The following is a 57,671-nucleotide window of genomic DNA, read 5'->3' as shown; positions in this document are numbered from 1 at the left end:
CCGAGCAGGTCCGCGCTGAGTTCCGAAACGCAAGGGTCATCGGCCGCCGCTTCAAGCTGGTCCATGTACATTTCGGGCGCGAGATCATCGAGGTCGCCACCTTCCGCGCCAACCATCCCGAAACAGATGACGACGACGATGACGCCAGTCATCTCGCCTCGCGCAACGAGAGTGGTCGAATCCTGCGCGACAACGTCTATGGCACGCTGGAAGACGATGCCCAGCGTCGCGACTTCACCATTAACGCCTTGTATTACGATCCGTCGACCGAGCGCATTCTCGACCATACCCACGGTGTTCACGATATTCGCAACAGGCTGATCCGCCTGATCGGTGATCCCGAACAACGCTACCAGGAAGATCCGGTGCGCATGCTGCGAGCGATCCGCTTCGCCGCGAAGCTGGACTTCGAGATCGAAAAACACAGCGCCGAACCGATTGCCGACCTGGCCGAACTGCTGAACGACGTGCCCTCTGCACGCCTGTTCGACGAAGTCATCAAATTGTTTCTCAGCGGCCAGGCCGAAAGAACTTTCGAGCTGCTGCTGGAGTACGACCTCTTTGCCCCGCTGTTCCCGGCCAGTGCCGAGGCGCTGGAAGATAATCCCGACTACGCAGGCACCCTGATTCGCAATGCTCTAGCCAATACTGACCAGCGCATCGCCCAAGGCAAGCCCGTGACCCCCGCCTTTCTATTTGCCGCCTTGCTCTGGCCAGCACTGCCGGCACGCGTTGCCGAGGCACAGGCCCGCGGCCTGCCGCCGATTCCGGCCATGCAAGAAGCCGCACATGACCTGATTTGGGAACAATGCCAGCGCACCGCCATTCCCAAACGCTTCACCATGCCGATGCGGGAAATCTGGGACATGCAGGAACGCCTGCCACGTCGCCAAGGACGTCGCGCCGATCAACTGCTGGAAAACCCGCGCTTCCGTGCTGGCTACGATTTTCTTCTACTGCGCGAGAGCGCCGGGGAGCAAACCGGCGGTCTCGGCGAATGGTGGACCGAATATCAGGAAGTCAGCGATAGCGAGCGTCGCAATATGATTCGCGGCCTCAGCAAGGACGATGGCAGCGGCGCACCGCGCAAGCGCCGTCGCAGCAGCCGCAAGCGCGGCTCTAGCGGAAACACACCGGCTTCTACTGACTGATATGGAACGCGTGTACATCGGCCTCGGTAGCAACCTGGCCGAACCGCGCCAGCAATTGCGCGGTGCACTCGATGCATTGGCCATCGTTCCTGAATCAAGAATTGCCTCCGTTTCCTCTCTTTACGTCAGTGACCCGCTCGGACCACCGGACCAACCGCGCTATAACAATGCCGTCGCCGCGCTGGACACCACGCTAGCTCCGCTGATGTTGCTCGATGCGCTGCAAGCCATCGAACTGGCCCAGGGCCGAACACGCAAGGCTGAGCGCTGGGGCCCCCGAACGCTGGATCTGGATATTCTGCTGTTCGGTGACCGACTCATCGACGAGCCACGCCTGACGGTCCCGCACTATCATCTGCACGCCAGGGCCTTCGCCCTGTATCCGCTGGCGGATGTGGCCCCTGAAGATTTGCAACTGGCCGATGGTCGCCGCCTTGCCGATCTGCTCGCGGCCTGCCCATTCGAAGGCCTCGAACGCCTTGACGAGCCGCTGTAACCACTCGGTAACAGTTGTAACAACGCAGGTAACACTCACGATTGACTTAGCACGCCGCCATCGGGACTATAAGCGCCCTCTGCCGGCACGCATCGAATAGGGGCAAGCCCGCCCCATCGCTGACGCTCCGACTGCAATCGTGATCCCTCAGAGGCTCTAGGGTCTGTTGACGTTTCGTCGCGGCCGCGACGGAGGCCCGTTTGACGCAGAACAAGGCGCGAGGAGTGTGGTTTGGTTATTCCCAATGAGCGACGAGTAACGCAGTGCTGCGTCAAACGGGCCCCGTCCCCGCGGGTTGCGCGTCAAATCGCGCCAGGCAAGGCGCGGGACGCAGGGAATGGTCATTCCCTTGCCAAGTCCCGCAACGCCGCCTGGCGCGATTTGACGCAGCAACGCGGCTCGCTGCGAAGCATCAACAGACCCTAGGAGGACGGTATTCATGCCAGACGTAACCCTGACCACCCTGCAAGGCCTCAAGCAGAAAGGCGAGAAGATCGTCATGCTCACCTGCTATGACGCGACTTTCGCCAAAACTGCCTGCGAAGCCGGAGTCGAGATGTTGCTGATTGGCGACTCCCTGGGCATGGTCCTGCAAGGTCATGACAGCACACTCCCCGTTTCCGTGGACGAGATGGCCTATCACACCGCCTGCGTCAAACGCGGCAACCGCGGTGCGATGATCGTCGCCGATCTTCCTTTCATGGCCAACGCCACGGTCGAACAGACGTTGAATAGTTCAGCCGCGCTGATGAAAGCCGGCGCGCACATGATCAAGGTCGAAGGCGCAGCCTGGCTGGCCGAATCCATCCGTCTGCTGACCGAACGCGGCATTCCGGTCTGCGCGCATATGGGCCTCACCCCGCAGACAGTCAACGTGCTGGGCGGCTACAAGGTGCAAGGCCGCCAGGAAGCCCAGGCGCTGCAAATGATCGCTGATGCCAAGGCCCTCGAGGCAGCAGGCGCCGCGATGCTGTTGCTTGAGTGCGTACCCAGTGAACTTGCGGCACGCATCACCCAAGCCGTTTCGGTGCCGGTAATCGGCATCGGGGCTGGCAGCTCAACCGACGGCCAGGTGCTGGTTTTGCATGACATGCTCGGCCTGTCCCTCAGCGGACGCGCGCCTAAATTCGTCAAGAATTTCATGCAGGAACACGGCGACATCACATCCGCCATCGCAGCCTACGTCCAAGCGGTGAAAAACGTGGAATTCCCAGCCGCCGAACACGGGTTTTCGTCATGAACGTGGTGAAAACCATCGCTGACCTGCGCGCCGCAGTGGCGCGCGCGCGCGGGGAAGGCAAGCGCATCGGCTTCGTACCGACCATGGGCAACCTGCACTCCGGTCATATCGCTTTGGTAAAGAAAGCCGGCCAACGCGCCGATTTCGTTGTCGCGAGCATCTTCGTCAATCCGCTGCAGTTCGGTCCTAATGAAGATCTCGCCAGTTATCCGCGTACGCTCGCGGCCGACCAGGAGAAGCTCTTCGACGCGGGATGCCACTTGCTGTTTGCTCCCAGCGTCGAGGAAATGTATCCCCATGGTCAGGCGCTGCAAACCATCGTCAGCGTTCCCGGCGTGTCCGAGGGGCTCTGTGGCGGCAGTCGTCCAGGGCACTTCGATGGCGTCTCGACCGTAGTCAGCAAGCTGTTCAACATGGTACTGCCCGATCTCGCGGTGTTCGGCCAGAAGGATTTCCAGCAGTTAGCGGTGATCCGCACCATGGTTCGTGACCTGAACATGCCGGTGCAGATCATTGGCGAGCCAACCATGCGTGCCGAGGACGGCTTGGCGCTGTCCTCGCGCAACGGCTACCTCAGTGCCGATGAACGCGCCACCGCCCCAGCGCTGTACCGCACGCTGAATCAGTTGGCAGACGCGATTCGAAATGGGGATCGCGACTTCCCAGCGTTGCTGACCAGGGGAAAACAGGCGTTGCAATCAGCCGGCTTACGTCCCGACTATCTGGAAATCCGCAACGCGACCGATCTGCAACCAGCCGAAGCGGATATGCGAGAGCTGGTCATCCTCGCAGCAGCATTCCTCGGCAGGACCCGCCTGATCGATAATCTGCGGGTCGATATCAAGCCCGCATCGGTATAACCGCCGATCATCGGCACTGCCCCGCCCGCCCCTCGGTCTTGATCACGCCAGAGGGTTCGGGCACACTCTGCGCCGCTTGCGCCCCCGGAGGAACCCGCCATGCACGCCATCATGCTCAAGGCCAAATTGCACCGCGCCCAGGTGACCCACTCGGTGCTGGATTACGAAGGCTCCTGCGCCATCGACGGTGACTGGCTGGACCTGGCCGGCATCCGCGAATACGAGCAGATTCAGATTTACAACGTCGACAACGGTGAACGCTTCACCACCTACGCCATCCGCGGCGAAGAAGGTTCGAAGATTATTTCCGTTAACGGCGCGGCAGCCCACAAGGCTGGCGTCGGTCATCGATTGATCATCTGCGCTTATGCGCACTACAGCGAAGCCGAACTGGCCAGCTTCAAGCCCCACGTTCTTTACATGGGCGCTGACGGCGATCTCAGCCATACCAGCAATGCAATTCCGGTTCAGGTTGCCTGATCTCGAACCGAATGAGCTGTACGGAAAGCCCGCAACGTCATCCGCGCTGCGGGCTTTTTTGCGTCTTGGGGGTTTCCCCTGGGAAGCGAAATCTGCAATGGTCCCAGTGTTGTGGCAAGTATCGGAAACGCGGGCAGCGAGCATTCGGAACGCCGCGCGTTTTTCCAAGTCAGACCAGTCTCGAAGACACAGGATTTTCCGTCGCCGCTTCGCCCAGTGGAGCGGTACGCACCTGCTCCAATCAGGATGAATGCCAGCGTGTCCGCATGATCGAATGACTGTCCGACGGCTGTAGGCGCATCCATGCCGTCGCATGGAGCGCGCAGATTCGCAGACAGTCCGCCAAGCAAAGGAAGCCGCACTACCATGAGCTATTACCAGCACCCTCTCGATGCCACCGGCCTGTCGTCATGGAAGGCTTTGGAAGAACACCGCCTGACGATGCAGAACTTCCGCATGCGCGAGGCGTTCAAGGCCGACCCGACACGCTTCGATGATCTGTCGGTTTCCTGCTGTGGCCTGTTTCTCGATTATTCGAAGAACCTGATTACCGCCGAAACCCGCACGCTGTTGGTCAATCTGGCCCGCGAAGCGGGTGTCGAGCAGGCCGCTCACGCCATGTTCGAGGGCGAGCGGATCAACGCATCGGAGAACCGTCCGGTGCTGCATACCGCGCTGCGCCGCCCGATGGGCGACTCGGTAATGATCGACGGCCAAAACATCATCCGCGACGTACATACCGCACTGGCGCAGATGACGGACATCGTTACTCGCATTCACAACAACCTTTGGCGCGGGTTCAGCGACAAGACCATTACCGACGTGGTGAACATCGGCATCGGCGGCTCGTTCCTCGGCCCGCAGCTGGTGTCCGAAGCGCTGCTACCGTTCACCCAGCACGGCGTGCGAACGCATTACCTGGCCAACATCGACGGCAGCGAATTCCGCGAAGTGACTGCCAAGCTTAACGTCGAGACCACACTGTTCATCATTTCCAGCAAAACCTTCGGCACGCTCGAGACATTGAAGAACGCCCAAGCCGCGCGCACCTGGTATCTGGGCAAGGGCGGTACTGAAGAGAAGCTCTACCGTCACTTCATCGCTGTGACCAGCAACAAGCAAGCCGCGGTCGACTTCGGTATTCGCGAGAAAAATATTTTCCCAATGTGGGACTGGGTTGGCGGCCGCTACTCGCTGTGGTCGGCAATTGGCTTGCCCATCGCCCTGGCCATCGGCATGTCCAACTTCAAGGATTTGCTGTCCGGTGCCTACAGCATGGACCAACATTTCCTCACCGAGCCGTTCGAAAGCAACATGCCGGTCCTGCTGGCGATGCTGGGCGTCTGGTACCACAACTTCTGGGGCGCGCAGAGCTATGCCTTTTTGCCCTACGACCATTACCTGCGCAACTTCGTCAAACACTTGCAGCAGATGGACATGGAGTCCAATGGCAAGAGCGTCCGTCAGGACGGCACACCGGTTTCCTGCACCACCGGCCCGGTGATCTGGGGCGGCGTCGGCGCCAACGGCCAGCACGCCTATCATCAGCTGCTGCACCAGGGCACCCCGCTGATCCCGGCCGACTTCATCGTGCCGGTGGTCAGTCACAACCCGGTCGCCGATCACCACGAGTGGCTCTACGCCAATTGCCTGTCACAGAGTCAGGCTCTGATGCTGGGCAAGACACGCGAAGAAGCCGAAGCCGAACTGCGCGCCAAAGGCATGAGCGAAGCCGAGATTGAGCGTCTGGCACCGCATAAGGTGATTCCGGGTAACCGGCCGAGCAACACCGTCGTCATGGAAACCATCAGTCCCGGCCGTCTCGGCGCGCTGATTGCGCTGTACGAGCACAAGGTATTCGTGCAGGGCGTGATCTGGGGAATCAACTCCTTCGATCAATGGGGCGTCGAGTTGGGCAAGGATCTGGGCAAGGCCGTCTACGGGCAGATGACCAGCTTCGACGCACCACCGGCAGAAGATGCCTCGACCCAGGGCCTGATCGACTTCTTCCGCGGGCGTCATCGCGGCTGAGCCACAGCGCAAGCCGGACAGCGCCCCCCGCTGTCCGGCTCTCCGTCATTTATCTTCAGGCTAAGCGTTCTTGACCGACACTGATCGGCTGGGCCTGGGTAATCTCTGCGCTTCGGGTAACATCCCCCTACTCAGCCACGCCAGACGTAGCCCTTGGAAATCATTCGCCGACATATCGAATCGCAGGTGCTCAGCCTTACCGGACTGGCAATCGGCGGTGTCGACTACGAAAACCCGCCGGGCGACCCTGGGCTGTTCGGCCCGGATTCCGTCTGCTGGCGCGTACATGGCGACTTCACTTCGATGTTGGTGGGTGGTATTTCCGCCCTTCTGCTGCAAACTCTGCACCCGTTGGCGCTGGCGGGCGTCTGGGATCACTCGAATTTTCGCGAAGATCTGCTTGGTCGTCTACGCCGTACCGGGCAATTTATCTCGGCCACGACATTCGGCAGCCAGACCGATGCACAACGGTTGATTGAGCGGGTCCGATCGATTCATCTGAAGGTCATCGGACACGCCGCCGACGGCCGCCCTTACGCCGCCTACGATCCGGACCTGCTGACCTGGGTGCATGTGGCCGAGGTCAGCAGCTTCCTAAAGGCGCATTTGCGCTATCTCAACCCAGCGCTGCCCGACAACGAACAAGATCGTTATTACGCCGAAGTTGCCTTGATTGCCGAAAGCCTCGGCGCCCGAGACGTACCGCGTTCCAAGCAACAGGTCGCGAACTACCTGGAGGCAGTTCGGCCACAGCTGCGATGTGACGAACGCTCCCTGGAAATCATCCGCGTACTTTTCAGCGCTCCGGCGCCGAGCATGTTGGCCAGACCCTTTGGTGCGTTGATGATGCAAGCTGGCGTGGAACTGCTGCCAGACTGGGCCAGCACCATGCTCGGACTGCAGCAAAGCCCGCACCAGCGCCAATTGATCCAGCTCGGTGTCAGGCGCACCGCTCCGGTGCTGCGCTGGGCCGTGCGCAGCGGTTCGGTTCATCGAGCGCGGCGCCGCATGGGCCTGCCAAGCCGCTAGCGGAAGCAGCAGGTTTGCAGGTGAAGTCGAGCACCACACAGGCTCAACGCCGATGTTTTCCGATAAACTGCGCGCCCATCTCACCGAGTCGCCGCGCATGCCTTCTCTCGAACAGGCGCTGCGCGCCGCCTACCGCAATCGCGAAGCACTGCTCATTCAACTGCATGAGCAAGCCACCGACTGTTACCGGTTGTTCCATGGCAGCCAGGAAGGCGCGCCAGGCCTGACGGTTGATCGTTATGGCCAGCAGCTGCTGGTGCAGAGCTTCCATCAAACCCTCGAACGTGACGCGCTGCTGGCCCTGCATAAGCAGATTTGCACGAGCCTCGGCGAGCCCTTGTCCCTCGTCTACAACGACCGTTCCCAGGGCAACTCGCGTATCGATAGAAACGATCCGGTGTACCGCGCCGATGCAGCTGCGCTGGGCGATCAGATCGGACGGGAGTGGGGCATCAACTACCGCGTGCGCGCCCGTCATGCTGGCCAGGATCCGCTGTTGTTTCTCGATCTGCGCAACGTTCGCGGCTGGGTCAAGGCCAACAGCGTCGGTAAGTCGGTTCTCAACCTTTTCGCCTATACCTGCGGCGTCGGTCTTTGCGCGGCAGCCGGCGGTGCGCGCGAGGTCTGCAACCTGGACTTCGCCGAAAGCAATTTGGCGGTCGGGCGGGAGAATGGCGCGCTCAACCCCGATCTGGCACCCATGCAGTTCGTTCAATCGGACTATTTTCCAGCGATCCGGCAGCTGGCGGGCCTGCCCGTCCCGCAGCGGCGCGGTCGCCAGCTCCCCGACTACCCGCGTCTCGCACCGAAGCAGTTCGACCTGGTATTGCTCGATCCACCGGCCTGGTCGAAAAGCGCATTCGGCACAGTCGATTTATTGCGCGACTACCAGAGCCTGCTCAAGCCTGCGCTTCTCGCCACGGCTGACGATGGAATACTGATTTGCTGCAACAACCTGGCGAAGGTCAACTTGGAAGACTGGCGTGAACAGGTGCTGCGCTGCGCGGCCAAGGCCGGACGATCTGTACGTCATTGGCAGGTACTATCGCCAGCGTCGGACTTTCCATCTGCCGACGGACAGCCCCCGCTGAAGATCCTCGCACTGCAATTGTGAAGCACCGCAGAACCCGGCGCGCTAGAGGAACCCGCGGGTCGTGCCATACTCCAAGGCAGTCCATCGCCTGGAAAGTAGGTCCGCATGCCCAACGGAATGAAGCGCGCACTCATCGGTCTGATGACCGCTCTGGTCTGCTATTGCCTCCTCGGCTTTCTGATACTGCCCGGTGTGGCCCAGCGTGTCGTCAATCAGCAACTGGTTCAATACGCAACGGTGCCGGCACGCCTGGAGCGGATCGAATTCAACCCATTCAGCCTCGAACTCATGCTGTTCAACCTGCGGCTAGGCGAAGAAGGTCAGCAGCAACTCGGCTTCGAACGCCTCTATCTGGACCTGGAGTGGAGCAGCCTGTGGCGTCGCACCCTGCAGATCGCAGATATCGAATTGATTCGGCTGCACACCGAGGTGGTGTTCGACGAGAACGGCGTACTCAATCTGGCTCAGCTATTCGACCTGCCACCGAATACAGACGAGGAGAGCCCGGAAGAGGCTGACGACGAACCTTTCGCGCTGCGTATTGGCCGGCTGCAGCTGGTGGAAGGTTCGGTCCACTTCGCCGATCAGCGTCCCGAGGAGCCGATCGATTTTTTGCTCGATTCACTCAACTTCGAGCTGCTCAATTTCGCCACCCGCTCGGATGACGCAGCCGATGCGGTCCTGGTCGCTACAGGTCCCAGCGGCGCCCGCGTGGACTGGACAGGACAGCTCAATCTGGCACCGGTCAGTTCGTCCGGCCGGCTAGAAATCAGCAACCTGCTGCTAAAAGATTTCTGGGCCTATGCGCGTGACGCGGTACCGCTACAGCTACAGGAAGGCCGGCTGAGTTTCGCCAGCGATTATCGGCTCGACCTTGCGGAACGCACCGACCTGCAACTGAGCAATCTGGATGCGCAACTCGCGTCATTCAAGCTCGACACCCCTGATGGGCAACCGCTGGTTCGCCTGGAGAATCTGGAAATCAGCCAGACTTCGCTGGACCTGGTCAAGCAGCAGGTGGTGATCGGTCAGCTGCGAAGCCAGAAGCTGGAAACATGGGCGACTCGCGAGCACGACGGCGAGTTGAACTGGCAAAAACTCCTCGCATCCTCACCGAATGCAGCCGATGACCAGAGCCAGACGACCCAGGAGACGGATAACACCGAATCACCGCAATCACCGCAATCACCCGCGGCTGAAGACGGTGCTACAGCAGACAGCAATGCCTGGCAGGTTCTGTTGCGTGACGCACAGCTTCGCGACTATCAGGTGCATCTGAGCGATCGTGTACCTGAGGAAGAAGTCACCCTGGAGCTGGGTCCGCTGAATCTCGATGTGTCCGACTTCGACAGCCTGGGCACCACTCCTTTCAGCCTCGAATTGGACACAGCTGTTGGCAATCAGGGCTCTCTGCAGGCGGAGGGGCAGCTGCAGCTCAAGCCTGCTACAGGAACGCTGAACATCAAGACGCAGGATATCGACCTGCGCATCGCCCAGGCCTACCTGACACCTCTCGTACATTTGGAATTACGCAGCGGGCTCCTCGCCAGCCAACTGGAACTCGAACTGACCGGCACCGAACCGCTGGCATTCAATCTCGGAGGGACTGCCGAGATCACCCAGCTGCACACGCTGGATACCATCAAAGACCGTGACTTCGTCAAATGGCAGCGATTGCAACTCGACGGGCTCGATTATCAGCACCCTCAACAACTACAGATAGAGCGCATCGGCCTGACGCAGCCCTATGCACGCTTCATCATCAATCCAGACCTCACCACCAATATCAACGATCTTCTGGTGGACAAGACATCGGCGGCCGATAGCACAATCCCCGGCGCAACGGAGCAAACGGAGCAAACGGAGCCGATGGCCATCCGCATCGGCGGAATTTCCATCAACGACGGATCGGCGAATTTTTCCGATCTCAGTCTGCGCCCTCCGTTCATCACGGCGGTGCAGGAGCTCAATGGCGAGATCGGGACGATCGACAATCGAGAGCAGTTGCCAGCTTCGGTTGATGTGAAAGGCAAGGTCGACCGCTACGCCCCGGTGAGCATCAAGGGGAAGCTCACCCCTTTCGATCCGTTGCAGAGTCTTGATATCGCTACCAGCTTCAGGCAAGTGGAACTGACCACCCTTTCCCCCTACTCCGGCAAGTTCGCCGGTTACCGCATCCGCAAGGGCCGGCTCGATCTCGACCTGCACTACCGCATCCAGCAAGGCCAGCTGAACGCCGAAAACAAGGTCGTGCTGCAGCAGCTACAACTCGGCGAGCAGGTCGACAGCCCCGAGGCAGTTGATCTGCCGGTGCGACTGGCCGTCGCGCTGTTGAAAGACAGCCGGGGCACGATTTCTCTCGAGCTGCCGGTGCAGGGCAACCTCAACAACCCTCAGTTCGATGTCATGCCCATTGTCTGGCAGACACTGCGCAACCTCATCACGCGGGCGGTCAAGGCACCTTTCAAGTTTCTTGCCGGGCTGGCGGGTGGCGATCAGGACGACCTCAGCCAAGTACTCTTTGCCCCAGGCAACAGCGACCTCGATCAACAGGCGCGCGGCAACCTCGACACCCTGGCCCGTGCGCTGCAGGAACGCCCAGTGTTACGCCTGGAAGTCGAAGGCCAGAGCTCGCCACAAGCGGACGGGCCGCTGCTGGCCGAACAGTGGCTGCAAAGCGAATATCAGGAAACCTGGTACAAGGTGCTGCAACGCCGTGGCGACAAGGTGCCTGCCGATGCCGCGCAGCTGGACGTCGGCGAGGAGGAGAAAACCGCATTGCTGGAAGGCATCTACCGCAGCCGGCTTGGGCAACAACCGCCCGCGCAATGGAGCGAGCTCGACGAGCAGGAACGCAGCAAGAAGATGCGCGACGCGGTGGTGGCCAGCCGAGCGGACAGCACCGCACTGCTGCGTCGATTGAGCCGCGACCGTGCCAGCTCGATCAAAGACTACCTGGTCGAACAGGCGGGCCTGGATGATTCGCGGGTGTATCTGCTGGACACCGGTATCAGTCATACCGGACAGGATGGCCAAATCCCGACGCCCTTGCACCTTGGAACCGAGTGACATGCCAACCCGTATCCGTCATGCCCTGTTGCTCGTTTTGACGCTTGCGGCCTCGCTATCGCAGGCCGATACGCTACGCTGCGGCAGCCAACTGGTCAGCACTGGCGATAGGGCATTCGAAGTAGAGCGCAAGTGCGGCGCACCTGTTCAGCGCGATCTGATTGGCTACACGCTTGGTCCCCAGGCCAGGCAGGAATTGGTCATAGAGGAATGGCTCTATGGTCCCAGCAGCGGCATGCTCAGCATTCTCACGTTCGAGGGCAACCGACTGACACGCATCGAGTCGCGCCGCGCTCGCTGAACCTAAGGACTTTTCCATGTCTCCCGCTTTGCCTGTCGTCCTGCTGAGCCTGCTCGGGTTCGCTTGCAACGTCCAAGCGTCCTCGACCTATCGTTGCAGCAGCGCCCTGGTCAGCCTTGAAGCGTCTACAGCCGAAGTCAGAAACAAATGCGGCGAGCCGTCCAGCGCCTCGCTGGTTGGCTACAAGGAAGTCGTCGATGAATATGGCTTCCGTCAGGAGGTGCAGATTGAAGAGTGGGTCTACGGACCGAACCACGGCATGTACCATTTCCTGCGGTTCGAAGGGAACCGCCTGCGCCGAATAGAGAGCCAACGCGGTCGCTGAAAGCATAAAAACCCCACGCGAAGGTGGGGCTCGTTCTCACCGCTAACGCAATGAAGAGGTTCCGATTAGTCGACGGTTTTTAGACCATCCGCCGAAACGTCTCGGACGCCTTTCACCGCCTTGGCCTTGTTAACGGCCATTTCACGCTCGGCCTCAGTTGCGACAGTGCCAGATAGCGAGACCATGCCATCTTTGGTTTCGACCTCGATAGCCATGCCGGGAGTGGCATCTTCGGCCAGCAGGGACGACTTCACCTTGGTGGTGATCCAAGTATCGGAAACAGCATCGCCGGCCTCATCCATAGTGTCGTTAGTGGCCAGCATGACGGTATCAGCCTTATCCAGCGCTGGGGTTGTGTCAGCGAACGCGGCGCCTGCCATAGGCAAGCTCAGTGCAGCGGCCACGGCAGCAGCGGTAAGAGAGTTCTGGATCGTATTCATAATGGCACTCCTGTTTTTCATGATGTCTGCGGCATCATTCCGACCGCAGATTCATAGGAAAACATCGCAAGCGGCATGCCAATTTCTTAGATGATAAAAAGCCTATACAAATCAATAGGTAATAAAAAAGCAGTAGCTGAAGGCCACTAGCACACTGCATGCCCGACCTCAGCGAAGCGTGCAACTTGCAATCAAGCCATATTGTCCACACGAGGAAAATTTATTGAATGCCGCTGCCAAGCCAATGCCAAGCATAAAAAAGGACCCCGGAGGGTCCTTTTTCTTTCATCGCTGTTGCGTTTAGGCGCCGGAGGCCTCGGCGGCTGCCACATCCTTGATCGATAGTTTGATACGACCGCGGTTGTCCACGTCCATTACCAGAACCTTCACTTCCTGGCCTTCCTTGAGGACGTCGGTGACTTTCTCGACGCGCTGATCGCTCAGCATCGAGATGTGCACCAGACCGTCCTTGCCCGGCAGGATATTAACGAAGGCGCCGAAGTCGACGATGCGCTCAACCTTACCGACATAGATCTTACCGATCTCCGCCTCGGCAGTGATGCCAAGTACGCGCTGCTTGGCGGCCTCGGCAGCTTCCTTGGTTTCGCCGAAGATCTTGATCGAGCCATCGTCTTCGATATCGATCGACGCCTTGGTTTCTTCGCAGATGCTACGGATGGTGGCGCCGCCCTTGCCGATGACATCGCGGATCTTGTCCTGATCGATCTTCATCGCAATCATGGTCGGTGCGTTCGCCGACAGCTCGGTGCGTGACTGGCCGATGACCTGGTTCATCTGGCCGAGAATGTTCAGACGCGCTTCAAGCGCCTGACCCAACGCAATTTCCATGATTTCTTCGGTGATGCCCTGGATTTTGATGTCCATTTGCAGCGCAGTAACACCTTTGGCGGTACCAGCCACCTTGAAGTCCATGTCGCCCAGATGGTCTTCATCACCGAGGATGTCAGTCAATACGGCGAACTTTTCGCCTTCTTTGACCAGACCCATGGCGATACCGGCGACCGGTGCTTTCATCGGCACACCGGCATCCATCAGCGCCAGCGAAGCACCGCAGACCGAAGCCATGGAACTGGAACCGTTCGACTCGGTGATTTCCGACACGACACGAATGGTGTAAGGGAACTCGTCAGCGCTCGGCAGCATCGCAGCAACGGAGCGGCGGGCCAGACGGCCGTGGCCGATCTCGCGGCGGCCGGTAGCGCCCATGCGACCACACTCGCCCACCGAGTACGGCGGGAAGTTGTAGTGCAGCATGAAGGGGTCTTTCTTTTCGCCTTCGAGCGTGTCGAGCAGCTGGGCGTCACGAGCGGTACCCAGCGTAGCAACCACCAGCGCCTGGGTTTCGCCACGGGTAAACAGCGCCGAACCGTGGGTCTTGTCGAGCACGCCGACTTCGATGTTCAGACCACGCACGGTGCGGGTGTCACGACCATCGATACGCGGTTTGCCGTTGACGATGTTCTCGCGCACGGTGCGATATTCGATTTCGCCGAAGGCCTCTTTCACTTCGCCGGCAGAAGGCTGGCCTTCTTGGCCAGAGAACTTGGCGACGATCTGGTCACGCAGTTCGCCCAGGCGCGCATAGCGATCCTGCTTGATGATAATGGTGTAGGCCTGGGAAATCGCCTCGCCGAACTCGCTACGAATGGCAGTGAGCAGCGGCGTGTTTTCTGCTTTCGGTTGCCAGTCCCAGGTCGGCTTGGCGGCTTCGGCAGCCAGCTCGGTCACAGCCTGGATCACGGTCTGGAATTCGTCATGGGCGAACAATACAGCGCCCAGCATCTGGTCTTCGGTCAGCTCTTTGGCTTCGGACTCAACCATCAGCACGGCGTCTTTGGTACCGGCAACGACCATGTCAAGACTGGAAGCCTTGAGCTGTTCGTAGGTCGGGTTCAACAGGTAGCCGGTTTCCGGATGGAACGCCACGCGGGCGGCACCGATGGGACCGTTGAACGGGATGCCGGAAATGGCCAGCGCGGCGGATGTTCCGATCATCGCGGCGATGTCCGGATCAGTCTTCTTGCTGGTCGATACGACTGTGCAGATGACCTGCACTTCGTTTTGGAAACCCTCCGGGAACAGCGGACGGATCGGACGATCGATCAGACGCGAGGTCAGGGTCTCCTTCTCCGAAGGGCGTGCTTCACGCTTGAAGAAACCTCCTGGGATCTTGCCAGCTGCGTAGGTTTTCTCTTGGTAATGCACGGACAACGGGAAAAAGCCTTTGCTTGGGTCAGCAGTCTTGGCGCCGGTTACAGCCACCAATACGGCGACGTCCTCGTCAACGGTGACCAGCACTGCGCCGGAGGCTTGACGGGCGATACGGCCAGTCTCGAGGGTAACGGTCGATTGACCGAACTGGAACTTTTTGATTACCGGGTTCACGGTGTTTTCCTTCTCTCTATTGCCTTTGGGGGAAATCGGCGGGAGTGGCGGGAGTCGGACCCGGTCTCTCCTGCAAAAGCCAAAAAGCTGGAAGCTCCAAGCCGGAAGCGGAGGAGTTCTCCGACTTACAACTTCAAGCTTCCAGCTTCCGGCTTACAGCTCGCTACGTCTTAACGACGCAGACCCAGACGACCGATCAGGGTGCTGTAACGAGTGGTGTCCTTGCCCTTCAGGTAATCCAGCAGCTTACGACGCTGGTTAACCATACGGATCAGACCACGACGGGAGTGGTGATCCTTACCGTTGGCCTTGAAGTGACCTTGCAGCTTGTTGATGTTGGCGGTCAGCAGGGCAACCTGCACTTCCGGAGAACCGGTATCGCCTTCAGCTTGCTTGTACTCGTTAACGATCTGGGATTTTTCTTCAACGCTAAGTGCCATGATGGGCTCCTTATATGAACAGGCCGGGACATGTCCCGTGTTTTAAAAAAGGAGTGACCGTGCCTGCCGACAGCCATCCTCGTAACGCGGCGCGCTATAAAGGCGCGCTACGTATCGGTCATTCCGACCGAATCAGCCGACGCGGCGCAATACGCCCGTCTTCACTCACTTCACCGATACCGATGAAGCGACCATTATGATCCTGTACCCGCAACATGCCGAACTTCGGCGCTTCCGGTGCACGTACCGGCTGGCCATGCAGCCAATAAAAAGCGCTGTGCTCTGAAAGCTGCAACAGCGGCCAGTGCTCGAGTCCGCTATCGATCGGCTTTAGAAAGGCGTCGACCGCTTCTGCACCGCCCTCGGCATGTACCTGCTCGAGCGCCTCGAGACTGACAGTCTGACCGAGGTCGAAAGGCCCAGCCTGGGTCCGACGTAGCTCGGCCACGTGCGCACCGCAGCCCAATTCGCGCCCGATATCCTCGACCAGCGTTCGGATATAGGTGCCTTTGCTGCACGCCACGGAAAAACGGGCCTGATCCGCTTCCAGAGAGAGCAAATCCAGACGCGCAATGGTAACAGAACGCGGCTCGCGCTCCACTACCTCTCCTGCACGCGCAAGCTTGTACAGCGGCTGGCCATCGCGCTTGAGCGCCGAATACATCGGCGGCACCTGCTGAATGTCTCCACGAAACCGCGGCAGTAATGCTTCGAGCTGCGCCTGACAGATCGCTACCGGCTTGCGTTCGAGCACCTCGCCTTCCGCATCGGCGGTCGTAGTGGTGACACCTAACTGCGCCAACGTCTCATAGCCTTTGTCGGCGTCCAGCAGGTACTGGGAAAACTTGGTCGCCTCACCGAAGCACAATGGCAGCACGCCGGTAGCCAGCGGATCGAGGCTACCTGTATGACCGGCTTTCTCGGCATTGAGCAACCAGCGAACCTTCTGCAACGCTGCGTTGGAGCTGAAACCGCGAGGCTTATCGAGGAGAATGATGCCGCTGACTGCGCGGCGAACACGTTTTACCTGTACCACGCATTACTCTCCGACATCGTCACTGTGCTTGCGGTCTTCAGCCATCGCACGCTCGATAAGCGACGTCAGCTCGACACCTCGACGCACACTGGCGTCATAGTTGAAATGCAGCTGCGGCACGGTGCGCAGCTTCATCGCCTTGCCCAACTGCATCCGTAGAAAACCGCTGGCATCGTTGAGAATCCGCAGATTGCCTTTAACCGCATCCTCGTCGTCATCCTTGCCCATGATGGTGATGAACACCTTGGCATGTGATAGATCACGACTGACCTCGACAGCAGTAATGGTTACCAGCCCCAGGCGCGGGTCCTTGACTTCACGTTGAATCAACAGCGCCAGTTCGCGCTGCATCTGATCGCCGATACGCTGGGTACGGCTGAATTCTTTGGCCATAAGATCCGCCTCAAGCTGCAAGCTGCAAGCTGCAAGCTATGAAATTTTCAACCACAAAGCCAAACGGCAAGCCAATCGGCGGCTAGAGCCACCTCTTGAAACTTGCCGCTTGATGCTTGCAGCTGCTGTTAGAGCGAACGAGCCACTTCGACTTTCTCGAACACTTCGATCTTGTCGCCAGCCTTGACGTCGTTGTAGCTCTTCACCGCGATACCGCATTCCATGCCGGCACGTACTTCGGCGACGTCATCCTTGAAGCGACGCAGAGATTCCAGCTCGCCTTCGAAAATGACTACATCGTCACGCAGGACACGGATCGGACGGTTACGGTGCACCATACCCTCGAGAACCATGCAGCCAGCAACAGCACCGAACTTGGGCGAACGGAACACATCGCGAACTTCCGCCACACCGAGAATGTTCTCGCGCACATCACTGCCAAGCATGCCAGTGAGAGCCTTCTTCACGTCCTCGATGATGTCGTAGATTACGTTGTAGTAACGCAGATCCAGACCTTCCTGTTCGACGATCTTCCGCGCGCCGGCATCGGCACGGACGTTGAAGCCGAACAGTACAGCGTTTGAAGCCAGCGCCAGGTTGGCGTCGCTTTCGGTAATACCACCGACACCGCCACCGATGACACGCACCTGCACCTCGTCGTTACCCAGCCCCCCGAGCGAGCCCTGGAGTGCTTCCAGCGAGCCACGGACGTCGGATTTGAGGACGATGTTGAGCGTCTTCTTTTCTTCCTGCCCCATGTTCTCGAAAATGTTTTCCAGCTTGCCAGCGTGGGCACGGGCCAGTTTGACTTCACGGAACTTGCCCTGACGGAACAGGGCGACTTCGCGCGCCTTTTTCTCGTCAGCCAGCACGCTCATTTCATCGCCTGCGTCCGGAGTGCCGTCGAGGCCGAGAATTTCGACCGGAATCGACGGGCCAGCTTCTTTTATCGGCTTGCCGTTCTCATCGAGCATAGCGCGGATGCGGCCGTAGTTTGATCCAACCAGCACCATGTCGCCCTGACGCAATGTACCGTCCTGTACCAGCACGGTAGCTACCGGACCTCGGCCCTTGTCGAGGCGTGATTCGACGACCACACCACGACCAGGCGCGGACGGGGTTGCAGTCAATTCGAGAATTTCAGCCTGCAGCAGGACGGCTTCGAGCAGATCGTCGACACCGGTACCCATCTTCGCCGATACCGATACGAACGGCGTATCACCACCCCACTCCTCGGACGTGACTTCGTGTGCGGACAGCTCGCTGCGGATACGATCGAGATCAGCACCCGGCTTGTCGATCTTGTTCACCGCGACGACCAGCGGAACACCGGCGGCCTTCGCATGCTGAACAGCTTCAACGGTCTGCGGCATGACACCGTCGTCCGCCGCAACGACCAGGATCACGATATCGGTCGCCTGGGCACCACGGGCACGCATGGCGGTGAACGCCGCGTGACCAGGAGTGTCGAGGAAGGTGACCATGCCACGCTCGGTTTCAACGTGGTAGGCACCGATATGCTGAGTGATGCCGCCAGCTTCGCCAGCAGCAACCTTGGCGCGACGAATATAGTCGAGCAACGAGGTTTTACCGTGATCGACGTGGCCCATCACGGTTACTACCGGTGCACGGGTAATGGCTTCGCCTTCGAACTTCAGCAGTTCCGCCAGCTGCTCTTCCAGGGCGTTATCGCTGACCAGACGGACCTTGTGGCCCAACTCTTCGGCGATCAGCTGAGCAGTTTCCTGATCAAGCACTTGGTTGATGGTCACCGGAGTGCCCATTTTGAACATGAACTTAATGACTTCGGCAGCCTTAACGGACATCTTCTGCGCAAGATCGCCAACGGTGATGGTTTCACCAATCGCAACTTCGCGAATGACCGGGCCGGTCGGGCTCTGGAAGCCGTGTGCGTTGCGCTTCTTCAGCTTTGACTTGCCACGGCCGCCACGACGGAAGCCATCGGCATCGTCGTCGCCACTGCGTACGGTACGCGACAACGGAGCTTTCGCCTTGAGCGATGGACGATGCTGAGCCTGCTTGCGATCACGACGCTCATCGTCATCGCTGCGGGTCTTGTCCGCACGACGCGGCTCGTCCTTCTTACGCTCCTCGACTGGAACGGTCGGCGCAACAGGTGCAGCAACGGCAGCTGCCGGCTCTGCGGCAGCCTGCGCTGCAGATGGAGCTTCTGCCTTGGCTTCGAGTTCGGCTTTGCGACGCGCTTCTTCCGCGCGCAGACGCGCTTCCTCGGCGTCCTTCAGACGACCAGCCTCTTCCGCCGCACGCTGCTCTTCCAGCTCGCGCTGCTTCTCGGCCTCGATCTCGTCGGGGCTGCGCTTGACGAAAGTTTTCTTCTTGCGAACTTCCACGCTGATGGTCTTGCTGCCAGCGACCTTCAGTTTGGTAGTGGTTTTGCGCTGCAAGGTAATCTTGCGTGGCTCATCCACTTTGGCGCCGTGGCTGCTCTTGAGGTGCGCCAACAGGGCCTGCTTTTCATTATCGGTCACTACTTGCTCGGCGCTGGTGTGCGACAGTCCTGCCTCACGCATCTGCTGCAGCAGTCGCTCGACCGGTGTGTCGACCACCTGGGCCAGTTCTTTCACCGTGACTTGCGTCATGCATCTCTCTCCTCAGGCCGCTAAATTACTTACTCGAACCAGTGGGCTCGGGCGGCCATGATCAGCTTGCCGGCACGTTCTTGATTTATGCCGTCTATGTCGAGTAGGTCGTCAATCGACTGCTCGGCCAAGTCTTCGCGGGTGATGACACCCCGCATTGCCAACTCGACCGCCAGTTCCTTGTCCATGCCTTCCAGCTCGAGCAAATCCTCGGCCGGCTGGGCGTCTGCCAGTTTTTCTTCCGTTGCGATAGCCTTGGTCAGCAGGCGATCCTTGGCGCGGGTCCGCAGCTCATTGACGATATCTTCGTCGAAGCCTTCGATGCCGAGCATTTCCTCCATTGGGACGTAGGCGATCTCTTCGAGCGAAGTGAAACCTTCCTCGACCAGTACTTGTGCGAGCTCTTCATCGACATCCAGCTCTTCGATGAAATTACGCAGGATGTCGCCAGTTTCTTCCTGTTGCTTGGTCTGTATATCCGCTTCGGTCATCACGTTCAGTGTCCAGCCTGTCAGCTGGCTGGCGAGGCGTACGTTCTGACCGCCACGACCGATGGCTTGGGCAAGGTTGTCTTCGCCAACAGCGATATCCATGGCATGGGCGTCTTCGTCGACGATGATGGCGGCGACTTCAGCCGGAGCCATCGCGTTAATGACGAACTGTGCCGGATTCTCGTCCCACAGCACGATGTCGACACGCTCGCCACCGATTTCTCCAGACACCGCCTGTACCCGTGAGCCGCGCATGCCAATGCAGGCGCCCTGTGGGTCGATGCGCTTGTCCTTGGAACGAACGGCAATCTTGGCGCGCGAACCTGGATCACGCGACGCGCCCATCACCTCGATCAGGCCTTCGGCGATTTCCGGCACTTCGATACGGAACAACTCAATGAGCATCTGCGGCGCTGTACGCGACAAAATCAGCTGCGGCCCACGGTTCTCGGTGCGGATTTCTTTGAGTAGCGCACGCACCCGTGCGCCGACCCGGAAGGTTTCGCGAGCGATGATATCTTCGCGTGCCAGCAGCGCCTCGGCGTTATTGCCTAGGTCAACGATGACGCTGTCACGGGTGACCTTCTTTACCGTACCGGAGATGATTTCACCCAGACGATCGCGATAGGCCTCGACCACCTGTGCACGCTCAGCCTCACGCACCTTCTGCACGATGACCTGCTTGGCAGTCTGCGCAGCGATGCGACCGAACTCGATGGATTCGATCTTTTCTTCGAGAACGTCCCCGATCTTGGCGCCTGCTTCGAGAGCCTGCTCCATGTCGACGGTCAGTTGGTGTGCCGGATCGTCGAAGTCTTCTTCTTCGACGATCGTCCAACGGCGGAAGGTCTCGTAGCTACCATTCTGCCGATTGATCTCAACACGCAGGTCCACTTCGTCTTCGAAGCGCTTCTTGGTAGCAGTGGCCAAAGCCAGCTCCAATGCCTCGAAGATCACACCGGCCGGTACGCCTTTTTCGTTGGATACCGACTCCACCACCAGCAGTACTTCTTTGCTCATCGTACGCCTCGCCTTTCGCAATCCATTGGGGTCCGCGGGATCCGCGCTTTACTCAAAACGGGGAATAATGTTGGTCTTGTCGATCATGTCGATCGGCAACAGATATTCGTGATCATCTACCAGCACCACCACATCCTGCTCTTCGACCCCGCGGAGAAGACCCTGGAAATTGCGCCGGCCCTCGAAGGGCGAGCGCAGCTTTATTTTTACCTGTTCGCCCACGTGCGCAACGTACTGCTCAAGCGTGAACAGCGGCCGATCCATACCAGGCGAAGACACCTCAAGGGTGTAGTCGGAGCTGATCGGATCTTCGACGTCGAGAACACCGCTGAGCTGGCGACTGACCTTTTCACAGTCATCGACAAGAATCCCGTTGGAATGATCGATATAGACCCTTAACAAGGAATGTCGACCCTGCGAAATGAATTCGATACCCCAGCACTGATAGCCAAGCGCCTCGACCACCGGGGCCAACAAGGCCTGCAACTGTTCTAGCTTGCTCGACATCGAAGTCCCTCGCGCATGCTGTACAAATGAAAAATGGGCGAAACGCCCATCCCTATTGACCGCCTGTAGATGCCGGCGGCCTGGCCTGGAGCTAATAAAAAGCCCCTTTATGTAGGGGCTCTTCATCAACTGGTTGCGGGGGCTGGATTTGAACCAACGACCTTCGGGTTATGAGCCCGACGAGCTACCAGACTGCTCCACCCCGCGTCAAACTGGGCACGAATTATACGACCGCACCCACCACAGGTCAACCAAAACACTGAAACAAGAAAGCCCGCATCTGCGGGCCTACTTGTTTGGTACCGAGGAGGGGACTCGAACCCCTACAGCCTATGGCCACTACCACCTCAAGGTAGCGTGTCTACCAATTCCACCACCTCGGCAAAAACCTTGTTACTGCCCTTGTATCTCTGGAACTTCATCGACGCTATCTGCGGACGGAGCGGACTCCAGAACAGGTACATCCTCAACTGCCGGCTTGCTGACAGGCACCTCCAGCACCGCTGGATCCGGCAAGCCAACCTGCGACATTTGCTGGGCTTGTTGCGTTGCAAAGAACGCCAACCCCAGGCTTGTCACAAAAAAAACGCCGGCAAGTATAGCAGTAAAACGACTAAGAAAGGTAGAAGAACCTTGGCTTCCGAAAACCGTTGCCGAAGCCCCCGAACCGAAAGACGCACCAGCATCCGCACCTTTGCCCTGCTGCAGCAGCACAAGCAATACCACACCAATGGCAACCAGCAGATGCACCACAATCACAACAGTCTGCAACATCTGATCAGTTCCCTGCGGCGCGACAAATCGCGCCGAAATCATTCGCTTTCAGAGAGGCGCCACCGATAAGCCCCCCGTCGATATCTGCCATTCCGAAAAGCTCGGCGGCATTTTCCACATTAACACTGCCGCCGTAAAGAACACGTACACCTTCAGCGATACGCTGATCTTTGCGCGCCAACTGCTCTCGAATGGCAGCATGCACTTCCTGAGCCTGTTGCGGCGTCGCCGTTAGCCCAGAGCCAATAGCCCAGACCGGCTCGTAAGCCACAACCGCCGTCTCGAAGGCTGAAATTCCCACATCAGATATTATGCGGGCCAGCTGACGCTCTACCACCTTCAAAGTCTGACCCGCCTGGCGCTGCGCCAGCGTTTCGCCAAGACACAACACCGGAGTCACTCCACATCCCAACGCTGCGGCGAACTTCTTGCTCACCATCTCGTCACTTTCGCCCAAAATCAGGCGCCGCTCAGAGTGACCAACCAGAACCCATCCGCAACCCGCATCAGCCAACTGAGACGCAGACTGCTCACCGGTAAAAGCACCGAAGCCGACCTCTGCTGCACAGTCTTGGCCGCCGACTGCAATCGTCTCGCCATCCAGGCCACTCACAACCTGAACCAAATGCAGAAAGGATGGAAAAACCACCACCTCTACCGCCGCAGGAATATCCTGCTGGCCAAGCACCTCGATCAGCTCTGCGACGCTGGCGCGGGTACCGTTCATTTTCCAGTTACCAGCTACCAAGGGGCGACGCATGCTTTACCTCGTCGGTCAAAGTGGGCGCAGATGGTACTCAACGGAAACAGACCTGGCAAGCAGGAATCATACACAAACTTCCGTGACCACTTCCGCCAGCTCTTCGGCGTAATTGCGGACCTGCTTCTCGTCGTCCCCTTCAACCATAACCCTCACCAACGGCTCGGTTCCCGACTTGCGCAACAGCACGCGGCCACGGCCTGCCATGCGCTCGGTAACACTGTCACAGACCGCCTGTACTTGAGGATGCGAAATCGGGTCGCGATCACCAACGAAACGCACGTTGATCAAGACCTGCGGGCACTTCTTCCAGGCCAGGCGCTCCTGCGCCAGACTTTGACCGCGACGCCTCAAGGCAAGCACGACCTGAAGCGCAGCGATAATCGCATCACCGGTAGACACGTGTTGCGCACAGACAATGTGCCCTGAGTTTTCGCCACCAAGCACCCAATCACGCTCAAGCATCTCTGTCATTACGTACCGGTCACCCACCTTCGCCCGAACGAACGGAATATCGCGTGCCTTCAGCGCCAATTCGAGCCCTAGATTGCTCATAAGCGTGCCAACAACACCTCCAGCCAAACGCCCGCGATCCTGCAAGTCGGTGGCGATGATATAGAGCAACTCGTCGCCATCCACTTGCGCGCCCGTGTGATCGACCATCATCACACGATCGCCATCGCCGTCGAAGGCGATACCGAGGTCCGCTCCATGCTCGACCACAGCCTTCTGCAGCTGCGCGACATGGGTTGACCCGACATCTGCGTTGATATTCAGGCCGTCAGGCTGGGCAGCGATAACCACCACCTCTGCACCGAGCTCGCGGAATACGCTAGGGGCCACTTTGTAGGTCGCACCATGGGCGCAATCGAGTACCACCTTCATACCGGAGAAATCAGTACTGGTCGGAACGCTGCTCTTGCAGAACTCAATGTAGCGACCGGCCGCATCGTTGATTCGCGACGCCTTACCGAGCTGCGCCGACTCCACGACGGTCATCGGCGCATCAAGCAACTCCTCGATCATCAGCTCAACTTCGTCCGGCAGCTTGGTGCCACGCCCGGAAAAGAATTTGATGCCATTGTCATGATGCGGATTGTGCGATGCACTGATGACGATGCCCGCGTCGGCGTGAAAAGTACGCGTCAAGTATGCGACCGCCGGGGTCGGCATGGGCCCAAGTAGCAGCACATCAGCGCCCGCAGCGGAAAGCCCGGCTTGTAGCGCGGACTCGAACATGTATCCGGAAATACGGGTGTCCTTGCCGATCAGAATGCGGCATTTGCCATGCTTACGGAAAGCCATCCCAGCCGCCCATCCAAGCTTGAGCATGAATTCTGGGGTGATCGGGAATTGCCCTACATGGCCGCGAATGCCATCGGTTCCAAAATACTTTTTGCTCATGGTGACTTCCTATTCTGCCGCCTGCACTGCAGCAATCATTCGAACCACATCAACCGTTTCAGCCACGTCGTGTACGCGTAGGATACTAGCGCCCTTCGTCACGGCCAGCGCTGCAAGAGCTAGACTCCCATATAAGCGATGCGCTACGTCGCGCTCGAGCGCCTGCCCGATCATGCTCTTTCTCGAGACTCCAACCAGCAATGGACGCCCCAAGGCATGTAGCTGCTCCATATGCTTGAACAGGCTGAGATTATGTGAAAGATTCTTGGCGAAGCCGAATCCCGGGTCCAGCAGAATGCGGTCAGCCGGGATTCCCACAGCAGCACAAACATCCATGCGCTCGCGCAGATAGTTGAGCACTTCAGCGGTAATATCTCGATAGCGCGGATCGTTCTGCATGTCGGCTGGCTCACCGCGCATATGCATCAGGCATACCGGAAGGCCGCTATCAGCAGCGGCATCCAACGCCCCATCGCGAGAGAGCGAACGAACATCATTGACCAGTCCGGCACCGAGCCGCGCGCATTCGCGGATCACTGCAGGTGTCGAAGTATCGACCGAGATGACTACATCAAGCTCACGAGCAATCGCATCGACGACCGGAGCGACGCGCTCCAACTCCTCTATCGGCGAAACGACGCGCGCACCGGGGCGCGTCGATTCCCCACCCACATCAATCAGTGTCGCGCCAGCAGCCACCATCGCCGAAGCATGGCGCAACGCAGCCTCGACACCCACATGCCGGCCTCCATCGGAGAACGAATCAGGCGTGACGTTAAGAATACCCATAACATGTGGGCGTGATAAATCAAGAACCCGGCTGCCACAGGACAGCCGGGTTGGATACAACATTTCGGACATGGAAAAGTAGGCCTTAGCTTAGTGCTCGCCAGCAGGACCACCGATCGGCGTCTGCGGGCGGTCGCCCTCAGGCTGTGCAGGCGTCCCGGTAGGCCCGGAACCGTCCTGCCAGTCGCGAGGCTCGCGCGGGGTGCGGCCGGCCATGATGTCGTCGATCTGTTCGGCGTCGATGGTTTCGTACTTCATCAACGTTTCGGCCATCAGATCCAGCTTGTCGCGATTGTCTGCCAGGATCTGCTTGGCCGTGCCGTAGCATTGGTCGATGATGCTACGCACTTCTAGATCAATCAGCTTTGCGGTGTCGCCGGAAACATTGGTGTGCTGACTTCCCGCGCTACGACCGAGAAACACCTCACCCTCTTCTTCCGCATACATCAGCGGGCCGAGCTTCTCGGACAGCCCCCACTTGGTGACCATGTTTCGGGCCAGCTGAGTGGCTCGCATGATGTCGTTCGACGCCCCAGTTGTAACCCCTTCGAAACCCAGGGTCATTTCTTCGGCAATACGACCGCCGAACAATGAGCAGATCTGGCTGATCAAGGCACGCTTGGAAAGGCTGTAGCGATCCTCCTCGGGAAGAAACATCGTGACGCCCAATGCCCTACCGCGCGGAATGATCGAAACCTTGTAGACCGGATCATGTTCCGGCACAACGCGCCCAACGATGGCATGACCCGCCTCGTGGTATGCCGTATTGAGGCGTTCTTTCTCAGACATGACCATGGATTTGCGCTCGGCGCCCATCATGATCTTGTCCTTGGCAAGCTCAAACTCCTTCATTTCCACTACACGCTTACCGGAGCGTGCAGCGAACAGAGAGGCTTCGTTGACCAGATTGGCCAGATCGGCACCCGAAAAACCGGGCGTACCGCGAGCAATCAGTGCCGGCTCGACGCTGTCGCCGAGCGGAACCTTGCGCATATGCACCTTGAGAATCTGTTCACGGCCACGGATGTCCGGCAGCCCGACCACCACCTGACGGTCAAAACGACCGGGACGCAGCAATGCGGGGTCGAGAACGTCTGGACGGTTGGTTGCCGCGATGACGATGATACCGTCATTCATTTCAAAACCATCCATCTCCACCAGCAACTGGTTGAGAGTCTGCTCGCGCTCGTCATGACCGCCGCCGAGACCGGCGCCACGGTGACGACCGACCGCATCGATCTCATCGATGAAAATGATGCAGGGTGCGTGCTTCTTGGCCTGCTCGAACATGTCGCGTACACGGCTGGCACCCACCCCGACGAACATTTCGACGAAGTCGGAACCAGAGATGGTGAAGAACGGAACCTTGGCCTCGCCAGCCACCGCCTTGGCCAGCAGCGTCTTACCAGTACCCGGAGAACCCACCATCAGCACGCCGCGGGGAATGCGCCCACCGAGACGCTGGAACTTGCCAGGATCGCGAAGGAACTCGACCAGCTCGGTGACTTCTTCCTTGGCCTCATCGCAACCGGCGACATCGGCGAACGTCGTCTTGACTTGATCTTCGGACAGCAAGCGAGCCTTGCTTTTGCCGAAACTCATCGGCCCGCCCTTACCGCCTGCGCCGCCTTGCATCTGGCGCATGAAAAACATGAACACGGCGATGATCACCAGAATCGGGAAGCTGGCGACCAGCAGCTGAGTCCAGATACTTTGCTGCTCGGGCTGTTTGCCCTCAATTACTACACTATTGTTAATCAGGTCGCCAATCAGGCCGTTGTCCTGAATCGCAGGACGGATCGTCTTAAAACTCTCGCCGTCGCTCCGTTTGCCGGTAATGACGAAACCGTCAACGGTCACGCGCTCCACCCGGCCCTCTTTCACTTGCTCGATGAAGTCCGAGTAGTTGAGCGTTTGCGGCTCGGTCGGGCTGGAAAAATTGTTCATCACCGTCACCAGGACCGCGGCGATGATCAACCACAGAATCAGGTTTTTTGCCATGTCGTTCAATTCACTACCCTCTGGAGCAGGCCCGCTGTTGGAGCCAGCATGACGGCCGATGGTTCGCTCGGCTTAACTTACTACACAACGTCGCTGAACGGGCAGCTTGGTCTGTAACCCGATATAAACATGCTAGCTCGAAATCCAAGCAGTTGGCGGCTTGCAGAGATCTTTTCGTCGCCTTACAGCTAGGATCGCAGCGTTTGCGCCTCGCTGTTTTCGCCGCGATAGCCCCGAGCCAGAAGATACTGCTCGCGCGAGCGGTCCCGTGAAGACAATGGCTTGCGCATCTGCACCTTTTCGAAATTCTTTCGCACATCCTTCAGGTATGCATCGAAGCCATCACCTTGAAAAATCTTGATTAGAAAATCGCCACCTGGACGCAGCACACGCATCGCCAGATCCAAGGCCAGTTCGCAGAGAAACATCGCTCGCGCCTGATCAGCAACCTTTACCCCACTCATATTGGGGGCCATATCGGAAATCACAAGGTCGACTTGCGTTTCGCCGATCGCCTGAAGAATTTCGGCAAACACCTCATCCTCGGTAAAGTCGCCGAGCACGAAGGTCACATCGGCGATGCTGTCCATGGGCAGGATATCGGATGCGATCAACCGCCCCCGATCGCCGATGACACGGCTGGTAACCTGAGACCAGCCTCCCGGCGCAGCGCCGAGATCGACCACGGTCATGCCTGGGCGCAGGATTCGATCTTTTTCCTGGATCTCGAGCAGCTTGTAGCTAGCCCGAGAACGATAGCCGTCGCGCTGCGCCATCTTTACGTAAGGATCATCGAAATGTTCTTTCAGCCAACGCGGGCTGGTCTTGGAGCGTGCCAAGCTGATACCTCATCTGTGCGGCTCAGGGCGTGTCAGTTACACTAGCCGCCGTTTTCAAGGGTTCTGACGCAAGGGTCGAATTATGCCGCTCACTAACGAGCAGAAGAAACAATACAAATCCATCGGCCATCATTTGAAGCCGGTGCTGATCGTGTCCGAAAACGGACTGACCGAGGGCGTCCAGGCCGAGTTGGAGCGCGCATTGAGCGACCATGAGCTGATCAAAGTACAGCTGCGAATCACCGAGCGCGATGATCGTCGAGCGATGATGGAGGAGTTGTGTAAGGTCGGCGGCTGCGAACTGGTTCAGTCCATCGGCAAGATGGCACTGGTTTATCGCAAGAATCCGAAGGTGAACAAACAGCTCTCCAATGTACACCGCTTCCAGAGCTGACCATTCAGAGGCCAGCCTTCAACTATCGCTCCCGCCCGGGGGCGACCTGCAGCACCAGTATCAGTCCGCACAACCCCATCACCAGATAGCTGAAAACCAGCCAATAGGGTGACTCAACGAATCCGGCCCGCACAGCGAAATAGCTGGCCGCAAGCAACAACACCGACAGCAACAACTGACCGCGCAGGTCCTGCCATAGGCTGCGAAAGCCGCTGAGCTGGATCAAGACCACGGCTTGAAGCAGTACGCAGAAGGCAGCAAAGCCCACCAGTAAAGGTCTCAGACTGCTCGCGATCTCCTCGATCAACAGCGGCGCCAGACCGATCTTCACCAACGCCGGCAGCATCACGAACTGCAGCAGCCAGAGGCCGCCGACCCAAAATGTCTGGGCCAGCTGCCAGCTGATGACACCTGCACGCATAGGCCGCGATTCAGAGATGACGGACCTCGACGATCTCGAATTCGACCATGCCACTGGGCGTCTTGACCACGGCGATATCGCCTTCCACCTTGCCGATCAACGCCCGTGCGATGGGAGAGCTCACCGAAATCTTGCCCAGCTTGATTTCCGCCTCGTCCTCGCCAACGATCTGGTAGGTGACGCGCTCATCAGTGTCGATATTAGCGATCTCAACTGTAGTACCGAAGATCACCTTGCCCGTGTGCGCAATTGTAGTGACGTCGATGATCTGTGCGTTCTGCAAACGACCTTCGATATCGCGAATCCGCGCTTCAACCATACCCTGCTGTTCGCGGGCGGCATGGTATTCGGCATTCTCCTTGAGATCGCCGAGCTCACGCGCCACGCCAATGTCATGGCTCAATTTCGGGCGAAGCACCTTGGTCAGGTGCTGATGTTCTTCTTCCAGGGCGCGCGCGCCCTGGACAGTCATTGGATATTTAGTCATGCGTTGATTCCTGCGTGAAGATCCTGCAAGCGACGCACGGCCTTCTCGGGACCGAACTTCAGCGCCTCACAGATCGCCTGCCCGCCAGCCAGAGTGGTGGTACAGCAGATCTTGTGCTGCAGGGCGTTACGACGGATCGAGTAGGAGTCAGCGATGGATTGACGTCCTTCGGTGGTGTTGATGATCAGAGTAACTTCGTCATTCTTGATCATGTCGACAACATGGGGACGACCTTCGGTCACCTTGTTGACTCGCCGCACCGGCAACCCGGCGGCCTCGATGAGCTTGGCGGTGCCGACGGTAGCAACCACCTCAAAACCAAGCCCGATCAGATCGCGAGCCACCTGTTCGACATGCGGCTTATCATCGTCACGCACGCTGATGAATGCGCAGCCGCTGTTGGGCAGAATTTCGCTGGCACCGAGCTGCGCCTTGGCAAACGCTTCGGCGAAGCTGTCACCGACGCCCATCACCTCGCCAGTGGACTTCATTTCCGGACCAAGGATCGGGTCAACGCCAGGGAACTTGGCGAACGGGAATACGGCTTCCTTGACGCTATAGAAGTTCGGAATGATTTCTTCGGTCAGCCCGGCTTCGGCCAGCGTTTTGCCTGCCATAACGCGCGCAGCAATCATCGCCAGCGAAACACCGATGCACTTGGACACGAAGGGAACGGTACGCGACGCGCGCGGGTTCACTTCAATGACGAAGATATCCTCGCCCTGCACGGCCATCTGCACGTTCATTAGGCCGACCACGCCAAGCTCGAGGGCCATCTTCTTGACCTGATCGCGAATCTCGTCTTGGATGTGCGCCGGCAGCGAATAAGGTGGCAAGGAGCATGCCGAGTCACCGGAGTGAACACCCGCTTGTTCGATGTGCTGCATGATCGCGCCGATGACCACATGCTCGCCATCGCACACCGCGTCGATGTCGACTTCGATCGCGCAATTGAGAAAGTGGTCGAGCAGCACCGGGCTGTCGTTGGAGACCTTGACCGCCTCGCGCATGTAGCGACGCAGTTCTTCTTCCTGATAGACGATTTCCATCGCTCGACCGCCCAGCACGTAGGAAGGACGCACCACCAGCGGATAGCCAATAACCTTGGATGCCGCCAGGGCTTCCTCCTCGCTACGCGCCGTTGCGTTCGGCGGCTGACGCAAATTCAGGCGCTCGACCATCTGCTGAAAGCGCTCGCGGTCTTCGGCACGGTCGATGGAGTCAGGGCTGGTACCGATGATCGGCACGCCCGCCTCTTCCAGCGCACGCGCCAGTTTCAGAGGAGTTTGGCCGCCGTACTGCACGATGACGCCCTTGGGTTGTTCGACGCGAACGATTTCAAGCACGTCTTCTAGCGTAACTGGCTCGAAATACAGGCGATCCGAAGTGTCGTAGTCGGTGGAAACGGTTTCCGGATTGCAGTTGACCATGATGGTTTCGTAACCGTCGTCACGCATCGCCAGCGCCGCGTGTACGCAACAGTAGTCGAATTCGATGCCCTGGCCGATACGGTTGGGGCCGCCACCGAGAATCATGATTTTATCGCGACTCGACGGGTTGGCCTCGCATTCTTCCTCGTAGGTCGAATACATGTAGGCGGTGTCGGTGGCGAACTCCGCAGCGCAGGTATCGACGCGCTTGTAGACCGGCAGTACCTTCAGCTTGTGGCGGTGGGCGCGAAGGTTCTTTTCCGTCACACCGAGCAGTTTGGCAAGACGAGCATCGGAGAAGCCCTTACGCTTGAGCTTGTACATTACATCGCGATCGATGCTGGACAGGCCCATGGTCTTGATGCGCTCTTCTTCCTTGATCAGATCTTCGATCTGCACCAAGAACCATTCATCGATTCGCGTCAGATCGAAGACTTCTTCGACCGATTTTCCTGCGCGGAAGGCGTCAGCCAGATACCAGATGCGATCAGCGCCCGGCACGGTGAGCTCGCGCTTGAGAGTGCCCTCGCTCTCCGGATCGGCCAGGTCCAGCTTCGGATCGAAGCCCGAAACGCCGACTTCCAGTCCACGCAACGCTTTCTGCATGGATTCCTGGAAGGTGCGACCAATGGCCATGACTTCACCGACGGACTTCATCTGAGTAGTGAGACGGGCGTCGGCCTTGGGGAATTTCTCGAAGGCAAAGCGCGGGATTTTGGTGACAACGTAATCGATGGCAGGCTCGAAGGAGGCAGGGGTGCGACCGCCAGTAATATCGTTGGACAACTCGTCGAGCGTGTAACCGACCGCCAGCTTGGCCGCAATCTTCGCGATCGGGAAGCCGGTGGCCTTGGAAGCCAGGGCCGACGAACGCGACACACGGGGGTTCATCTCGATCACCACCATGCGACCAGTGTTCGGACAGATACCGAACTGCACGTTAGAACCACCGGTCTCCACGCCAATCTCGCGCAACACCGCCAGCGAGGCGTTACGCAGGATTTGATATTCCTTGTCAGTGAGAGTTTGAGCGGGCGCCACGGTGATGGAGTCACCCGTGTGTACGCCCATCGGATCGAAGTTCTCAATGGCGCAGACGATGATGCAGTTGTCCTTCTTGTCGCGGACGACCTCCATCTCGTATTCCTTCCAGCCGATCAGCGACTCGTCGATGAGCAACTCGCTAGTCGGTGAGAGATCCAGGCCACGGGCACAGATTTCTTCGAACTCTTCCCGGTTATAGGCGATCCCGCCACCAGTGCCGCCCATGGTGAAGGAGGGGCGAATAATGCAGGGGAAGCCGACTTTATCGAGCACGCCATAGGCTTCATCCATGTTGTGCGCAATACCGGAAACCGGGCAGGCCAGACCGATATTCTTCATCGCCTTGTCAAAGCGCGAGCGATCCTCGGCCTTGTCGATGGTGTCGGCGTTGGCCCCGATCATCTCGACGCCGAATTTTTCCAGAACGCCGTGCTTTTCCAAGTCCAGCGCGCAGTTCAACGCGGTCTGGCCGCCCATAGTCGGCAGCAACGCGTCAGGACGCTCCTTCTCGATGATCTTGGCCACGGTGGCCCATTTGATCGGCTCGATATAGGTCGCATCGGCCATGGCCGGGTCGGTCATGATGGTGGCGGGGTTGGAGTTCACCAGGATGACGCGGAACCCTTCCTCGCGCAGCGCCTTGCACGCCTGAGCGCCCGAGTAGTCGAACTCGCACGCCTGACCGATAACGATCGGACCGGCGCCGAGGATCAGAATGCTTTTGATATCTGTACGTTTTGGCATGGTTTCTCTCGAATTCTGTGCTCGGCGGGCTTAGCGGCGCTTGGCCATGGCATCGATGAAGCGGTCGAACAGCGGCGCCACATCATGTGGGCCGGGACTCGCCTCAGGATGCCCCTGGAAGCTGAAGGCGACCTTGTCGGTGCGCTCGATGCCCTGCAGGGTGCCGTCGAACAGCGACTTGTGCGTCGCGCGAAGATTGCCCGGCAGACTGGCCTCGTCCACGGCGAAGCCATGGTTCTGGCTGGTAATCATCACCACACCGGTATCCAGATCCTGAACAGGGTGGTTGGCGCCGTGGTGCCCGTTGGGCATTTTCACCGTCTTGGCGCCGGATGCCAGCGCCAGCAGTTGATGGCCGAGGCAGATACCGAACACCGGGATATCGGTTTTCAGCACCTCCTGAATCGCCTTGATCGCATAGTCGCACGGCTCAGGGTCACCCGGGCCATTGGCGAGAAAAACACCGTCCGGGCTCAAGGCCAGCGCTTCGCTGGCGGTGGACTGAGCTGGAAGCACAGTAACGCGGCAACCGCGCGCGACGAGCATGCGCAGGATGTTGTACTTCACACCGTAATCGAAAGCGACAACGTGATAGGGCAGCTCGCTGGCAGGAATTTCCTGGTGACCATCGTCGTTCAGGCACCAGATACTCGAACGCCACTCGTAGGCTTCCTTGACGCTGACTTCCTTGGCCAGGTCCATACCTTTGAGGCCAGGAAAGCTGCGCGCCAACTCCAACGCCTTTTCTTCCGTCGCATCGTCACCGGCGAGGATGCAACCATCCTGCGCACCTTTCTCGCGAAGAATGCGAGTCAGGCGACGGGTATCGATACCGGCGATGGCTACGGTCCCGTTGGCCTTGAGGTAATCCGGCAAGGATTGCTTGTCGCGCCAGTTGCTGGAAATCAGCGGCAGGTCCCGAATAACAAGGCCAGCAGCCCAGACTTTCCAAGATTCGGCATCTTCCGGAGTTGTGCCGGTGTTGCCAATATGCGGGTAGGTCAGGGTAACGATCTGCTTGGCATAGGAGGGATCGGTGAGGATTTCCTGATAGCCGGTCATGGCGGTGTTAAATACCACCTCACCAATGGTTTGCCCATCGGCGCCGATGGATTCGCCGCGAAAGATGCTGCCATCGGCAAGGGCCAAAATGGCTGGCGTAAGGGCTGGCTTAGTCAAGAGACCTCCAAGATCAAGGCTGAAGCAGGCGCAGATTGTAAAAAAGCGGGATGACGTGTGAAGGTCATCCCGCTTTTTATTTGAGTCATTTCTGCGCAACTTTTAGTGGACACACTAAAACGGGAAGCTTACAGAAAACACCCTTTCAGGTCCAGCCAAAATCCGCCCAACGTGCCAGCCGGCACGTATCTTCAGCGCAGCCCGAGTACATCCTGCATGTCATACAGACCTGCGGGCTGCTGCTCCAGCCACAACGCCGCGCGCACCGCTCCCTTAGCAAAGGTCATGCGACTGGAAGCCTTGTGTGTGATCTCGACCCGCTCGCCCTCGGCCGCGAACAGTACCGTATGATCCCCGACGACATCCCCGGCGCGGACGGTAGCGAAGCCGATGGTGTCCCGCTCGCGCACCCCGGTTTGCCCCTCGCGACCGTATACCGCAACCTTCTGCAGATCGCGACCGAGCGCTTCGGCTATCACTTCACCCATCCGCAGTGCAGTGCCGGATGGCGCATCGACCTTATGCCGATGGTGCGCCTCGATGATCTCGATATCGACCTCGTCACCCAGCACTCGCGCAGCAGTGTCGAGTAACTTCAGGCACAGGTTGACGCCCACGCTGAAGTTGGCGGCAAAAACGATGGGAATGTCCTTTGCTGCCGCGGCCAACTTTTCCTTCTCTTCAACCGAGAAACCGGTCGTGCCGATCACCATCGCCTTGCCAGCACATCGGCAGACTTCAAGATTTTTCAACGTCACCGAAGGATGGGTGAAATCGATCAGCACGTCGAACTCCTCGACGACCTTTTCAACGCTTCCAATCAGCGGCACACCGATTCTGCCGATGGCCGCAAGCTCGCCTGCATCAGCGCCAACCAGGGTGCTGTCAGCCCGATCGATCGCGGCGGTCAGTCCCGCAGCACCGCCAGTCTGCTGTACGGCTTCGACCAGGGTTTTACCCATGCGCCCAGCGGCGCCCATTACTGCAATACGTCGCATCCAGTCAGCTCCAGGCTGCAGGCTGCAGGCTGCAGGCGAAAGCTTGAAGCCTGTCGCCTGCAGCCTGCAGCCTTCTGTTTATAGATCACCGAAAAAACGCTTCATGCCTTCGAACCAACCGCTGGCCTTGGGTGAGTGGGAACTGTCGCTCTGCAATGTCTTGCGGAATTCGTCGAGCAGTTCGCGCTGACGCTTACCCAGGTTTACCGGAGTTTCCACCGCTACACGACACAGCAGGTCGCCAGCCGCACCACCACGTACCGGCGCGACACCCTTGCCACGCAAACGGAACTGCTTACCGGTCTGCGTCCCCTCTGGAATTTTCAGCTTTACTCGACCGTCCAGCGTCGGAACTTCCAGCTCGCCGCCCAACGCCGCGTCGGCGAAGCTGATCGGCACCTCGCAGTACAGATGCTTGCCATCACGCTGAAAGATGGGGTGCTCGCGGACGTTGACCACGACATAAAGATCGCCCGCCGGGCCACCCTGAGCGCCCGCCTCGCCTTCGCCAGTCAGACGGATGCGGTCGCCGGTGTCGACACCTGGCGGAACCTTGACCGAAAGTGTCTTCTGCTCTTCAACACGCCCTTGCCCATGACAGCTGCCGCAAGGATCGGAGATCATCTTGCCGCTGCCATGGCAGCGCGGACAGGTCTGCTGTACAGAAAAGAAGCCCTGCTGCATGCGCACCTGGCCGATACCACCGCAGGTGGTACAGGTAACAGGACTGGTCCCTTTCTTCGCACCGGAGCCATCACAGGTCTTGCACTCGACCAGCGTCGGTACACGAATGGTCACCGTGGTGCCGCGCACGGCCTCTTCCAGGTCCAACTCCAGCGTGTAGCGCAGATCGCTACCGCGCTGGGCACCGCCACGCGAGCTGCCCCGCGCACCGGTGAAGAAATCACTGAAAACATCACCGAAGATATCGGAGAAGTTGGCACCGCCATAACCAGCGCCGCCCGCACCTGCACCCATCTGCGGATCGACGCCGGCATGACCGTACTGATCGTAGGCCTGACGCTTGCTCGCATCGGACAGCACTTCGTAAGCCTCGTTGGCTTCCTTAAACGCTTCTTCGGCGGCTTTATCCCCGGGATTACGATCCGGATGGTGCTTCATCGCAAGGCGACGATAAGCCTTTTTCAGCTCCGCCTCGCTGGTGCCGCGTTCGACACCCAGCACTTCGTAATAGTCACGTTTGGCCATAAATTTCCTGAACCTTCAAATTCGTACCCTCCAGACACGCCGACGCGGGAGCAAGCCCCCGCGCGGCGATCAAGCCCGTCACGGAATCACCGCATCGGGTTGGAGCGAAAAGCAGCGGCCATGATGGCGGTCGCTGCTTCCCTCCAAGTCATGGAGGTCATAAGCCGCAGCTTACTTGTTGTCCTTGACCTCTTCGAACTCGGCGTCGACAACGTCGTCACCGGACTGCGCGTTGTCGCCAGCCTGCTCGCCTTCGCCGCCCTGAGGCTGCTCGGCGTACATCTTCTGCGCCAGCGGCGTGGAGGCCTGGGAAACCGCAGCGATCTTGGCTTCGATCTCGGCTTTGTCGTCGCCCTTGATGGCTACTTCCAGCTCGCCAATGGCTTTCTCGATATTGGCCTTGTCTTCTTCGGTGGCCTTGTCGCCGGCCTCGGTCAACATCTTGCGAGTCGCATGGACCAGTTGATCGCCCTGGTTACGTGCAGTAACCAGCTCCTCGAACTTGCGGTCTTCCTCGGCATTGGCCTCGGCGTCACGGACCATCTGTTCGATTTCTTCCTCGGACAGACCTGAGTTGGCCTTGATCACGATGGACTGATGCTTGCCAGTGGCCTTGTCTTTCGCCGACACGTGCAGAATACCGTTGGCGTCGATGTCGAAGGTCACCTCGATCTGCGGCATGCCACGCGGGGCCGGCGGAATCTCGGCCAGATCGAAACGACCCAGCGACTTGTTCTGCGCCGCCTGCTTGCGCTCACCCTGCAACACGTGAATGGTCACAGCGCTCTGGTTGTCATCGGCAGTCGAGAACACCTGCGACTTCTTGGTCGGAATGGTTGTGTTTTTCTCGATCAGCGCAGTCATCACGCCACCCATGGTTTCGATACCCAAGGTCAGCGGGGAAACGTCGAGCAGAAGCACGTCCTTGACGTCACCGGCCAGAACGGCACCCTGGATCGCGGCACCCATGGCGACGGCTTCGTCCGGGTTGACGTCCTTGCGCGCTTCCTTGCCGAAGAATTCGGCGACCTTCTGCTGCACCAATGGCATACGGGTCTGGCCACCGACCAGAATCACGTCGTCGATTTTGGAAACATCGATACCGGCATCCTTCATGGCGATTCGGCAAGGCTCGATGGTGCGCTGCACCAGATCCTCGACCAACGCCTCCAGCTTGGCGCGGGAAATCTTCACGTTCAGGTGCTTAGGACCGGTTGCATCGGCCGTAATGTACGGCAGGTTGACGTCGGTCTGCTGGCTGGAGGACAGCTCGATCTTGGCTTTCTCGGCCGCTTCCTTCAGGCGCTGCATGGCCAGCGGGTCACCCTTGAGGTTCATGCCGCTTTCTTTCTTGAACTCGTCGACGAGGTAGTCGATCAAGCGGATGTCGAAATCCTCGCCACCCAGGAAGGTGTCACCGTTGGTGGCCAACACTTCGAACTGGTGCTCGCCGTCGACCTCGGCGATCTCAATCACCGACACGTCGAAGGTACCGCCACCCAGGTCATAAACGATCACGGTGTGATCGCCCTTGGCCTTATCCATGCCATAGGCCAGCGCAGCTGCGGTTGGCTCGTTGATGATGCGCTTGACGTCCAGACCTGCGATACGACCGGCATCCTTGGTAGCTTGACGCTGACTGTCGTTGAAGTAGGCCGGAACGGTGATTACCGCCTCGGTAACCGCCTCGCCGAGATAGTCTTCGGCGGTCTTCTTCATCTTCTTCAGAATTTCCGCGGAAATCTGCGGTGGCGCCATCTTCTGGCCGCTCACTTCTACCCAGGCGTCACTATTGTCCGCCTTGACGATCTTGTACGGGACCATCTGAATGTCTTTTTGCACAACATCTTCATCGAAGCGGCGGCCGATCAGTCGCTTTACGGCGTACAGCGTGTTGTGCGGATTGGTGACCGCCTGGCGCTTGGCCGATTGACCAACCAGGATCTCGCCATCATTGGCATACGCAATGATCGACGGAGTGGTACGGCCACCCTCGGCGTTCTCGATCACCTTGGCTTTGCCGTTTTCCAGAATGGAGACGCAGGAGTTGGTCGTTCCCAGGTCGATACCGATAATTTTGCCCATGTGCTTCTCTCCGAACTTTGATTGATCCGCGCCTGTTTACCGGCAGCGGGTAACACAAAAACGCTTGGCTACCAGATGGGGGTCAGCAGCCAGAATTCAAGCCTTCTCATCAATCGAAGGCGGGGCTTCTGCCGGCGCCTTGCTGACAACGACCATCGCCGGACGCAGCAAGCGGCCATTTAGCAGGTAACCCTTCTGGAATACTTTGAGCACGCTTCCAGGCTCGGCATGGGTGCTTTCTTCCATCGCCATGGCCTGATGATGCTCGGGATTGAACGGCTCGCCTTGCGGATCGAGCGGCACCAACTGATGACGTGCCAATGTATCGAGCAGCAGCTTGAAGGTCAGCTCGACGCCTTCGCGCATGGGCTTGACCGCTTCGTCGTCCGGGTTCGACAGCTCGAGCCCGCGCTCCAGACTATCGGCAACGGCTAGCAGGTCACCGGCAAACTTTTCCAGAGCGAACTTATGCGCCTTTTCCACATCCTGCTCGGCGCGGCGGCGGATGTTTTGCAGCTCCGCCGCAACCCGCAGGGATTGATCCTGCGCCGCCGCCAGCTGCTCTTCGAGGGACTGCACACGGGCAGCCAGATCCTCGGCCACCTCGGCTTGCGCGGTCTCGTTCTCTTCGGGGGTCTGGTTGTCCAGGTTCTGCTCGTCGGCCATGCGTTCCTCCTCATCAAGACTTCAGCGGGCGGTCATTCCCGCGCTTGTGCCGCTATATGGGGGCGGCAAACTCGGCTTCAAGGGCAATCCGCATCTCGAATGAGCCTCAGCACCGCCAAGCCTCGCCCAGAGCCAACGCGCACACTTTGTTGACACACCACTTATGCCGAGCAGCTTGAAGCCGCCAGCGAAAGCACTGTATAAATAGCCAGTCACCTACGCAGGAGCCCTGCCATGCTGGTCCACCTCTCCGTTCACAACTACGCCATCGTCGAGCACCTCGACCTCGAGCTGAAACGCGGCATGAGCGTAATCAGCGGGGAAACCGGCGCCGGCAAGTCGATCATGCTCGACGCCCTAGGCCTCACCCTCGGCGACCGCGCGGACAGCAGCGTGGTACGTATCGGCGCGGACAAGGCGGACATTCTCGCCAGCTTCGATCTGGATGACATTCCCGATGCCAGAGCCTGGTTGGCCGAACGCGATCTGGACAATGACGGTCCGTGCATTCTCCGCCGAGTGATCACCGCCGAAGGCCGCTCGCGCGGCTATATCAATGGCACGCCCTGCCCACAGGGCGATCTGAAGGCGCTCGGCGAGCTGCTTATCGATATTCACAGCCAGCACGAACACCAGTCGCTGCTCAAGCTCGACACTCACAGGCGGCTGCTCGATGAATACAGCGGCAGTCAGGACCTCGCCCGCCAGGTTCAACTGGCCGCGCAGCGCTGGCGGCAGACCCGGCAAAGCCTGGAGCGACTGAGCAACAGCAGCGATGAACAACGCGCACGCCATCAGTTGCTGAGCTATCAACTGGAAGAACTAGAAACCCTGGCGCTCGGCGAAGACGAGCTGGAGCAGCTGGAGCAAGAGCACAAGAACCTCGCCAACGCCGAACATCTACTCGGCGCCTGCCGCCAGGTGATCGACCTATGCAGCGAGAGTGATGCGGGCAACGTGCTGTCAGCACTGACCTCGAGCCTGCAGCGCCTCACCGGATTCCAGAATCAGCCCGGCGCGCTCGGCGAGGCGGTTAACTTACTGTCCAGTGCACAAATACAGGTAGAAGAAGCAGTCGGCGAGCTGAACCGCTTCCTCGACCATTTCGACTCCGACCCGCAGCGCCAGCAGGCGCTGGAAGAGCGCCTGGATAGCATTTATACCCTAGCGCGCAAGCATCGAGTGCAGCCGCCGGAGCTTCCAGCATTGCAGCAGCGGCTGTTTGAAGAGCTTGAAAGCTTGAACGCCAATGATGACGCACTGGAACAACTCAGCGAAGAGCTCGCCGCGTATGCCCGACATTACCTTGAAAAAGCTGAGGAGCTGAGCGCTGCACGCCAGCAGGCCGCCGAATCGCTTGCCGTGGCTGTCGAAGCGGAAATTCAGCGACTGGGCATGCCTGGCGGCAAATTCAGCGTGGTGCTCAAGCCGACAGCGGAGGGCGAGCTGATGCCGCACGGACTGGAACAGGTGGAATTTCTCGTCAGCGCCAATCCGGGACAGCCATTGCGCCCATTGACGAAGGTCGCCTCTGGCGGCGAACTGTCGCGAATCAGTCTTGCGATTCAAGTAATCACCGCCCAGACCTCACGAATCCCGACACTGGTGTTCGACGAAGTGGACGTCGGTATCGGGGGCCCCACCGCCGAAGTGGTCGGGCAGTTGCTGCGACGCCTCGGTGAACGCGGGCAAGTACTTACCGTCACCCACCTGCCGCAAGTAGCGGCGCAAGGGCACCATCACCTGTTCGTGCACAAGGCTCGCGGCAAGGACGAGACCCATACGGCAGTTGCCGCACTGGAAGAGGGCGAACGCGTCGAAGAAATCGCCCGCATGCTCGGCGGAGTCGATTTGACCGAACAGGCGCTGGCCCACGCCCGACAGATGATTGGCTCAGCCCAAGCCTCTTAACAGATACAAAAAAGGCGACCTACGGGCCGCCTTTTCCGCTGCGTGCAGCGCTGATCATTCAGCCTTTTTGCGCACGTAAAGCACCAAATTGTGATCGACCAGCTCGTAACCGTGGCGTTTGACGATTTCTTTCTGCAATTTTTCGATTTCAGAGTCGAAAAACTCGATGACATCGCCACTGTCGACACAGACCATATGGTCGTGATGCCCGCTGTCGGCGAGCTCGAATACAGCATGGCCACCGTCGAAATTATGCCGAACCACGAGGCCGGCCGCCTCGAACTGGGTCAACACACGGTAGACAGTTGCCAGACCGACATCTTCGCCGGCTTCCATCAATGCTTTATAGACGTCCTCAGCGCTCATGTGACGCCGGTCGGTGGTATCCAGCATCTGCAGGATTTTGACCCGTGGCAGGGTTACTTTGAGGCCAGCTTTGCGTAGTTCGCTATTTTCAACCATGGTTGGCTTTCTCGCTGCTGCTGTTTCGCAGCCTCCTTCAATACGGGTATGATCCGGGTCTTTGCCCAGCCAAGATAGTGGAAGTCACCTACCGATGCAAAACACCAAGCTCATGCTGTCCAGTCTCACGCTTGTGGGCCTGTTCGCACTCGCCGGTTGTTCATTCCCCGGGGTTTACAAGGTCGACATTCAACAGGGCAATGTCGTTACACAGGACATGATAGACCAGTTACGCCCTGGAATGACCCGCTCGCAAGTACGGTTTATTATGGGCAACCCGCTGATCACCGACACCTTCCATGCCGACCGCTGGGATTACCTATACAGCATCCAGCCGGGCGGCAGTCAGCGCCAGCAGGAACGTGTAAGCCTGGTATTCAATGGTAACGACCAGCTGGCAGGCTTGGCCGGTGATTTCAAGCCGGGCGTCAGCCGCGACGAGGCGATCCTCGGCACTGATCAGCCTGCCATCGAAACACCGGTACGCACCGAGCCAGAGGCGACCGAACCCGGTTCACTGCTTGAGCAGATCCAGCGCGACGTCGACGCTGCCGAGCCGGCCCCGGTGCCAGCTCCGGATCCCCTGGAAACAAACTAGTGGCCTGTACGGCTAGTTGGTTAACCCAATCGGGTAGCTGAGATTCCGAGACAAGGCGCTGCGACGAGTCATAGCTGGCTATGGCGAGGAGCAGCAACGCCGTATCGGGGCCTCAGGCGCCGAAATTGACTAATTGAGCTAGCCACACAGGCCACTAGGCACAGAGATAAAAAGAAAGCCTGGCACTTCAGGCTTTCTCGCTACTGACTGCCACAACCCTAAGCAGTCGAGCCACCGCACGACTCGCTGGCCCTGCTCTGCGCCGCCTTCGCCGCGCGCTGCTTACGCACTTCCTTCGGATCGGCAATCAACGGCCTATAAATTTCTACTCGCTCGCCTTCTTCAAGCACGCGCTCGTCCGGCCTGGGTACCGACTTGCCGAAAATACCAAGCGGTGCGGACTGCAGGTCCAGCCCCGGAAAGAAACCGTCCAATCCGGAAAGCACCGCCGCCTGGCGCATGGTTGTGCCCTGAGGCACGGTCAGGCGCAGCAGCTTCTGCTTGTCGGCAAGCGCATAGACTACCTCGACCGCGATGATCGGCTTATCCATAGAGCTGTTTCGCTCGATCACAGAACGCATCGACCAAGGTATTGGCGGCCTGATTGAATAACGGCCCAAGCGTGGCCCGGACCAACGGACCGGCGTAATCGAAGGTTAGATCGAGGCTGATCTTGCAGGCCTTCTCACCCAGCGCCTTGAATTCCCAGATGCCATGCAGATGACTAAACGGACCCTCTTCGAGAGTCATCTCGATGCGCTTACCAGACTGCAACTCGTTACACGTGAGGAAGCGCTGACTGATGCCGGCTTTCGCTACCGTCATACTTGCCTGCATCCGAGTCTCGCTACTGAACAACACCTCGGTAGCCGAACACCAAGGCAGAAACTGCGGGTAGCTGGCCACATCATTGACCATGTCGAACAGCGCGTGCGCCGGATACGGCAGTAATGCCGAGCGTTGAATATGCGTCGTCATGTAGACCTTTCTTCGTCATTCGACGGTCAGAAACCGCCACAGCAAGCGGCGACGAGCAATCACCGAGAGCAAGAGCCATACGCAGGTTCCGCCGCACTGGGCCTGAACGCGCGCAAAAAGCACATTGTCTGGGATAAGCGCGCCCCTCTCAAGTTTCATACCATCGCAGCGTGCTGGTTATCGCCAGCCGCAGCGGGACTCCCTATAATGCGCAGCCTATGGCCAAACAGAAGAAACAGTCCCCTGGGACCATCGCGCTAAACAAAAAAGCGCTACACGACTACTTCATCGAACAAAAATTCGAGGCGGGCCTCGTTCTGGCCGGCTGGGAAGTAAAGAGCCTCCGTGCCGGCAAGGCGCAACTCGTCGATAGCTACGTGCTATTGAAAGATGGCGAAGCCTGGCTGATGGGCTGTCACATCACACCGCTCACCACAGCCAGCACTCACGTGATCGCCGACCCCACCCGCACTCGAAAATTGCTGTTGAACAAGCGCGAGCTGGGCAAGCTGTTCGGCGCGGTACAGCAGAAGGGCTACGCCTGCATTGCGCTGTCGATCTATTGGAAAAAGCATCTGATCAAGTGCGATATTGCCTTAGGCAAGGGCAAGAAAGAGTTCGACAAGCGCCATACGGAGAAAGAGCGCGACTCCGACCGCGAAATTCAACGCGCCATGCGCACCAAGGGCAAGGAAGACTGACCGGCCCAGCCCGAGCGGGGAGAAGCGTCTTTCCCGCTTTTAGCAACGCAGCTATCCAGCCGTCTCGGCCCCATTGCTTTAGCCCTCAGTGGGCTTCTCGACCCTACCTTGCCGCCGCTGCGCTCGCGCCAGCCGCTGCGCTTCCTGTTGCCCTTCGGCAAGCACTTCCTGCACGTAGCTGATATGGCGATGGGTCACGTCGCGCGCCTCGTTGGCTTGACGGCAAATAATCGCATCGTAGAGCTCCTGATGCTGCTTCATGAGCATGTTGCGAGTCTCCTTGCGCAGCGCATACATGCCACCGATGTTGGTCACCACGTTGCGCTTGAGCAGATCGAACAGGCCACGGATCGTATGCAGCAACACGGCGTTGTGACTGGCCTCGGCGATGGCCAGATGAAAGCGCGCATCGGCGGCGCCCTCCTCGGCTCGGGTCACCGTGCCCTCACGCAGATAGCAGTCCTGCAGCGCCGCGAATGCTTCGCCGAGCCGTTGCTGATCGACCTCTGTGGCCCGCAGCGCGGCGTAATAAGCGCAGCTGCCTTCCAGCGTATGACGGAATTCCAGTAGATCGCGTTGTGCGTCCGCGTTGTTTTCCAGCAAATGCAGCAGCGGATCGCTGAACGTCGAGCCCAAGGACTCGGCAACGAAATTGCCGCCGCCGTGACGGCTGATCAACAACCCCTTCGCCGCAAGCTTCTGGATGGCTTCGCGCAATGAAGGACGGGACACACCGAATTGCTCGGCCAACACCCGCTCAGCAGGCAGGCGCTCCCCAGCCTTGAGCGTGCCCTCGAGAATCATGGTTTCGAGCTGTTCCACAATGTTATCGGCCAGCCTCCGCTGACGCACCATTCCCACTTCCATGACTTCCTCGATTGGTTTGACCACTGAACGAATGCCAGCGTAGTCAGGCATTCAATGCGCCGCAACAAAGGTTCATTACGACCAAAGTATATAGCTTGCTAATTGACGCAGCGGCGATCCAGCTCTTACGCTGGCCGAGCCCCGTCATAAATTGGTCTTACCAATTTACAACTGTAAAGCATCCAATAAGAAGAGGACTACTAATGCGGTCTCCAGACCTCCGCTCACCTCTGGCCCAACCGGGCCCCACCCGTTCCACGCGACCAAGGGAGTCCGAACATGTCTAACGGACTGCTCGCCCTATTCGCCTTTGCTCCAATTTTGCTCGCTGCCGCTTTACTGATCGGCCTGCGCTGGCCGGCCAGCCGCGCCATGCCAGTAGTGTTTCTCTTCACCGCTGCCATCGGCCTGTTCGTCTGGGACATGAGCTTCACCCGAATCATCGCCTCCAGCCTGCAGGGTCTGGTCATCACCCTCGGCCTGCTGTGGATCATTTTCGGCGCAATCCTGCTGCTGAACACCCTTAAACATTCCGGCGGTATCACCGCCATTCGTGCAGGCTTCACCACTATCAGCCCCGATCGCCGCATCCAGGCGATTATCATCGCCTGGCTGTTCGGTTGTTTTATCGAAGGCGCTTCCGGCTTCGGCACTCCGGCCGCCATCGCCGCACCGCTGCTGGTCGCGGTTGGCTTTCCGGCCATGGCCGCCGTACTGATGGGCATGCTGGTACAGAGCACCCCAGTGTCTTTCGGTGCGGTAGGCACGCCGATCATAGTCGGCGTCAACAGCGGACTGGATACCGCCACGCTGGGCGCTCAGCTGGTTACGCAGGGCTCGAGCTGGCAAATCTTCATGCAGCAGATCACTAGCAGTGTGGCGATCACCCACGCCATCGTCGGCACCGTGATGCCGTTGATCATGGCGATGATGCTGACGCGCTTCTTCGGCAAGGAAAAAAGCTGGAAAGCCGGCTTCGAAGTACTGCCCTTCGCCATCTTTGCCGGCTTGGCATTCACCCTGCCCTACGTGGCCACCGGCGTGCTGCTGGGTCCGGAGTTTCCATCGTTGCTAGGCGGCCTGATCGGCCTGGCCATCGTCACTACCGCTGCTCGTTTCAACTTTCTTGTGCCGAAAACCGCCTGGGACTTCGCCGATGCGAAAGACTGGCCGGCCGAATGGGTGGGCACCGTCGAGATGAAACTCGACGACCTCGCCGCGCGCCCGATGAGCGCCTTCCGCGCCTGGCTGCCATACGTGCTGGTGGGAACGATCCTGGTCATTAGCCGGGTCTTTCCGCAGGTGACCGCCGCATTGAAATCGGTCTCCATCGCCTTCGCCAATATCCTCGGCGAGACCGGTGTCAGCGCCAGCATCGAGCCGCTGTACCTGCCCGGCGGCATTCTCGTCGCGGTCGTGCTGATCACTTTCTTCATGCATGGCATGCGTGCCGCCGAACTGAAAGCCGCGGTGAAGGAGTCCAGCGGCGTGCTGCTTAGCGCAGGCTTCGTCCTGCTGTTCACCGTGCCGATGGTGCGCATCCTGATCAATTCTGGAGTCAATGCCGGCGATCTACCGAGCATGCCGATCGCCATGGCCCGTTACGTTGCCGACAGTGTGGGCAGCGTCTATCCGTTGCTGGCCCCTTCCGTGGGTGCGCTGGGTGCGTTTATCGCCGGATCGAACACCGTCAGCAACATGATGTTCAGCCAGTTTCAGTTCAGCGTCGCGCATTCGCTGGGGATTTCCGGCGCGATGATCGTCGCCATCCAGGCCGTCGGCGCCGCCGCGGGTAACATGATCGCCATCCATAACGTGGTCGCCGCGTCCGCCACCGTGGGCTTGCTAGGTCGCGAGGGGGTCACCCTGCGCAAGACCGTTTGGCCTACGCTGTATTACGTGCTGTTCACTGGAGTGATCGGCATGGTGGCAATCTACCTAATGGGTGTGACGGACCCGCTGGTCGGCACCTGATTCAATGCACAGCCTTTGTCCCGAGATGTTCGGGGCGAAGGCATTGATCCACGTCCGTAATCATCGCGCACCCCAAATCAGCGCCTGATCAGGGCAAAAAGCCAGACCGATAACGATTCCTTCGTCGAAGACGGGGAGCACAACAGACTTACCTCGTCTTTAACCGGTGAGAACAAACAATGATCATCTCTGCCTCTACGGATTACCGCGCTGCCGCAAAACGCAAACTTCCGCCGTTCCTGTTTCACTACGTCGACGGCGGCGCCTATGCCGAGTACACACTGCGTCGCAACGTTGACGACCTGGCCAGCCTCGCCCTGCGCCAGCGCGTTCTGCGCAACATGTCGGAACTCAGCCTGGAAACTCAACTATTCGGCGAAATCCTGTCGATGCCGGTAGCGCTGGCCCCGGTCGGCCTGACCGGCATGCTCGCCCGCCGAGGGGAAGTTCAAGCCGCCCGCGCCGCCGACAAGAAAGGCATTCCCTTTACGCTCTCTACCGTATCGGTTTGTCCGATCGAAGAAGTGGCCCCGGCGATCAAGCGGCCGATGTGGTTCCAGCTCTATGTCCTCAAGGACCGTGGCTTCATGAAGAACGCCTTGGAACGTGCCAAGGCTGCCGGTGTGACCACACTGGTATTCACCGTGGACATGCCCACCCCAGGCGCCCGCTACCGCGACGCTCATTCAGGCATGAGCGGCCCGAACGCCAACATTCGCCGTATGCTTCAGTCCATGACCCATCCGTTCTGGGCCTGGGACGTGGGCCTGCACGGCAAGCCGCACGATCTAGGCAATATTTCTACCTACCGGGGCCATCCGACCGGGCTCGAGGATTACATCGGCTGGCTCGCCGCCAACTTCGATCCGTCGATCTCCTGGAAGGACCTGGAGTGGATCCGCGAATTTTGGGACGGCCCGATGGTGATCAAAGGCATCCTTGATGCCGAAGACGCCCGCGACGCCGTAACCTTCGGCGCGGATGGCATCATCGTTTCCAACCACGGCGGCCGCCAACTTGATGGCGTACTGTCCAGCGCGCGCGCCATGCCGGCCATTGCCGATGCGGTCAAAGGTGATCTAAAGATTCTTGCCGACTCGGGCATTCGCAGCGGCCTCGACGTGGTGCGGATGATCGCCCTCGGTGCAGACACTGTATTGCTTGGCCGGGCCTTCGCCTATGCACTGGCGGCGGACGGAGAAGCCGGCGTTACCAACCTGCTCAACCTAATCGAGAAGGAAATGCGCGTGGCGATGGTGCTGACCGGCGCCAAATCCATCAGCGAAATCAGCACCGACTCGCTGGTTCGCGAACTGGGCCAGTACCAGACGACCAAACACGTCGAATAAGCCTAACGAGACCGCGCGGTACCCGACGCGGTCCGCTTCATTTCCTGGAGCCTGCATGAACGCGCCTGCCACCCTACCGAACGACTTTCTCGCTGCCGTCGAACGGTTGATTCCGGCGGAACGGCGCTTCGACGACCCGCTCTCGACGCTGGCCTTCGGCACCGATGCGAGCTTTTACCGGCTGATTCCCAAGCTGGTGGTGCGCGTCGAATCCGAAGCCGAAGTGGTGGGATTGCTGCAACTGGCCCATGCCCAAAACGTACCTGTGACCTTTCGTGCTGCCGGCACCAGCCTCTCCGGCCAGGCAATTTCCGATTCCGTGCTGATCGTCCTCGGCGACAACTGGAACGGCCGCGAGATTCGCAACGGCGGCGAACAGATCCGCCTGCAGCCGGGCGTGATCGGCGCCAATGCCAATGCCGTATTAGCGCCTTTTCAGCGCAAGATCGGCCCCGACCCGGCTTCGATCAATGCGGCCAAGATCGGCGGCATCGTCGCCAACAACTCCAGCGGCATGTGCTGCGGGACGGCGCAAAACAGCTACAAGACGCTCGCCGGCCTGCGCCTGGTGCTGGCCGATGGCACCGTGGTCGACAGTGAAGACGCCGCCAGCGTCGACTCCGTCCGCCACAGCCACGGCGCGGTGCTCGATCAGCTCGCCGAACTCGGTCGCACCACACGCGCCAACACCGCGCTGGCCGACAAGATCCGCCACAAGTATCGACTGAAGAACACCACTGGCTTCTCGCTCAATGCGCTGGTCGATTACGACGAGCCACTCGATATCCTCAACCACTTGATGGTCGGCTCCGAAGGCGCGCTCGGCTTTATCAGCGCGGTCACCTACAACACCGTGCCCGATCACCCGCACAAGGCTAGCGCGCTGATCGTCTTCCCGGACGTGGAGACTTGCTGCCTGGCCGTACCGGTGCTCAAGCTGCAGCCGGTGTCGGCGGTCGAACTGCTCGACCGTCGCAGCATGCGCTCGGTGGAGAACATGAAAGGCTTGCCGGAATGGGTCAGGGACCTTTCCGGCAATGCTTGCGCGCTGCTGATCGAGTCCCGTGCCGCCAGCCAGTCACTGCTGCATGAGCAGATCAACCTGATCATGACCTCCATCGCCCATTTCCCGGTGGAGAAACAGGTTGATTTCAGCGAAGACGCGGTCGTATACAACCAGCTCTGGCGCATCCGCAAAGACACTTTCCCCGCCGTCGGTGCGGTGCGCCAGACGGGCACCACGGTGATCATTGAGGATGTAACCTTCCCCATCGAACGCCTGGCCGAGGGCGTCAACCGGTTGATCCAGCTGTTCGAAAAACATGCTTACAACGAGGCGATCCTCTTCGGTCACGCGCTGGAAGGCAACCTGCACTTCGTCTTCACCCAGGGCTTCGATGACCCGCAGCAAATCGCTCGCTACGAAGCCTTCATGGGTGACGTCACGCAACTGGTCGCCGTAGAGTTCGGCGGCGCGTTGAAGGCCGAGCACGGCACCGGCCGCAATATGGCACCCTTCGTCGAGCTGGAATGGGGACACGAAGCCTATCAGCTGATGTGGCAGATCAAGCGCTTGCTCGACCCGCAGGGCATTCTCAATCCGGACGTGGTGCTCTCCGAAGATCCGCAGATCCACCTGAAAAACCTCAAACCGATGCCGGCGGCCGATAAGATCGTCGACAAGTGCATCGAGTGCGGCTTCTGCGAGCCCGTCTGCCCATCCAATGGACTGACCCTGACGCCACGCCAACGCATCGTGGTCTGGCGCGACATCCAGGCGAAAAAGCGCGCCGGTATCGATACGGCCGAGCTGGAACGTCTCTACGACTATCACGGCGTCGAGACCTGCGCGGCTACCGGCCTCTGCGCTCAACGTTGCCCGGTGGGTATCAACACTGGCGATCTGGTGCGCAAGCTACGCGGTCGCAACGCCGACAACACCCGCGCGGCGAACTGGCTGGCCGAGCATTTCAGCACCGCCGTACAGGGCACACGTTTCATGCTCCATGTGGCCAACGGCGCGCACCTGATGATGGGCACGCGCCTGTTGAGCAAGGCGTCCGAAGCCTTCAGCAAGGCCAGCAAAGGGCGTGTGCCGCAATGGTCGTCAGCCATGCCACAGCCGCTGCAGCGGCTCCACCTGCCCAAACCAACGGCTCAGGATGAGCGACCGCGCGTTGTCTATTTCGCGGCCTGCGTGTCGCGCGCCATGGGCCCGGCGGCACGCGATCAGCAGCAGGAACCGCTGCTCGATACCACCCGCACCCTACTGGAAAAAGCCGGCTATCAAGTCGTATTTCCGGACACCCTTAACAACCTCTGCTGTGGTCAGCCATTCGCCTCCAAAGGCTATGCCGAACAAGCTGAACGCAAGCGCCAGGAAACGTTGGATGCTCTGCTCAGGGCCAGCCGCGGCGGGCTCGACCCGATCTACTGCGACACCAGCCCCTGCACGCTTCGGCTGGTTCAGGAGCTGACGGATGATCGTCTGCAGATCTTCGATCCGGTGCGTTTCATTCGCACTTTTCTGCTTGATCGCCTGGAGTTCGAACCCCAGCAGGCGCCGATCGCCGTGCATGTCACCTGCAGCACCCAGCACTTGGGTGAAGCCCAGGCCCTGATCGACATCGCCCGCCGTTGTGCCATTGAAGTGGTGGTGCCTGAAGGCATCCATTGCTGCGGCTTCGCCGGTGACAAAGGATTCACCACACCGGAGCTCAACGCGCATTCGCTGCGCAGCCTGAAGGACGCCGTGCAGGTCTGCAGCGAAGGCATCTCCACCAGCCGCACCTGCGAGATCGGCCTGTCGCAACACGGCGGCATTGATTACCACGGGCTGGTTTATCTGGTGAATCGCAACAGCCGGGCCAGAGCCGCTACAGCTCCGACCTGACCGAGCACAACTGAAGTGTCGGTCACGAAAGATGAAACGCTCGAGCGCAACCGTAGTCCGAAGTTAGGAGCCCAGTATTGGAAGAGGCTCTACTCATCTCGGCGCCGCCGCGCAATTGCGAAATCAGGCAGGCCCGCCGGGAAGTCAACTCCCTGGAGGACTCTCATGAAGACATTTGCCCTATTTGCCGCAGCAGCCCTGATCGCCAGCCCCGCAGCGTTTGCCGCCGACAAAGACCTTTGTCAGCTCAACATGCAGGAAATCGACGACAACATGGCTACCAGCCAAGCGACACTCGGCGAGCCAGCCCTTAGCGAAGTCGAGGATTTGATCAAGCAGGCGCGCCAGGCTCAGCAATCAGGCGATACCGAAACCTGCATCGCACATTCCACCAAGGCACTACAGGAGCTAGAAGGCCCCGGCAGTTCCGGCAGCTCCAGCACTAGCGGCACCGGCAACTGAGCCTAGATAGGCAAGGTCGCCGCTTGTTGGCCTTGCCGATTTCTGTTCCGTTCTGAAAGCCGACAAAGCGTCCCAAACTGACTTATGAAGCGTTCGACGAGCCAGAGGTTCTGGCGTACACTGCGCAGCACATGAAGCCGCAACACGCTTCATGGGGCCGATTAGGATTCGACGCCGGTAACAAAACTCTAGGTGCATGCCGAGTTGGTAACAGAACTCGTAAATCCACTGTTGCAAACTTATAGTTGCCAACGATGACAGCTACGAAGGGTACGCGCTAGCCGCCTAACCTTCATCTGGTCGCTTCGGCGCCAGCGGTCACTAGGGGATGCCTGTAAACCCGAAATGACTGTCAGATAGAACAGGATCGCCGCCAAGTTCGCTGCAGACGTAACGGTTAAAACTCATGCAGCTCGCTCCAAGCACCCTGCCAATCGGGCGGCGCGGAGTTAACTCAATAGATTTGGCTACGCATGTAGTACCGACAGTGGAGAGCTGGCGGACGGGGGTTCAAATCCCCCCGGCTCCACCATTTTGTCTTCCCAGGAAGACCCAGAAAAGCCGTAAAGCCCAGAGAAATCAAAGCTTTACGGCTTTTTTATTGCCCACGTTTTGCTATCTAATCCCAGGGCATCCCACGGTTGACGGGGGCACATATGGGGGCATAAAACGCTCATCAGCTCGCTCGGAGAGGATGTGCCCCCAATGCCCTTGAAAGACACCAACTGCCGCAACGCCAAGCCCCAGGACAAGCCCTACCGGCTGTATGACGAACAGGGTTTGTATCTTGAAGTGCAGCCTAATGGAGGCCGTTACTGGCGCTTGAAGTACCGCTTTCTGGGCAAGGAAAAACGCCTTGCTCTTGGCGTTTACCCAGAGGTCGGCTTACAGGATGCTCGTCGCAAGCGTGATGACGCTCGTGTTCAGCTTGCCGGCGGCCAAGACCCTTCGCTGCAAAGACGCATGGCCAAAGTGGTCAGCCAGCTCGATCACCAGCACACCTTTGAATCGGTCGCCAAGCAATGGCTCACTGTTCGCGAATCCTCCTGGGATCCGGAGTACACCCGCACAGTAAGGCAGCGCCTTGAGCTCAATGCCTACCCCTGGTTGGGAAAACTTCCGATCAGCAGCATCAGCACGCCCATGCTGGTCGAAAACCTCCAGCGCATCATCAAGCGCGGTGCTCGCGAGACGGCACGTCGTGTAGCCCAAATCTACAAACAGATTTTCGAGTTCGCCGAAGCTGCCGGTATCACCCCACCCAACCAGATTGGCAATCTCTCACGTACGCTCCCAGCCAAGCGGGTGAAACATTTTGCTGCCGTGACCGATCCTGAAAAACTCGGCGCACTGCTTAAAGCACTAGATAGCTACAGCGGAACAATGCCTGTCTGTTGTGCCTTAAAACTGGCCCCGTTGCTGTTCTGCCGGCCCGGAGACCTTCGACATATGGAATGGTCGGAGGTCAATCTGGATGCTGGCGAGTGGTTGATTCCTGGTCACAAGATGAAAGGGCTAACTGCTACCAAACAGGATCGCCCAGATCACCTGGTTCCCCTCAGCCAACAAGCAGTCGCTGTTCTACGCGAACTGAAACCGCTCACCGGCAGGCATCGGTATACCTTCCCCTCGGCCCGAGGAGGCGACCGACCGATGTCCAACAATGCCGTTCTCAGCGCGTTACGCCGCATGGACATCAGCGGCGACGAAATGACTGGGCACGGCTTTCGTGCAACAGCGAGAACCATAGGTGCTGAGGTGCTGGGATTTCGCCCCGATCTCCTGGAGCATCAGCTTGCTCACACGGTAAAAAATCCGTTGGGACGGGCGTACGACCGAACGTCATTTCTGCCAGAACGACGCGACATGATGCAGCGCTGGTCAGATTACCTAGATGCGATCAAGGCCTGAGCTCACTGCCTGGGCTTGCAATACCGATTCCCGCTTGGTAAAAATCAGGCATCCCTCGGACGTTCATAGGACTCCATGGGATCGTCACGCTGCCCCAGTTACGGCGTTAAGAATCCGAAGTCCATCTGCTGTTAGCAAATGGACTTTCTGGGTACCTCATCGGGGTATCGCCAGCATCTCGCAGGCCTTTTGCGCCTGCTCGCCTGCAACAAGGCTGCTAAAGAAACGTATGGACTCCTATTCCGTACCAGCAGGGTCTTTCCTCTCCCCCACGCCAAAGACACAGCTTCAGCTGTCATGCGCACAGCTGAAGCCGGCAATAAACCTCGGAGGCCCGTAACACGAGGCCCGACAAACATCCCTGCTTTGCAGTAGGAAAATCCGAGCGCCACTCCCAACACATATGCGTATTGCAGTACTTGAGGACCGCTGCAACGCCACCGCCTGAGCACCAGTTAAATGTCAGCACAAACTATTGCACCCAGCCCAGAGGAACCGCGCTTCCTTCGCCTGCCCGAGGTTGAACTCGCTGTCGGGAAAAAGAGATCCACGATCTATCGCGACATAGCAGCGGGAAAATTCCCTGCTCCATATGATCTAGGCAGCAGCAGATCGGTTGGCTGGCTCAGCACGGAGATATCTGCCTGGATCCTGAGCCGGCCGCGCGTACAGTTACGTGGGAGGCATAACAATGACTAACACCTCCGCCCCACTGCGCGCACAGACTCAGTGGTTTCATGTCTTTAGGGCCATGATCGATCAGGGTGATGTCGCCCGAATCGGGCCCCATGCATTTACGGTTTATGCCGTCATCAAGGCACACGCCAATTTCGACCATGGATTATCGAAACCGGGCATCCAACGGATTTCCGAACAGTCTGGAGTCAGTCAGGCACAGGTCAAACGGGCATTAGGGGTTCTCGAAAAAGCAGGTTTCATTGCAAAGAAAAAGTTCGGCCGATCCAATCACTACATGCTACGCGAAAAGGTCCAGGTCACTGAGGCCGGCTTACCACATACCGTAGTAACCTGGGATTACGTGCCGGACCGCGCCCAGCAGACCGTTACTGAGCTTAAAAAAGCCATGATCGCTGGCGATCTCGCAAGTACGCGAACACTGAATATCGAGCGTCTGAATATACAAATCAATCTGGCAGGTGGTAATTCCCAGATCGATTTAGGCTCATTGCACACCGACCTAGATCGACTGCCAGCCGGCATTCGAGAAACGCTGCGTAGAAACCTCAATCGCCGTGGTGATCTTATACACAGCTCAGAGTGACACGTATCAACCTGAGCTGTGTACCATCTGGATGGAGCTCACCTAGAGCTCCGTCGCGTTGGAATACAGCTCAGGCTGAGCCGCTAAAAAGAAAGATAAAATAAAAAAGAGTAGTTCTGGGGGCGACGCAACCTCCTGAGTGAAAGCCCCGAAGCCATTTTGGGTTACGGGCAGCTACCGTAAGCTCGATTCGACGAAACCCACCAGCCCATTTGCCGCTTTTTCGCATTGCAGAAGCGCCTTCCTTTATCATCCCCGGCATCGTGTAATGATTGATTCCCCATTCACTGGCTCAGGGCGCTCGGCTGTCGAATCCAGTGGCATCCAGCATAAACCGAGGCGACTGAGCAGAGCTGAGTTGCGATGCTGACGCCAGGCCGACAGAGCGGCATGTGCCGGCCGGGATGTGACCCTCGCCCAAAAATTTTAGCGGCTAAAATCGCCGCCTTCGCGCATCAGCGATCTGGACAGTGGTAAACCATGAATGCAGTAGAAATTGAGTCCGCCATTTCGGACCTGGCCCTAGAGCCCTTTGACGCGGCGGAGTTCCCGTTCACCTTCCTGGCCGCATTCGGCAACAAGGAAACCGCGCTCAAGCGCCTGCGCGCTGGCAACAACAACGCCTCGGATGTACCTGGCGGCGTACTACTGCGCAGCAACATTCATATCGCCGCATGCGAGCCTGGCACCGTGGGCGAAACGCTCAAGGCCTTGCGCGCCAGCCCGGCCACCATAAAAGCTAAAGCCAAGTTCATCCTCTCCACCGACGGGCAAACGCTGGAGGCCGAAGAACTGATCACGGGTGAAACCATCACCTGCGACTACCCTGACTTTCCCAACCACTTCGGCTTCCTGCTGCCGCTGGCCGGCATCTCCACCATCAAGGAGATCAAAGACAACCCCATCGACGTGCGTGCCACCAGCCGCCTGAACAAGCTGTACGTCGAACTGCTGAACGAGAACCCGGACTGGGCCAAGACCGAACGCCGCCATGACATGAACCATTTTATGTCTCGGTTAGTGTTCTGCTTTTTTGCTGAAGACACAGATATCTTCACTGGCGACGGACTGTTTACCACGACGGTTGAGCACTACAGCGAGCGCGACGGCTCCAACACCGCCCAGGTGCTGTCGGAAATCTTCCGCGCTATGAACCTCAAGTTGGCCGAGCGTGCCGGTGCAGAACCGCGCTTGCCTGGCTGGGCCAACAAATTCCCGTATGTGAATGGCGGCTTGTTCTCTGGAAGCACTGAAGTACCGCGCTTTACGCGCATGGCGCGTACTTACCTGCTGCACGCCGGCAACCTGAACTGGCAAAAAATCAACCCAGACATTTTCGGCAGCATGATTCAGGCCGTGGCCGATGATGAAGAGCGCGGCGCACTGGGCATGCACTACACCAGCGTGCCCAACATCCTGAAAGTATTAAACCCACTATTTCTGGATGATCTGTGTGCTCAGCTGGAGGCAGCGGGCGACAACAAGGCCAAGCTGCTTAACCTGCGCAAGCGTATGGCGCGCATCCGCGTATTTGACCCAGCATGCGGTTCCGGCAATTTCCTGGTCATTGCCTACAAGCAGATGCGCGATATCGAGGCGGAGATCAATCGTCGCCGGGGCGAAGCTCACAATAAGTCCGAAATACCGCTGACCAATTTCCGCGGCATCGAGCTACGCGACTTTCCGGCAGAAATTGCCCGACTGGCCCTTATCATTGCTGAGTTTCAGTGCGATGTGTTGTATCGCGGGCAGCAGGATGCTTTAGCTGAATTTCTACCGTTAGACTCACAGAATTGGATTGTCTGCGGCAATGCGCTGCGGCTGGATTGGTTGGCGGTGTGCCCGCCGACGGGGACTAGCGTGAAGCTGGCAGCGAACGATTTGTTCGACGTGCCATTGGACCAATCTGAAATCGCCTTCGAAAACGAAGGAGGCGAGACGTACATCTGCGGTAACCCGCCGTATATTGGCGACAAATATCAATCGAAAGAGCAGAAGAGCGACATAAAAAGCCTTACCAAAAAAGACGTGCGCGCTGTCGATTACATCACTGGGTGGCTTTGGAAAGCATCAGACTACATTCGCAGCGGAGGCCGATTCGCCTTCGTTTCTACGAACTCTATCTGCCAAGGTGTTCAGGTTCCGCTGGTGTGGCCGAGAATAGTCATGGCGGGGCAAGAGATTTTCTTTGGCCACAAAGCTTTTCTCTGGGGTAACAACGCTGCTAGGAACGCGCAAGTCACCTGCATAATTGTTGGCGTGGCCAATTTAGGCGTCAAACAGAAATACATCTTCGACGGTGAAGAGCGAAAAGAAGTTGAAAGCATCAACTTATATCTCGCGCCCGGCAAAAATATCATCGTCGAGCGGGCGAATGATCCCATCTCTGGTGTATCGACCATGTTTGGCGGGAACATCCCGAGAGATCAGGGAAATCTGTTGCTCACGCCCGATGAGGCAAGGGATTTGCTGGACTCTTATCCTGAGGCAGCGCCTCTAATAAAGCCGATCCTTGGCTCCAAAGAGTTCATCAATGGCCTAGAACGGTACTGTCTCTGGATAACTGACGAACAAGCGCAGATCGCCTTTTCAATTCCGCCCATCAAGGCGAGGCTTGACCGCATACGAGAATATCGTCTGCATGGCAGTGAACGTGGCCGTGCCGGCCTCGACACACCCTACAAGTTTGAACGGACTATCATCGGAAACGACCACACCATCATCATTCCAAGCGTCTCGTCGGAGCGCCGCGCTTATCTCCCTTGCGGTTTGCTGACGAGTGACGTGCGCGTCTCAAATCTTGCACTTGCCCTCTACGACGCCCCACTTTGGAACATGGCCCTCATCGCCTCCCGCCTGCACCTCGTTTGGATTGGCACCGTCTGCGGAAAAATGAAAACGGACTTCCGCTACTCCAACACACTTGGCTGGAACACCTTCCCAGTGCCGAGGCTCACAGAGCAAAACAAGGTCGACCTGACCCGCTGCGCTGAAGATATTCTGCTGGCCCGCGAAGCACACTTCCCCGCCACCATCGCCGACCTGTATGACCCAGACACCATGCCTGAGAACCTTCGCCGTGCCCACGAGCACAACGATGAAGTGCTGGAGCGTATCTATATCGGTCGTCGCTTCAAGAACGACACCGAACGACTGGAGAAGCTGTTTGATCTCTATACCAAGATGACAGCAGACACAGCAAAGGCCACGCCGAAGAAGCTACGAGGGAAAATGGCATGAACGACACCCCTGCTAGCCTGACCACACCACCCGAGGGCTACGGCGAGTGGTTAGCAGACCTCAAAGGCCGCATCCATAGCGCCCAGCAGCGCGCCACGCTGGCGGTAAACCGCGAACTGGTGCTGCTCTACTGGCAGATCGGCAACGATATTTTGACCCGGCAGGCACAGCAGGGCTGGGGGGCCAAGGTGATCGAGCGGCTGGCCCATGACCTGCGCACCGCCTTTCCTGAGATGAAGGGATTTTCCCGCGCCAACCTGATGTATATGCGCGCCTTTGCCGAGGCCTGGCCGGATGCCGCAATTGTCCAACAGGCTGTTGGACAATTGCCCTGGGGGTGTTGGCGCTGATGGAAAATTGACCCACCTTGCCGATTGAAATTTGACCCAG

At 58.8% G+C, this 57,671-nt stretch carries 49 protein-coding genes, 2 tRNA genes, 1 other RNA gene and 1 pseudogene (1 of these 53 running past the window's edge); 25 read left to right on the top strand and 28 right to left on the bottom strand.

Annotated elements, in window-relative coordinates; all coding sequences use genetic code 11:
• The 11 genes from AC2LD7_RS07115 to AC2LD7_RS07065 form a co-directional block, all read left to right on the top strand.
• Positions 1 to 1,151, top strand: partial view of a polynucleotide adenylyltransferase PcnB gene (locus AC2LD7_RS07115; RefSeq protein ID WP_484597057.1) — the 3' portion only. It extends 247 nt beyond the left edge of the window; 1,151 of the gene's 1,398 nt are visible here — the last part of the coding sequence; its start codon lies off the left edge, out of view; it ends in the stop codon at positions 1,149 to 1,151.
• Between the two features lies 1 nt (position 1,152).
• Positions 1,153 to 1,647 carry a 2-amino-4-hydroxy-6-hydroxymethyldihydropteridine diphosphokinase gene (gene folK, locus AC2LD7_RS07110; protein WP_484597056.1) on the top strand — a complete coding sequence of 165 codons (495 nt, stop codon included), beginning with the start codon at positions 1,153 to 1,155 and terminating at the stop codon, positions 1,645 to 1,647.
• Positions 1,648 to 2,086: 439 nt separating this feature from the next.
• Positions 2,087 to 2,887, top strand: coding sequence for a 3-methyl-2-oxobutanoate hydroxymethyltransferase (panB, locus tag AC2LD7_RS07105; RefSeq protein WP_484597055.1), 801 nt, complete (start codon positions 2,087 to 2,089; stop codon positions 2,885 to 2,887).
• The gene (gene panC / locus AC2LD7_RS07100; RefSeq protein ID WP_484597054.1) at positions 2,884 to 3,747 is read left to right on the top strand and encodes a pantoate--beta-alanine ligase; all 864 of its coding nucleotides are present in this window, start codon (positions 2,884 to 2,886) and stop codon (positions 3,745 to 3,747) included. Before panB ends, panC begins: the two co-directional genes overlap by 4 nt.
• A gap of 99 nt (positions 3,748 to 3,846) precedes the next feature.
• Positions 3,847 to 4,227 carry an aspartate 1-decarboxylase gene (gene panD, locus AC2LD7_RS07095; RefSeq protein ID WP_025240609.1) on the top strand — a complete coding sequence of 127 codons (381 nt, stop codon included), beginning with the start codon at positions 3,847 to 3,849 and terminating at the stop codon, positions 4,225 to 4,227.
• Between the two features lie 366 nt (positions 4,228 to 4,593).
• Positions 4,594 to 6,258, top strand: a complete 1,665-nt coding sequence (pgi, locus tag AC2LD7_RS07090; protein WP_484597053.1) for a glucose-6-phosphate isomerase — start codon at positions 4,594 to 4,596, stop codon at positions 6,256 to 6,258.
• 153 nt (positions 6,259 to 6,411) lie between these two features.
• Complete coding sequence (locus AC2LD7_RS07085) at positions 6,412 to 7,287, top strand: oxygenase MpaB family protein (RefSeq protein ID WP_484597052.1); 876 nt, start codon at positions 6,412 to 6,414, stop codon at positions 7,285 to 7,287.
• 97 nt (positions 7,288 to 7,384) lie between these two features.
• Positions 7,385 to 8,401, top strand: a complete 1,017-nt coding sequence (locus AC2LD7_RS07080) for a class I SAM-dependent rRNA methyltransferase (protein ID WP_484597146.1) — start codon at positions 7,385 to 7,387, stop codon at positions 8,399 to 8,401.
• A gap of 84 nt (positions 8,402 to 8,485) precedes the next feature.
• Positions 8,486 to 11,449 carry a DUF748 domain-containing protein gene (locus AC2LD7_RS07075; RefSeq protein ID WP_484597051.1) on the top strand — a complete coding sequence of 988 codons (2,964 nt, stop codon included), beginning with the start codon at positions 8,486 to 8,488 and terminating at the stop codon, positions 11,447 to 11,449.
• Between the two features lies 1 nt (position 11,450).
• A complete protein-coding gene (locus AC2LD7_RS07070) occupies positions 11,451 to 11,750 on the top strand; it encodes a DUF2845 domain-containing protein (protein ID WP_484597050.1) in 300 nt (99 codons plus the stop codon).
• Positions 11,751 to 11,766: 16 nt separating this feature from the next.
• Positions 11,767 to 12,075: a DUF2845 domain-containing protein gene (locus AC2LD7_RS07065; RefSeq protein ID WP_484597049.1), complete on the top strand. Its 309-nt coding sequence runs from the start codon at positions 11,767 to 11,769 to the stop codon at positions 12,073 to 12,075.
• A 65-nt stretch (positions 12,076 to 12,140) separates the two neighbouring features.
• Here AC2LD7_RS07065 and AC2LD7_RS07060 read toward each other — a convergent pair whose 3' ends face one another.
• The 16 genes from AC2LD7_RS07060 to rlmE all read right to left on the bottom strand — a co-directional run bounded on the left by AC2LD7_RS07060 (position 12,141) and on the right by rlmE (position 27,996).
• Complete coding sequence (locus AC2LD7_RS07060) at positions 12,141 to 12,515, bottom strand: BON domain-containing protein (RefSeq protein WP_484597048.1); 375 nt, start codon at positions 12,513 to 12,515, stop codon at positions 12,141 to 12,143.
• 300 nt (positions 12,516 to 12,815) lie between these two features.
• Positions 12,816 to 14,921 carry a polyribonucleotide nucleotidyltransferase gene (gene pnp, locus AC2LD7_RS07055; protein WP_484597047.1) on the bottom strand — a complete coding sequence of 702 codons (2,106 nt, stop codon included), beginning with the start codon at positions 14,919 to 14,921 and terminating at the stop codon, positions 12,816 to 12,818.
• A gap of 170 nt (positions 14,922 to 15,091) precedes the next feature.
• Positions 15,092 to 15,361, bottom strand: a complete 270-nt coding sequence (gene rpsO, locus AC2LD7_RS07050; RefSeq protein ID WP_158189775.1) for a 30S ribosomal protein S15 — start codon at positions 15,359 to 15,361, stop codon at positions 15,092 to 15,094.
• A 118-nt stretch (positions 15,362 to 15,479) separates the two neighbouring features.
• Complete coding sequence (gene truB / locus AC2LD7_RS07045) at positions 15,480 to 16,397, bottom strand: tRNA pseudouridine(55) synthase TruB (RefSeq protein ID WP_484597046.1); 918 nt, start codon at positions 16,395 to 16,397, stop codon at positions 15,480 to 15,482.
• Positions 16,398 to 16,400: 3 nt separating this feature from the next.
• Positions 16,401 to 16,790 carry a 30S ribosome-binding factor RbfA gene (rbfA, locus tag AC2LD7_RS07040; protein ID WP_484597045.1) on the bottom strand — a complete coding sequence of 130 codons (390 nt, stop codon included), beginning with the start codon at positions 16,788 to 16,790 and terminating at the stop codon, positions 16,401 to 16,403.
• A 128-nt stretch (positions 16,791 to 16,918) separates the two neighbouring features.
• Complete coding sequence (gene infB / locus AC2LD7_RS07035; RefSeq protein WP_484597044.1) at positions 16,919 to 19,411, bottom strand: translation initiation factor IF-2; 2,493 nt, start codon at positions 19,409 to 19,411, stop codon at positions 16,919 to 16,921.
• A gap of 29 nt (positions 19,412 to 19,440) precedes the next feature.
• The gene (nusA, locus tag AC2LD7_RS07030; RefSeq protein ID WP_484597043.1) at positions 19,441 to 20,922 is read right to left on the bottom strand and encodes a transcription termination factor NusA; all 1,482 of its coding nucleotides are present in this window, start codon (positions 20,920 to 20,922) and stop codon (positions 19,441 to 19,443) included.
• Positions 20,923 to 20,970: 48 nt separating this feature from the next.
• Positions 20,971 to 21,429, bottom strand: a complete 459-nt coding sequence (gene rimP, locus AC2LD7_RS07025; RefSeq protein ID WP_484597042.1) for a ribosome maturation factor RimP — start codon at positions 21,427 to 21,429, stop codon at positions 20,971 to 20,973.
• A 130-nt stretch (positions 21,430 to 21,559) separates the two neighbouring features.
• Positions 21,560 to 21,636 (bottom strand) — tRNA-Met (locus AC2LD7_RS07020).
• Between the two features lie 90 nt (positions 21,637 to 21,726).
• Positions 21,727 to 21,812: transfer RNA gene (locus AC2LD7_RS07015), tRNA-Leu, on the bottom strand.
• 10 nt (positions 21,813 to 21,822) lie between these two features.
• Positions 21,823 to 22,203: a preprotein translocase subunit SecG gene (gene secG, locus AC2LD7_RS07010; RefSeq protein WP_484597041.1), complete on the bottom strand. Its 381-nt coding sequence runs from the start codon at positions 22,201 to 22,203 to the stop codon at positions 21,823 to 21,825.
• A 4-nt stretch (positions 22,204 to 22,207) separates the two neighbouring features.
• Positions 22,208 to 22,963, bottom strand: a complete 756-nt coding sequence (tpiA, locus tag AC2LD7_RS07005; protein WP_484597040.1) for a triose-phosphate isomerase — start codon at positions 22,961 to 22,963, stop codon at positions 22,208 to 22,210.
• 66 nt (positions 22,964 to 23,029) lie between these two features.
• Entirely contained in the window at positions 23,030 to 24,367 is a 1,338-nt protein-coding gene (gene glmM / locus AC2LD7_RS07000) for a phosphoglucosamine mutase (RefSeq protein WP_484597039.1), read from the bottom strand.
• Positions 24,368 to 24,376: 9 nt separating this feature from the next.
• Positions 24,377 to 25,228, bottom strand: coding sequence for a dihydropteroate synthase (gene folP / locus AC2LD7_RS06995; RefSeq protein ID WP_484597038.1), 852 nt, complete (start codon positions 25,226 to 25,228; stop codon positions 24,377 to 24,379).
• An 18-nt stretch (positions 25,229 to 25,246) separates the two neighbouring features.
• On the bottom strand, positions 25,247 to 27,157 hold the full coding sequence (ftsH, locus tag AC2LD7_RS06990) for an ATP-dependent zinc metalloprotease FtsH (RefSeq protein ID WP_484597145.1): 1,911 nt from the start codon (positions 27,155 to 27,157) through the stop codon (positions 25,247 to 25,249).
• A gap of 188 nt (positions 27,158 to 27,345) precedes the next feature.
• Positions 27,346 to 27,996, bottom strand: coding sequence for a 23S rRNA (uridine(2552)-2'-O)-methyltransferase RlmE (gene rlmE, locus AC2LD7_RS06985; protein ID WP_484597037.1), 651 nt, complete (start codon positions 27,994 to 27,996; stop codon positions 27,346 to 27,348).
• An 82-nt stretch (positions 27,997 to 28,078) separates the two neighbouring features.
• Between rlmE and AC2LD7_RS06980 the strand changes: the two genes are divergently transcribed.
• Complete coding sequence (locus tag AC2LD7_RS06980) at positions 28,079 to 28,390, top strand: YhbY family RNA-binding protein (RefSeq protein WP_484597036.1); 312 nt, start codon at positions 28,079 to 28,081, stop codon at positions 28,388 to 28,390.
• 22 nt (positions 28,391 to 28,412) lie between these two features.
• Here the strand turns inward: AC2LD7_RS06980 and AC2LD7_RS06975 are convergent, their stop codons facing one another.
• The 8 genes from AC2LD7_RS06975 to grpE form a co-directional block, all read right to left on the bottom strand.
• Positions 28,413 to 28,811, bottom strand: coding sequence for a DUF4149 domain-containing protein (locus tag AC2LD7_RS06975; RefSeq protein ID WP_484597035.1), 399 nt, complete (start codon positions 28,809 to 28,811; stop codon positions 28,413 to 28,415).
• A gap of 10 nt (positions 28,812 to 28,821) precedes the next feature.
• Positions 28,822 to 29,298, bottom strand: coding sequence for a transcription elongation factor GreA (greA, locus tag AC2LD7_RS06970; protein WP_484597034.1), 477 nt, complete (start codon positions 29,296 to 29,298; stop codon positions 28,822 to 28,824).
• Positions 29,295 to 32,516: a carbamoyl-phosphate synthase large subunit gene (gene carB, locus AC2LD7_RS06965; protein ID WP_484597033.1), complete on the bottom strand. Its 3,222-nt coding sequence runs from the start codon at positions 32,514 to 32,516 to the stop codon at positions 29,295 to 29,297. Before carB ends, greA begins: the two co-directional genes overlap by 4 nt.
• A 30-nt stretch (positions 32,517 to 32,546) precedes the next feature.
• A complete protein-coding gene (carA, locus tag AC2LD7_RS06960) occupies positions 32,547 to 33,695 on the bottom strand; it encodes a glutamine-hydrolyzing carbamoyl-phosphate synthase small subunit (protein WP_484597032.1) in 1,149 nt (382 codons plus the stop codon).
• A gap of 191 nt (positions 33,696 to 33,886) precedes the next feature.
• On the bottom strand, positions 33,887 to 34,693 hold the full coding sequence (dapB, locus tag AC2LD7_RS06955) for a 4-hydroxy-tetrahydrodipicolinate reductase (protein WP_484597031.1): 807 nt from the start codon (positions 34,691 to 34,693) through the stop codon (positions 33,887 to 33,889).
• A 78-nt stretch (positions 34,694 to 34,771) separates the two neighbouring features.
• Positions 34,772 to 35,902, bottom strand: coding sequence for a molecular chaperone DnaJ (dnaJ, locus tag AC2LD7_RS06950; protein ID WP_484597030.1), 1,131 nt, complete (start codon positions 35,900 to 35,902; stop codon positions 34,772 to 34,774).
• 171 nt (positions 35,903 to 36,073) lie between these two features.
• Positions 36,074 to 37,987: a molecular chaperone DnaK gene (gene dnaK / locus AC2LD7_RS06945; RefSeq protein ID WP_484597029.1), complete on the bottom strand. Its 1,914-nt coding sequence runs from the start codon at positions 37,985 to 37,987 to the stop codon at positions 36,074 to 36,076.
• A 96-nt stretch (positions 37,988 to 38,083) separates the two neighbouring features.
• On the bottom strand, positions 38,084 to 38,653 hold the full coding sequence (grpE, locus tag AC2LD7_RS06940; protein ID WP_484597028.1) for a nucleotide exchange factor GrpE: 570 nt from the start codon (positions 38,651 to 38,653) through the stop codon (positions 38,084 to 38,086).
• 234 nt (positions 38,654 to 38,887) lie between these two features.
• Between grpE and recN the strand changes: the two genes are divergently transcribed.
• Positions 38,888 to 40,564 carry a DNA repair protein RecN gene (gene recN, locus AC2LD7_RS06935; protein WP_484597027.1) on the top strand — a complete coding sequence of 559 codons (1,677 nt, stop codon included), beginning with the start codon at positions 38,888 to 38,890 and terminating at the stop codon, positions 40,562 to 40,564.
• A gap of 54 nt (positions 40,565 to 40,618) precedes the next feature.
• Here recN and fur read toward each other — a convergent pair whose 3' ends face one another.
• Entirely contained in the window at positions 40,619 to 41,026 is a 408-nt protein-coding gene (gene fur, locus AC2LD7_RS06930) for a ferric iron uptake transcriptional regulator (protein ID WP_255981111.1), read from the bottom strand.
• A 94-nt stretch (positions 41,027 to 41,120) separates the two neighbouring features.
• Here fur and AC2LD7_RS06925 point away from each other — a divergent pair, with 94 nt between their 5' ends.
• The gene (locus tag AC2LD7_RS06925; RefSeq protein WP_484597026.1) at positions 41,121 to 41,624 is read left to right on the top strand and encodes an outer membrane protein assembly factor BamE; all 504 of its coding nucleotides are present in this window, start codon (positions 41,121 to 41,123) and stop codon (positions 41,622 to 41,624) included.
• A 218-nt stretch (positions 41,625 to 41,842) separates the two neighbouring features.
• Here AC2LD7_RS06925 and AC2LD7_RS06920 read toward each other — a convergent pair whose 3' ends face one another.
• Together AC2LD7_RS06920 and AC2LD7_RS06915 are read right to left on the bottom strand one after the other, a co-directional pair.
• Positions 41,843 to 42,175 carry an RnfH family protein gene (locus AC2LD7_RS06920; RefSeq protein WP_484597025.1) on the bottom strand — a complete coding sequence of 111 codons (333 nt, stop codon included), beginning with the start codon at positions 42,173 to 42,175 and terminating at the stop codon, positions 41,843 to 41,845.
• The gene (locus tag AC2LD7_RS06915; protein WP_484597024.1) at positions 42,168 to 42,602 is read right to left on the bottom strand and encodes a type II toxin-antitoxin system RatA family toxin; all 435 of its coding nucleotides are present in this window, start codon (positions 42,600 to 42,602) and stop codon (positions 42,168 to 42,170) included. Before AC2LD7_RS06915 ends, AC2LD7_RS06920 begins: the two co-directional genes overlap by 8 nt.
• Positions 42,603 to 42,820: 218 nt before the next feature.
• Here AC2LD7_RS06915 and smpB point away from each other — a divergent pair, with 218 nt between their 5' ends.
• Positions 42,821 to 43,303 (top strand): SsrA-binding protein SmpB, encoded by a 483-nt coding sequence (smpB, locus tag AC2LD7_RS06910; protein ID WP_484597023.1) that lies wholly within the window; start codon positions 42,821 to 42,823, stop codon positions 43,301 to 43,303.
• A 78-nt stretch (positions 43,304 to 43,381) separates the two neighbouring features.
• Here smpB and AC2LD7_RS06905 read toward each other — a convergent pair whose 3' ends face one another.
• Positions 43,382 to 44,170 carry a GntR family transcriptional regulator gene (locus tag AC2LD7_RS06905; protein WP_484597144.1) on the bottom strand — a complete coding sequence of 263 codons (789 nt, stop codon included), beginning with the start codon at positions 44,168 to 44,170 and terminating at the stop codon, positions 43,382 to 43,384.
• Between the two features lie 279 nt (positions 44,171 to 44,449).
• Here AC2LD7_RS06905 and AC2LD7_RS06900 point away from each other — a divergent pair, with 279 nt between their 5' ends.
• From AC2LD7_RS06900 to AC2LD7_RS06855, 10 genes and pseudogenes are all read left to right on the top strand, one after another.
• Positions 44,450 to 46,144 carry an L-lactate permease gene (locus AC2LD7_RS06900; RefSeq protein ID WP_484597022.1) on the top strand — a complete coding sequence of 565 codons (1,695 nt, stop codon included), beginning with the start codon at positions 44,450 to 44,452 and terminating at the stop codon, positions 46,142 to 46,144.
• 179 nt (positions 46,145 to 46,323) lie between these two features.
• The gene (lldD, locus tag AC2LD7_RS06895; protein WP_484597021.1) at positions 46,324 to 47,493 is read left to right on the top strand and encodes an FMN-dependent L-lactate dehydrogenase LldD; all 1,170 of its coding nucleotides are present in this window, start codon (positions 46,324 to 46,326) and stop codon (positions 47,491 to 47,493) included.
• A gap of 55 nt (positions 47,494 to 47,548) precedes the next feature.
• Positions 47,549 to 50,386: an FAD-binding and (Fe-S)-binding domain-containing protein gene (locus tag AC2LD7_RS06890; protein WP_484597020.1), complete on the top strand. Its 2,838-nt coding sequence runs from the start codon at positions 47,549 to 47,551 to the stop codon at positions 50,384 to 50,386.
• Between the two features lie 165 nt (positions 50,387 to 50,551).
• Positions 50,552 to 50,848: a hypothetical protein gene (locus tag AC2LD7_RS06885; RefSeq protein WP_484597019.1), complete on the top strand. Its 297-nt coding sequence runs from the start codon at positions 50,552 to 50,554 to the stop codon at positions 50,846 to 50,848.
• 153 nt (positions 50,849 to 51,001) lie between these two features.
• Positions 51,002 to 51,380: a transfer-messenger RNA gene (gene ssrA, locus AC2LD7_RS06880) on the top strand.
• Between the two features lie 173 nt (positions 51,381 to 51,553).
• Complete coding sequence (locus AC2LD7_RS06875; protein WP_042926690.1) at positions 51,554 to 52,759, top strand: tyrosine-type recombinase/integrase; 1,206 nt, start codon at positions 51,554 to 51,556, stop codon at positions 52,757 to 52,759.
• 459 nt (positions 52,760 to 53,218) lie between these two features.
• Complete coding sequence (locus AC2LD7_RS06870) at positions 53,219 to 53,458, top strand: helix-turn-helix transcriptional regulator (protein ID WP_081262886.1); 240 nt, start codon at positions 53,219 to 53,221, stop codon at positions 53,456 to 53,458.
• On the top strand, positions 53,451 to 54,041 hold the full coding sequence (locus AC2LD7_RS06865) for a helix-turn-helix domain-containing protein (RefSeq protein ID WP_042926691.1): 591 nt from the start codon (positions 53,451 to 53,453) through the stop codon (positions 54,039 to 54,041). Before AC2LD7_RS06870 ends, AC2LD7_RS06865 begins: the two co-directional genes overlap by 8 nt.
• Before the next feature lie 480 nt (positions 54,042 to 54,521).
• Positions 54,522 to 57,281, top strand: a complete 2,760-nt coding sequence (locus tag AC2LD7_RS06860; protein ID WP_042926692.1) for a class I SAM-dependent DNA methyltransferase — start codon at positions 54,522 to 54,524, stop codon at positions 57,279 to 57,281.
• Positions 57,278 to 57,619 (top strand): annotated as a pseudogene (locus tag AC2LD7_RS06855) (DUF1016 N-terminal domain-containing protein); the annotation flags it as partial. The gene AC2LD7_RS06860 and the pseudogene AC2LD7_RS06855, both read left to right, overlap by 4 nt.
• Between the last annotated feature and the right edge of the window lie 52 nt (positions 57,620 to 57,671).

Source organism: Stutzerimonas sp. (assembly GCF_982611455.1).
The sequence above is the reverse complement of the archived record's forward strand: the minus strand, read 5'-3'. Positions and strand labels throughout refer to the sequence as shown.

Bases quoted from the DNA above. Each gene is read 5' to 3' on its own strand.
- folK (WP_484597056.1), top strand. From the start codon at position 1,153: ATGGAACGCGTGTACATCGGCCTCGGTAGCAACCTGGCCGAACCGCGC.
- panB (WP_484597055.1), top strand. From the start codon at position 2,087: ATGCCAGACGTAACCCTGACCACCCTGCAAGGCCTCAAGCAGAAAGGC.
- panC (WP_484597054.1), top strand. From the start codon at position 2,884: ATGAACGTGGTGAAAACCATCGCTGACCTGCGCGCCGCAGTGGCGCGC.
- panD (WP_025240609.1), top strand. From the start codon at position 3,847: ATGCACGCCATCATGCTCAAGGCCAAATTGCACCGCGCCCAGGTGACC.
- pgi (WP_484597053.1), top strand. From the start codon at position 4,594: ATGAGCTATTACCAGCACCCTCTCGATGCCACCGGCCTGTCGTCATGG.
- AC2LD7_RS07080 (WP_484597146.1), top strand. From the start codon at position 7,385: ATGCCTTCTCTCGAACAGGCGCTGCGCGCCGCCTACCGCAATCGCGAA.
- AC2LD7_RS07075 (WP_484597051.1), top strand. From the start codon at position 8,486: ATGCCCAACGGAATGAAGCGCGCACTCATCGGTCTGATGACCGCTCTG.
- AC2LD7_RS07070 (WP_484597050.1), top strand. From the start codon at position 11,451: ATGCCAACCCGTATCCGTCATGCCCTGTTGCTCGTTTTGACGCTTGCG.
- AC2LD7_RS07065 (WP_484597049.1), top strand. From the start codon at position 11,767: ATGTCTCCCGCTTTGCCTGTCGTCCTGCTGAGCCTGCTCGGGTTCGCT.
- AC2LD7_RS07060 (WP_484597048.1), bottom strand. From the start codon at position 12,515: ATGAATACGATCCAGAACTCTCTTACCGCTGCTGCCGTGGCCGCTGCA.
- rpsO (WP_158189775.1), bottom strand. From the start codon at position 15,361: ATGGCACTTAGCGTTGAAGAAAAATCCCAGATCGTTAACGAGTACAAG.
- rbfA (WP_484597045.1), bottom strand. From the start codon at position 16,790: ATGGCCAAAGAATTCAGCCGTACCCAGCGTATCGGCGATCAGATGCAG.
- infB (WP_484597044.1), bottom strand. From the start codon at position 19,411: ATGACGCAAGTCACGGTGAAAGAACTGGCCCAGGTGGTCGACACACCG.
- nusA (WP_484597043.1), bottom strand. From the start codon at position 20,922: ATGAGCAAAGAAGTACTGCTGGTGGTGGAGTCGGTATCCAACGAAAAA.
- rimP (WP_484597042.1), bottom strand. From the start codon at position 21,429: ATGTCGAGCAAGCTAGAACAGTTGCAGGCCTTGTTGGCCCCGGTGGTC.
- secG (WP_484597041.1), bottom strand. From the start codon at position 22,203: ATGTTGCAGACTGTTGTGATTGTGGTGCATCTGCTGGTTGCCATTGGT.
- tpiA (WP_484597040.1), bottom strand. From the start codon at position 22,963: ATGCGTCGCCCCTTGGTAGCTGGTAACTGGAAAATGAACGGTACCCGC.
- glmM (WP_484597039.1), bottom strand. From the start codon at position 24,367: ATGAGCAAAAAGTATTTTGGAACCGATGGCATTCGCGGCCATGTAGGG.
- folP (WP_484597038.1), bottom strand. From the start codon at position 25,228: ATGTCCGAAATGTTGTATCCAACCCGGCTGTCCTGTGGCAGCCGGGTT.
- ftsH (WP_484597145.1), bottom strand. From the start codon at position 27,157: ATGGCAAAAAACCTGATTCTGTGGTTGATCATCGCCGCGGTCCTGGTG.
- AC2LD7_RS06980 (WP_484597036.1), top strand. From the start codon at position 28,079: ATGCCGCTCACTAACGAGCAGAAGAAACAATACAAATCCATCGGCCAT.
- AC2LD7_RS06975 (WP_484597035.1), bottom strand. From the start codon at position 28,811: ATGCGTGCAGGTGTCATCAGCTGGCAGCTGGCCCAGACATTTTGGGTC.
- greA (WP_484597034.1), bottom strand. From the start codon at position 29,298: ATGACTAAATATCCAATGACTGTCCAGGGCGCGCGCGCCCTGGAAGAA.
- carB (WP_484597033.1), bottom strand. From the start codon at position 32,516: ATGCCAAAACGTACAGATATCAAAAGCATTCTGATCCTCGGCGCCGGT.
- dapB (WP_484597031.1), bottom strand. From the start codon at position 34,693: ATGCGACGTATTGCAGTAATGGGCGCCGCTGGGCGCATGGGTAAAACC.
- dnaJ (WP_484597030.1), bottom strand. From the start codon at position 35,902: ATGGCCAAACGTGACTATTACGAAGTGCTGGGTGTCGAACGCGGCACC.
- dnaK (WP_484597029.1), bottom strand. From the start codon at position 37,987: ATGGGCAAAATTATCGGTATCGACCTGGGAACGACCAACTCCTGCGTC.
- grpE (WP_484597028.1), bottom strand. From the start codon at position 38,653: ATGGCCGACGAGCAGAACCTGGACAACCAGACCCCCGAAGAGAACGAG.
- recN (WP_484597027.1), top strand. From the start codon at position 38,888: ATGCTGGTCCACCTCTCCGTTCACAACTACGCCATCGTCGAGCACCTC.
- fur (WP_255981111.1), bottom strand. From the start codon at position 41,026: ATGGTTGAAAATAGCGAACTACGCAAAGCTGGCCTCAAAGTAACCCTG.
- AC2LD7_RS06925 (WP_484597026.1), top strand. From the start codon at position 41,121: ATGCAAAACACCAAGCTCATGCTGTCCAGTCTCACGCTTGTGGGCCTG.
- AC2LD7_RS06920 (WP_484597025.1), bottom strand. From the start codon at position 42,175: ATGGATAAGCCGATCATCGCGGTCGAGGTAGTCTATGCGCTTGCCGAC.
- AC2LD7_RS06915 (WP_484597024.1), bottom strand. From the start codon at position 42,602: ATGACGACGCATATTCAACGCTCGGCATTACTGCCGTATCCGGCGCAC.
- smpB (WP_484597023.1), top strand. From the start codon at position 42,821: ATGGCCAAACAGAAGAAACAGTCCCCTGGGACCATCGCGCTAAACAAA.
- AC2LD7_RS06905 (WP_484597144.1), bottom strand. From the start codon at position 44,170: ATGGAAGTGGGAATGGTGCGTCAGCGGAGGCTGGCCGATAACATTGTG.
- AC2LD7_RS06900 (WP_484597022.1), top strand. From the start codon at position 44,450: ATGTCTAACGGACTGCTCGCCCTATTCGCCTTTGCTCCAATTTTGCTC.
- lldD (WP_484597021.1), top strand. From the start codon at position 46,324: ATGATCATCTCTGCCTCTACGGATTACCGCGCTGCCGCAAAACGCAAA.
- AC2LD7_RS06890 (WP_484597020.1), top strand. From the start codon at position 47,549: ATGAACGCGCCTGCCACCCTACCGAACGACTTTCTCGCTGCCGTCGAA.
- AC2LD7_RS06885 (WP_484597019.1), top strand. From the start codon at position 50,552: ATGAAGACATTTGCCCTATTTGCCGCAGCAGCCCTGATCGCCAGCCCC.
- AC2LD7_RS06875 (WP_042926690.1), top strand. From the start codon at position 51,554: ATGCCCTTGAAAGACACCAACTGCCGCAACGCCAAGCCCCAGGACAAG.
- AC2LD7_RS06870 (WP_081262886.1), top strand. From the start codon at position 53,219: ATGTCAGCACAAACTATTGCACCCAGCCCAGAGGAACCGCGCTTCCTT.
- AC2LD7_RS06865 (WP_042926691.1), top strand. From the start codon at position 53,451: ATGACTAACACCTCCGCCCCACTGCGCGCACAGACTCAGTGGTTTCAT.
- AC2LD7_RS06860 (WP_042926692.1), top strand. From the start codon at position 54,522: ATGAATGCAGTAGAAATTGAGTCCGCCATTTCGGACCTGGCCCTAGAG.